This is a genomic window from Cysteiniphilum sp., from assembly GCF_057495195.1.
Map to the genome: position 1 here is coordinate 1 of NZ_JBXTEF010000006.1, position 57,671 is coordinate 57,671.

General features: G+C 38.9%; 49 protein-coding genes and 1 riboswitch (1 of these 50 running past the window's edge). Of the genes, 34 read left to right on the forward strand and 15 right to left on the reverse strand.

Annotated features, from left to right (window positions below; genetic code table 11):
• Positions 1-221 precede the first annotated feature (221 nt).
• A complete protein-coding gene (locus ACY10D_RS00575) occupies positions 222-4,208 on the reverse strand; it encodes a hypothetical protein (RefSeq protein WP_486998872.1) in 3,987 nt (1,328 codons plus the stop codon).
• Positions 4,209-4,434: 226 nt separating this feature from the next.
• Between ACY10D_RS00575 and ACY10D_RS00580 the strand changes: the two genes are divergently transcribed.
• From ACY10D_RS00580 to odhB, 18 genes are all read left to right on the forward strand, one after another.
• Positions 4,435-5,373: a hypothetical protein gene (locus ACY10D_RS00580; RefSeq protein ID WP_486998873.1), complete on the forward strand. Its 939-nt coding sequence runs from the start codon at positions 4,435-4,437 to the stop codon at positions 5,371-5,373.
• 10 nt (positions 5,374-5,383) lie between these two features.
• On the forward strand, positions 5,384-9,004 hold the full coding sequence (locus tag ACY10D_RS00585) for a hypothetical protein (protein WP_486998874.1): 3,621 nt from the start codon (positions 5,384-5,386) through the stop codon (positions 9,002-9,004).
• 10 nt (positions 9,005-9,014) lie between these two features.
• Positions 9,015-12,845 (forward strand): hypothetical protein, encoded by a 3,831-nt coding sequence (locus tag ACY10D_RS00590; protein ID WP_486998875.1) that lies wholly within the window; start codon positions 9,015-9,017, stop codon positions 12,843-12,845.
• Positions 12,846-12,928: 83 nt separating this feature from the next.
• Positions 12,929-14,209 carry a 3-phosphoshikimate 1-carboxyvinyltransferase gene (gene aroA, locus ACY10D_RS00595; protein WP_486998876.1) on the forward strand — a complete coding sequence of 427 codons (1,281 nt, stop codon included), beginning with the start codon at positions 12,929-12,931 and terminating at the stop codon, positions 14,207-14,209.
• 53 nt (positions 14,210-14,262) lie between these two features.
• A complete protein-coding gene (locus ACY10D_RS00600; RefSeq protein ID WP_486998877.1) occupies positions 14,263-14,865 on the forward strand; it encodes a class I SAM-dependent methyltransferase in 603 nt (200 codons plus the stop codon).
• A gap of 23 nt (positions 14,866-14,888) precedes the next feature.
• A complete protein-coding gene (gene rnhA, locus ACY10D_RS00605; protein ID WP_486998878.1) occupies positions 14,889-15,356 on the forward strand; it encodes a ribonuclease HI in 468 nt (155 codons plus the stop codon).
• Positions 15,346-16,386, forward strand: a complete 1,041-nt coding sequence (gene ansA, locus ACY10D_RS00610; RefSeq protein ID WP_486998917.1) for an asparaginase — start codon at positions 15,346-15,348, stop codon at positions 16,384-16,386. Before rnhA ends, ansA begins: the two co-directional genes overlap by 11 nt.
• Positions 16,383-17,087, forward strand: a complete 705-nt coding sequence (gene can, locus ACY10D_RS00615; RefSeq protein WP_486998879.1) for a carbonate dehydratase — start codon at positions 16,383-16,385, stop codon at positions 17,085-17,087. The genes ansA and can overlap by 4 nt, the downstream gene beginning before the upstream one ends.
• Positions 17,087-17,797, forward strand: a complete 711-nt coding sequence (locus tag ACY10D_RS00620) for an SIMPL domain-containing protein (RefSeq protein WP_486998880.1) — start codon at positions 17,087-17,089, stop codon at positions 17,795-17,797. Before can ends, ACY10D_RS00620 begins: the two co-directional genes overlap by 1 nt.
• 130 nt (positions 17,798-17,927) lie before the next feature.
• Positions 17,928-18,368, forward strand: a complete 441-nt coding sequence (locus ACY10D_RS00625; protein ID WP_486998881.1) for a DUF29 domain-containing protein — start codon at positions 17,928-17,930, stop codon at positions 18,366-18,368.
• A gap of 134 nt (positions 18,369-18,502) precedes the next feature.
• Positions 18,503-18,952, forward strand: a complete 450-nt coding sequence (locus ACY10D_RS00630; protein WP_486998882.1) for a DNA polymerase III subunit chi — start codon at positions 18,503-18,505, stop codon at positions 18,950-18,952.
• Positions 18,953-18,978: 26 nt separating this feature from the next.
• On the forward strand, positions 18,979-19,947 hold the full coding sequence (locus tag ACY10D_RS00635; RefSeq protein ID WP_486998883.1) for a DUF6929 family protein: 969 nt from the start codon (positions 18,979-18,981) through the stop codon (positions 19,945-19,947).
• Positions 19,948-20,119: 172 nt separating this feature from the next.
• Positions 20,120-20,509, forward strand: coding sequence for a succinate dehydrogenase, cytochrome b556 subunit (sdhC, locus tag ACY10D_RS00640; protein ID WP_486998884.1), 390 nt, complete (start codon positions 20,120-20,122; stop codon positions 20,507-20,509).
• Positions 20,497-20,838, forward strand: a complete 342-nt coding sequence (gene sdhD / locus ACY10D_RS00645) for a succinate dehydrogenase, hydrophobic membrane anchor protein (RefSeq protein ID WP_486998885.1) — start codon at positions 20,497-20,499, stop codon at positions 20,836-20,838. Before sdhC ends, sdhD begins: the two co-directional genes overlap by 13 nt.
• A gap of 12 nt (positions 20,839-20,850) precedes the next feature.
• Positions 20,851-22,638, forward strand: a complete 1,788-nt coding sequence (gene sdhA, locus ACY10D_RS00650) for a succinate dehydrogenase flavoprotein subunit (protein ID WP_486998886.1) — start codon at positions 20,851-20,853, stop codon at positions 22,636-22,638.
• Between the two features lie 10 nt (positions 22,639-22,648).
• A complete protein-coding gene (locus ACY10D_RS00655; RefSeq protein WP_486998887.1) occupies positions 22,649-23,353 on the forward strand; it encodes a succinate dehydrogenase iron-sulfur subunit in 705 nt (234 codons plus the stop codon).
• 83 nt (positions 23,354-23,436) lie between these two features.
• Positions 23,437-26,292, forward strand: coding sequence for a 2-oxoglutarate dehydrogenase E1 component (locus ACY10D_RS00660; protein ID WP_486998888.1), 2,856 nt, complete (start codon positions 23,437-23,439; stop codon positions 26,290-26,292).
• An 82-nt stretch (positions 26,293-26,374) separates the two neighbouring features.
• Positions 26,375-27,871 (forward strand): 2-oxoglutarate dehydrogenase complex dihydrolipoyllysine-residue succinyltransferase, encoded by a 1,497-nt coding sequence (gene odhB, locus ACY10D_RS00665; RefSeq protein ID WP_486998889.1) that lies wholly within the window; start codon positions 26,375-26,377, stop codon positions 27,869-27,871.
• Here odhB and rsgA read toward each other — a convergent pair.
• Positions 27,868-28,848 (reverse strand): ribosome small subunit-dependent GTPase A, encoded by a 981-nt coding sequence (gene rsgA, locus ACY10D_RS00670; RefSeq protein ID WP_486998890.1) that lies wholly within the window; start codon positions 28,846-28,848, stop codon positions 27,868-27,870. The two genes, odhB and rsgA, sit on opposite strands and share 4 nt — an antisense overlap.
• Positions 28,849-29,008: 160 nt before the next feature.
• Positions 29,009-29,161, forward strand: a riboswitch (FMN riboswitch).
• A 234-nt stretch (positions 29,162-29,395) separates the two neighbouring features.
• Between rsgA and ribD the strand changes: the two genes are divergently transcribed.
• From ribD to ACY10D_RS00695, 5 genes are all read left to right on the forward strand, one after another.
• On the forward strand, positions 29,396-30,481 hold the full coding sequence (ribD, locus tag ACY10D_RS00675; protein WP_486998891.1) for a bifunctional diaminohydroxyphosphoribosylaminopyrimidine deaminase/5-amino-6-(5-phosphoribosylamino)uracil reductase RibD: 1,086 nt from the start codon (positions 29,396-29,398) through the stop codon (positions 30,479-30,481).
• 9 nt (positions 30,482-30,490) lie between these two features.
• Positions 30,491-31,099 (forward strand): riboflavin synthase, encoded by a 609-nt coding sequence (locus ACY10D_RS00680; RefSeq protein ID WP_486998892.1) that lies wholly within the window; start codon positions 30,491-30,493, stop codon positions 31,097-31,099.
• A complete protein-coding gene (ribB, locus tag ACY10D_RS00685) occupies positions 31,083-32,291 on the forward strand; it encodes a 3,4-dihydroxy-2-butanone-4-phosphate synthase (protein WP_486998893.1) in 1,209 nt (402 codons plus the stop codon). The genes ACY10D_RS00680 and ribB overlap by 17 nt, the downstream gene beginning before the upstream one ends.
• A gap of 2 nt (positions 32,292-32,293) precedes the next feature.
• Positions 32,294-32,722 (forward strand): 6,7-dimethyl-8-ribityllumazine synthase, encoded by a 429-nt coding sequence (gene ribH / locus ACY10D_RS00690; protein WP_486998894.1) that lies wholly within the window; start codon positions 32,294-32,296, stop codon positions 32,720-32,722.
• A gap of 442 nt (positions 32,723-33,164) precedes the next feature.
• A complete protein-coding gene (locus tag ACY10D_RS00695; protein ID WP_486998895.1) occupies positions 33,165-34,676 on the forward strand; it encodes a glycoside hydrolase family 5 protein in 1,512 nt (503 codons plus the stop codon).
• 389 nt (positions 34,677-35,065) lie between these two features.
• Here the strand turns inward: ACY10D_RS00695 and lspA are convergent, their stop codons facing one another.
• The 6 genes from lspA to ACY10D_RS00725 form a co-directional block, all read right to left on the reverse strand.
• The gene (gene lspA, locus ACY10D_RS00700; protein ID WP_486998896.1) at positions 35,066-35,545 is read right to left on the reverse strand and encodes a signal peptidase II; all 480 of its coding nucleotides are present in this window, start codon (positions 35,543-35,545) and stop codon (positions 35,066-35,068) included.
• Positions 35,532-38,339, reverse strand: coding sequence for an isoleucine--tRNA ligase (gene ileS, locus ACY10D_RS00705; RefSeq protein WP_486998897.1), 2,808 nt, complete (start codon positions 38,337-38,339; stop codon positions 35,532-35,534). The genes lspA and ileS overlap by 14 nt, the downstream gene beginning before the upstream one ends.
• Before the next feature lie 198 nt (positions 38,340-38,537).
• Positions 38,538-39,476, reverse strand: a complete 939-nt coding sequence (ribF, locus tag ACY10D_RS00710; protein ID WP_486998898.1) for a bifunctional riboflavin kinase/FAD synthetase — start codon at positions 39,474-39,476, stop codon at positions 38,538-38,540.
• 148 nt (positions 39,477-39,624) lie between these two features.
• A complete protein-coding gene (locus tag ACY10D_RS00715) occupies positions 39,625-40,716 on the reverse strand; it encodes an aldose epimerase family protein (protein ID WP_486998899.1) in 1,092 nt (363 codons plus the stop codon).
• A gap of 17 nt (positions 40,717-40,733) precedes the next feature.
• Positions 40,734-41,909 carry a galactokinase gene (locus tag ACY10D_RS00720; protein ID WP_486998918.1) on the reverse strand — a complete coding sequence of 392 codons (1,176 nt, stop codon included), beginning with the start codon at positions 41,907-41,909 and terminating at the stop codon, positions 40,734-40,736.
• Positions 41,903-42,925, reverse strand: a complete 1,023-nt coding sequence (locus tag ACY10D_RS00725) for a UDP-glucose--hexose-1-phosphate uridylyltransferase (protein WP_486998900.1) — start codon at positions 42,923-42,925, stop codon at positions 41,903-41,905. The genes ACY10D_RS00720 and ACY10D_RS00725 overlap by 7 nt, the downstream gene beginning before the upstream one ends.
• Positions 42,926-43,204: 279 nt before the next feature.
• Between ACY10D_RS00725 and ACY10D_RS00730 the strand changes: the two genes are divergently transcribed.
• The 4 genes from ACY10D_RS00730 to coaD all read left to right on the forward strand — a co-directional run bounded on the left by ACY10D_RS00730 (position 43,205) and on the right by coaD (position 46,161).
• Positions 43,205-44,608, forward strand: a complete 1,404-nt coding sequence (locus ACY10D_RS00730; RefSeq protein ID WP_486998919.1) for a sugar porter family MFS transporter — start codon at positions 43,205-43,207, stop codon at positions 44,606-44,608.
• A gap of 81 nt (positions 44,609-44,689) precedes the next feature.
• Complete coding sequence (locus ACY10D_RS00735) at positions 44,690-45,100, forward strand: HesB/IscA family protein (RefSeq protein ID WP_486998901.1); 411 nt, start codon at positions 44,690-44,692, stop codon at positions 45,098-45,100.
• A complete protein-coding gene (sufT, locus tag ACY10D_RS00740) occupies positions 45,100-45,651 on the forward strand; it encodes a putative Fe-S cluster assembly protein SufT (RefSeq protein ID WP_486998902.1) in 552 nt (183 codons plus the stop codon). Before ACY10D_RS00735 ends, sufT begins: the two co-directional genes overlap by 1 nt.
• 21 nt (positions 45,652-45,672) lie before the next feature.
• Positions 45,673-46,161: a pantetheine-phosphate adenylyltransferase gene (gene coaD / locus ACY10D_RS00745; RefSeq protein WP_486998903.1), complete on the forward strand. Its 489-nt coding sequence runs from the start codon at positions 45,673-45,675 to the stop codon at positions 46,159-46,161.
• A 14-nt stretch (positions 46,162-46,175) separates the two neighbouring features.
• On the opposite strand, the gene ACY10D_RS00750 is transcribed toward coaD, so the two are convergent.
• Positions 46,176-47,048 carry a LysR family transcriptional regulator gene (locus ACY10D_RS00750; protein ID WP_486998904.1) on the reverse strand — a complete coding sequence of 291 codons (873 nt, stop codon included), beginning with the start codon at positions 47,046-47,048 and terminating at the stop codon, positions 46,176-46,178.
• A 94-nt stretch (positions 47,049-47,142) separates the two neighbouring features.
• On the opposite strand from ACY10D_RS00750, the gene ACY10D_RS00755 reads away from it, so the two are divergent.
• Positions 47,143-47,931 (forward strand): sulfite exporter TauE/SafE family protein, encoded by a 789-nt coding sequence (locus ACY10D_RS00755; RefSeq protein ID WP_486998905.1) that lies wholly within the window; start codon positions 47,143-47,145, stop codon positions 47,929-47,931.
• Positions 47,918-48,121: a type II toxin-antitoxin system PemK/MazF family toxin gene (locus ACY10D_RS00760; protein ID WP_486998906.1), complete on the forward strand. Its 204-nt coding sequence runs from the start codon at positions 47,918-47,920 to the stop codon at positions 48,119-48,121. Before ACY10D_RS00755 ends, ACY10D_RS00760 begins: the two co-directional genes overlap by 14 nt.
• A 46-nt stretch (positions 48,122-48,167) precedes the next feature.
• On the opposite strand, the gene ACY10D_RS00765 is transcribed toward ACY10D_RS00760, so the two are convergent.
• The 5 genes from ACY10D_RS00765 to ACY10D_RS00785 all read right to left on the reverse strand — a co-directional run bounded on the left by ACY10D_RS00765 (position 48,168) and on the right by ACY10D_RS00785 (position 52,148).
• A complete protein-coding gene (locus ACY10D_RS00765) occupies positions 48,168-48,860 on the reverse strand; it encodes a Bax inhibitor-1/YccA family protein (RefSeq protein WP_486998907.1) in 693 nt (230 codons plus the stop codon).
• Between the two features lie 93 nt (positions 48,861-48,953).
• Positions 48,954-50,429 (reverse strand): hypothetical protein, encoded by a 1,476-nt coding sequence (locus tag ACY10D_RS00770; RefSeq protein ID WP_486998908.1) that lies wholly within the window; start codon positions 50,427-50,429, stop codon positions 48,954-48,956.
• Positions 50,430-50,485: 56 nt separating this feature from the next.
• Complete coding sequence (gene lipB / locus ACY10D_RS00775; protein WP_486998909.1) at positions 50,486-51,106, reverse strand: lipoyl(octanoyl) transferase LipB; 621 nt, start codon at positions 51,104-51,106, stop codon at positions 50,486-50,488.
• 3 nt (positions 51,107-51,109) lie between these two features.
• On the reverse strand, positions 51,110-51,463 hold the full coding sequence (locus tag ACY10D_RS00780; protein WP_486998910.1) for an HP0495 family protein: 354 nt from the start codon (positions 51,461-51,463) through the stop codon (positions 51,110-51,112).
• Positions 51,464-51,551: 88 nt separating this feature from the next.
• Positions 51,552-52,148 carry an XTP/dITP diphosphatase gene (locus ACY10D_RS00785; RefSeq protein WP_486998911.1) on the reverse strand — a complete coding sequence of 199 codons (597 nt, stop codon included), beginning with the start codon at positions 52,146-52,148 and terminating at the stop codon, positions 51,552-51,554.
• Positions 52,149-52,284: 136 nt separating this feature from the next.
• On the opposite strand from ACY10D_RS00785, the gene ACY10D_RS00790 reads away from it, so the two are divergent.
• The 5 genes from ACY10D_RS00790 (at position 52,285) to ACY10D_RS00810 (ending at position 56,902) form a co-directional block, all read left to right on the forward strand.
• The gene (locus ACY10D_RS00790) at positions 52,285-53,169 is read left to right on the forward strand and encodes a DMT family transporter (protein ID WP_486998912.1); all 885 of its coding nucleotides are present in this window, start codon (positions 52,285-52,287) and stop codon (positions 53,167-53,169) included.
• A gap of 82 nt (positions 53,170-53,251) precedes the next feature.
• Positions 53,252-53,713, forward strand: a complete 462-nt coding sequence (locus ACY10D_RS00795; protein ID WP_486998913.1) for a PACE efflux transporter — start codon at positions 53,252-53,254, stop codon at positions 53,711-53,713.
• A 235-nt stretch (positions 53,714-53,948) separates the two neighbouring features.
• On the forward strand, positions 53,949-54,809 hold the full coding sequence (gene proC, locus ACY10D_RS00800) for a pyrroline-5-carboxylate reductase (protein ID WP_486998914.1): 861 nt from the start codon (positions 53,949-53,951) through the stop codon (positions 54,807-54,809).
• A complete protein-coding gene (locus tag ACY10D_RS00805) occupies positions 54,806-55,369 on the forward strand; it encodes a YggT family protein (RefSeq protein ID WP_486998915.1) in 564 nt (187 codons plus the stop codon). Before proC ends, ACY10D_RS00805 begins: the two co-directional genes overlap by 4 nt.
• 120 nt (positions 55,370-55,489) lie before the next feature.
• Positions 55,490-56,902: a DHA2 family efflux MFS transporter permease subunit gene (locus ACY10D_RS00810; protein ID WP_486998916.1), complete on the forward strand. Its 1,413-nt coding sequence runs from the start codon at positions 55,490-55,492 to the stop codon at positions 56,900-56,902.
• A 1-nt stretch (position 56,903) separates the two neighbouring features.
• Here the strand turns inward: ACY10D_RS00810 and rpoH are convergent, their stop codons facing one another.
• A protein-coding gene (gene rpoH, locus ACY10D_RS00815) for an RNA polymerase sigma factor RpoH (protein ID WP_192483072.1) crosses the window boundary here: on the reverse strand, positions 56,904-57,671 show its 3' portion. The gene runs 108 nt beyond the window's last position; 768 of the gene's 876 nt are visible here — the last part of the coding sequence; the start codon falls outside the window, past its right edge; the stop codon is at positions 56,904-56,906.

Genomic DNA, 57,671 nt, shown 5'->3' on the forward strand with positions numbered 1-57,671 from the left:
TTCCTGCAATGTACGTCAATTTTAGCCATTTTTGATTTAGCATTATAAAAACAAATATGCTAGAAAACTACACTACCCATTGTTTCTTAACGCATTCGCTATTAACAAGAACCAATCACTCAAAAGTTCAAGAAATTCAATAGCAGAAATACTGTAAAATGGTTTATGGGCGGTATAACTACTTAGATAGGTGTTGAAATAGCAAAAGTTCGGAACTCCAGTTATTTAATGTCAGTGATAATTTCTTCGATACTCGTGAAACTTTGGAGAAGTTCATCAGCATCTGATATGGATTGTAATGAGCTTTTGCGTGATGATAGGACACTATCGTTTTTGAGTTCATTGACAGCTTGTGCATAAATATCAGCTTTTTCATAGAAATCAGATTCAGATAGTGCGGTGAGTATGATGGTATTTTTGCGATCTGGAAGTTGTGTGAATTTTTCATTGTTATAGACCATGCTTTCCAAGCGAGAAAGCTCAGGTGGAATTTGTTTCTCACTAAAGTTTTGCTGTTGCAAAAGATTGAGATTGAATTTTGCTTTATTGATCTGCCGCAATAGCATTTCTTCGGCTTCTGTTATCAGTGGTTTGTTGATGATTTCTCCGGTGTTACCTTTTAATAAGTCATACTGCTTTTCAGCGGCAGTAATTTTTTGCTGTAGCATTTGCGCTTTAAAGTTAATGTAATCGTATTGTACTTTTGCAAAATCAACAGTTTTTGGCGCGTATACGACTCTTTTAGGGGCATTATCAAGTGTTAGCTGCATGTACTTGGTATGCTCGGAAAGGGCCCTAAAGAGCTGGTCTAGAAACTCATAATTATTTGGCATTTTAGTCGCAGTCATAATGCGATAGCTGTTGTCTAGTGATTCAATAAATGTTTGAGATAACAACATTTCATCGAGCGTTGCTATGCTGAAGTCTTTAGGTGGAAAGTTTGCAGAGAGTGAGCTATCAAATTTAAATAATTGCTGCTGTATTTTTCTAAGTGCATTATCATATTCATTATTGATGATAGTTGCCCATGCTTTTGCCTCTTTAACATTCATTTTGGTAGATTGTTGGAGCAATTGTTGCTTGCGTAGAGCAAGCACTTCAAATTCAGCACTTGCTGTATTTTGCGCCTGAATGTATTTGTTGATAAGAAACTTTTCATGGGCGCCGGCAATAGACTTGCTTTCTAATGTATTTAGCTCTTTGAGGATCTCATCATAATTCATATTGTTAATCACAAACATACTTGAGTCAGTAATACTCTCTTGTGGATTAATGGTATAGGCTTTGTTTTGCAAGCTTAAATCGTTAATGATTTGATCATTAACAGATGCTAGACTTTGGCTTGAGGCATTGTCTGATGCAAATTGATTGACATTTGCCTGATAGGTTGTCAATTCGCCTAAAAGTTGAGCGCTACTGGCCTGCCAATTATTAACAAGTCGTGCTAGGGTTTCTTGGTCATTTGCCAAGTTGTTAGGCATTTGTGCATCATTTAAAAATTGTTGTAATTTGGCACGATAACCATCAATTTTTAGCGGGGCACTTTGGGCAATATTTGCTTGCGATAATTCAGCGATTGTATTTGTTAGGCGATTATTTACTTCTTGATAAATTTTCAGATTATCTAGGCTCTTATATTCATCTATTAAACGTAACTTTGCCTGCATTAATTGTTTTTGTTGTTTTTGAAGCTGGGTTATATTTTTACGAACGCTAGGGTTATTTATATCACCCAATTTGCTAGATTTTTCTAGCTGTGAGAGCTGATCATTTAAAGCCGCAGCTACCTGTTTTGTGGAGGCATTTTGAAGTTTTGCATCACTTAGTACGGTATTGCTTTCCTGTAAGAACAGCAGATAGTTGTTGATATATGCAGTTGAGGCATCTTGAAAATTGCTTTCGTTGGTGCTGCTAAGGAGTTTAAGCGCATCATTTTGGTATAGGTTGTTCGTTGTTGTGTTGACTTCGTCTAACAAGTTTGACTGCCATTTAGTTTCGTCTTCAAAGCTTTTTAGTAAGCGATATTTTTTGACTACACGTAGGCTTAAGCCAACAATGCCGCCAAGTTGCCCGACTTGCTCGGCGACCTTTTCATCCTTTAATGTGGTGATGTCGGCAGCAGATACAGGGTTGCTGTTAATGGTGTTATTGGTAATGTTTGTTGCGAGTTGTTGTAATTGGTTATCCACCTGACTGTTATAAAAAAATGTACCCATTTTGTTGGCCAATGATGATGATAGTGACAATGTGCTTAGGTTTGGATAATAGATTTGGGTAAGCAGTATATTTTGATAAGTTTGGCTGGCATCACTAAATGGTAATACGAATTGATTGTTGTTTTGAGGGGTAATGCTAGGATCAATAGATGTCGTTTGTAGAGTCGTGTTAACGATCGCATTAACAGGATCCAATAATGAGTTGTTAACGGCTTCTTTAGCGGCGTAAATATATAGTTGATTGTTATAGTAGCGTGCAAATAATGGAATGCCGCGAGAGAAGTACTGACTGTAAATATCTTTAGCGGTTAAGCCATTAATCTTAAGTGTTTTAGTGTTTTGTGTATTGTTAATTACCGCAGTCACTTTGGCTTGTGCAATATCAGCTTGGGTAATGGCAATAACGATTTTTTGACTTACCATATAATCAACAAGGTTTTGTGAGGTGAGATTAAAGTTTGGGGTTGTGGTGGTAGCTTGTTTAGTATAATCATATTGACCACCACAATTTGTCGTATCGATATAAAGATCGAGAGTGCTACTGCCAAGATAGTTCTTGACACCATTATTGCTAAGTACAAGTTGATCGTTACCAATACACAATGAGTCTTTGGCATCATTTGGCGTGTCTAAGAATGCAGTACTTCCTTTGTTATCAAACGGGTATGGGTATAGACCAATTTGACGAACGCCTTGAGTTAGATAGTTGATGTAGGTGGAGGCGACATCTAGACCTTGACCTGCAAGTATAAAAAGAACCATGATTGGCGCGTTATCAAAGTCAATCGCAGCAGTTAGGATGAGCGCTATTTTTAACCAACGCTCATTGGCGGATGCATTCGTACTCAAGTTAGGATCGGCAACGGGGATATCAGCAATAAAAAGTGGCTTTTGTTGTGGTTTATTCACAAAGCTTAGATCGCTAGAAAATGTACTGCGTTTACTTAAATCATAGCTTTTAAAATTACTTTGAGCATCACGAATACTTTTTTTGACTTCATTTGATAAATTCTCTAAATCCTGCATAGCATCATAACCACATTGGGTCATTTGGCGCAGTGTATCACCGGCTTGACCACCTAGGACGCTTAAGGAGCCACATAAAGTGACAATGCCAGCTGCAGCGAATTTTCCTTTGATTTTTGCCCAAGTGGATGAAACCGGTGCGCCAGTAAAGAGCGATAAAATAGCACCATTGGCATCTTGTTTTGGATTCAGTGGATTAAACCAGCTGATGGTAATCAGATTGTTTTGAAAGGCACTATTATAGCCAGTTAAGGTATCCATTTGTGGGACAGATAAAGAGAAGCCTTGCAGTTGCATGTGGTTTGGTGTGATGGGGAAATAAGGCTGTGGATGTAATGAAGCAGTGGCTGAATTACTGTTTGCAATGACATCAATAAGTTGTTGTGATTGATTGTGAAGTGTCAATGAAAAGGCATCTTGGGCGTAGGGTGCCGCAGCATTTTTGCTAAAAGCCGTCTCCTCAATTTTGGGTAGAATCATTGGAGCGTCTTGCATTTGATCAAGCGAGAAGTTCATGTTTCTATAGCGTCCGGCAACATAATATCCAACGCACTCAGCGGTTACCTGAGTAAGGTCTTCTGGATTCTGTATCACCAAATAAGTTGGGTAAATATAATTAACACCAGCTACACTTTCAACCGCGCCTGTAACATCACCAAAAAAAAGTTTTGGTGTGTCTTTTACTGCTTCCCAAGCAACATTTAGACTGGACTTAAGGGTGACTTTATCTGCTTGGTTTGGATTGTAGGTTTGTTGAAATCCTTTAATAATGTCAGGGTATGCTTTGAATTTTTTATAGTTTTTCTGCCATTCGCTTTCACAGTAGTCATATAGTGTATTGCTATAATCATCTTTTTCATCATAACTATAGGCATCTAGGGTTATTGCAAATGCAGCATGTGAAAGCACAAGGCTTAGTATTAGTACTTTAAATAATTGAGTTGTTTGCTTTATAATATGATGCATTTTGTTATTCCTTCAGATATCTAGCCATCATTACTTGGCGCATTCAAGTTACAAATTCAAAAATTACAAACCTTGATTTTTTGCATATAAAAAGAGTATAGCCCATAGCAATTTCTTTGCTAAAGATTGTTAAAAATGATTGATATGTGGACAATTTAAGATTGGTGAACTTTACTTGATGCATTGAATGTTTTTGTTTTGGTTAAAGCATTAAGGATGAACTGCTATGTATAAACATATAACCACCTACTTATTAATGTTTCCATTAATGACATTAGCGAGTATGACTCAAGAGCAAATTGAAGATAGTAATGCCGGTAAAGAAGTGCATACGTCAGGAAGCTCATTAATAGCGACAGATGCTGCAAATACGTCAAGTGTAACAGCAGCGACAAACACTCAACCAAAAGTTGATACGAGTGCTAATGTAACCGCACCATCTGGCGTTGATGTTGATAATGCCAATTTTATTAAAGAGCGTATTAGGCAAGTAATTGCGAGTGCTAATAAACCCTATGTTGCTGATAGTTATGTGACGGATTATTCAAAAATATATGGTGTGAAAGGTAAGAGCATAACCTATGGTACTAAGAAAGAAACAGGAAACTCACCTTCAGCTTATGTACCATGGGCGACACGAAACGCATCAACGGGATCTTGGACAACCAAGCTTACGCAAAATCCGCAGTTGATTCACGATAGCATTACTGTTGTCACTGCTTTGACGCTGCTAGATAGTGTATTAGCCAAGTTAAACAAAAAGTATCAAATCAGTGCTAAGAAGATTTTACCATCGACTATGGAGAGTGCGGCAAGACAATTATCAGGGTCGCTTAAATTAAGCTATTGGCAGCAAAATAGTGAACGCTTGCTACAGGCTTATGCAGATAGTTATAAATCGAATTTTCTGTCAGCCATTTTAAAGAATTGTCGAGTCGATTTATCAGTGGGACTTAACTCAAATGATGATGTGCAGGCGTATCAGAATTGTTTAACTAAACAAGTAAACCTTGTAGAAGCTGAGCTAAAAAAAAGCACACCTCAACAGATACAGCAATTTTTACAACAACAAAAAGTGCCTAGAGAATATTACCAAACCCAAACAAAGACACAAGGCTATCAACAGCCCAATACTCAGCGCTTTAGAGGTAGTATGGGAATGTAAGGAGACACAAATGAAACTGTTAAGAGTAAGTTACTGTTTAGGCGCGTTGTTGTTTGTAATGCAGCAAGGACACGCTCTTGATATTGATGCCTATAGTTATGATAAAAATAATGACTACACCAATGCATTATATGCTTTTTGTGAACAGCAATGGCAGGATAAGTCTCCCCAATTTGAATCCCTTAAAAGCATCAAGCAGAGTTTTTTCAAGCAGTATTATACAACCGATCTAAGTGTGCTAGGAATTCTAGGAGATGTAGGGCAATCTTTGCAAGATCATATGACTTTGGGGCTATCAGCGGCGGCAGGCCTTGACTATATCTATCCAACGTATTTGGTGTTGAATAGCAAAAAAGATATGCAGAAGATTACGCCTGAGTGTATTTATTACTATATTGCCGGCAGACGCACTACATCAACGTATACATTAAGTTCATTAAAAGAAGATCCTACTATGTTTGATTATGAAAGGGTATTTCCTATTAATAAGGCAAAGTTTTATGAAAATGCGGCAGCTAAGTATTCACAAGATCAATTTTATGTGCGCCTGCATAATCAAAGTGAGCGTTTTATCAAAGTAGACATCAATAGTAATAATGGCTCTGCTGGGGTGAATAGACCGCAATTTTTTCCAGAGCAATCAACGGCTGTTCAAGCATCAAGTTTAGCCATTGGCACACCAACTTCAGATACAATGATTGGTTATAACAATAACTTTTCATCTAACTTGATTGCATTGAATTGGTATAACGTGCTAGATCCTAAAAGCTATAATCAAGGTGCATTATTGTCACTGTTTAATGTGAACCCAAGTAAAGATAGCTTGACGGATGTGAAGTATATATCTTCAATGATTGTTGCTATTCCTTTGTGTATAGCAACAAACTATGATGTAACTTCAGGCAAAACAGTGAAACCTAAGGACTGTGGTAAAAATCTTGGTAATGCACTCATGGGCAAGAGTAATATTGCCCAGCAGAATATCAAAGATCGTTTTGCCAAGATACGCTCATTGGATCTTAAAAACAAAGAAAAATACACGCAAGATTTAACGGGGATAAAAGTAGATGAGGCGGGTAATTATGTCTCTTTGATCAAAACACCTGTGGTTGACCCTAAGCTGTTTGAAAATGCAACGGCAAATACCATTTGGATTAATACTATTGCTATTGGTGCAGGCTTTACTGAGATGCCTGTGTTGGTTCTTGAAGTATTAAATGAGATTGCGAATGTCGCGCTAGATGTTGGCTCGAATTATATCAATATGCTTAATCGCGGAAACAGACAAGTTTCACTTTACCAAATGCCTTATGATAATGCAGGGAAAACTGATTTTTTAGATAACCCAGAAGCGGGGAAAGATAAACTTTGCGTCGCTAAGGATTATCTGGTTTTGGGCACACAAGCCAGTTATCAAAACAATGCATTAGCTAAGCAAATAGCAAAGCAAGTTAACGATTTATCAGCATCTGATGGTAAGTATATGGGAAGCAATGTGATTGATCTGTATATTGATGATCGGCGTTGTGGTGGGCAGTATGATTATAGTAAAGCACTAGATGAATTTGCCTTGCCACAATATAAGACGATCTCAGCTGCGCTTTTAGATTATCTTATTGCTAACAAAATGGTGTCGCCGTTATTTCCTAACGGTGATATAAGTAACAGCATTAGTGTTAAAGTCAATGGCTCAAACAAGATCGTTAGGGTGACCTTACCAGAAAATATACTTAAAAATATCATTACTAATTATACCTTAAGAGGTATCCCATTATTTGCCAGATATTATAGTGGGGAGCTTATCATTTATGCGGCAACTGAGGCAGTGCAAGCAGCATTTCAAGATCCATTAAACAGTACATTGCCTTCGATTTTATCGACTACGGCGAGTAATATTAGTTATGACCCCAATAACATCAATGGCTTTGTCCAGCCAGTCGATAATAGTAGCAACAGTTTGCAAATGGCAAGCCATAACCTGATGTATTATCGCAATATTAATGCGCAATTACCGAATAAAGCATTAGATACTTTGATTGGTGGGTATTTTGATAAAGGTCAGACAAGTGTAAATATGGCATTAGCGACGAATGCAACTGATTCAGATAACGATTCAAATTCCACAAAAGATCTGGCATTAAAAATTATACTTGGCACAGGAGTAACTGCGCTTACTGGTACGGTAACTTATTTGGCGATTAAAGTGGTTAAATATCGAATGTTACAAAAGAGTTTTGGGGCTTATGATAGAAGTTATTCAAAAAGAATCACCGCTATTGAAGATGAAATTAATGGCTTGTATCCAAATGAAGCAGAACTACAAAAACTGGGTGATATTGTTAATAAGATGATTAACACAAAATCATTAGATGAAGCAGCGAATGCTGCTAGTGATGGCGAGAAAATAATAGAGAAGTACGCGGGCAAATCAAGTCCAGTAGATGTCAGCAAGACGTTGGATAAATACGAAAAAATATTAAATAAATATCAAGCTGACCTAGGGCAGCTCGGGCAAAAATATGGTGAATTGCCAGCTTATCAAGTATTAAGCGATAAACTTGGCAGTGCTCAGAAGAAAGTTGCGGATTTTTGGAATCAAAGAAAGGTGGCTTACACTGATCTTCAGCAAATAAGTGATCAATTTAACTCAGCAATTATTGCCCAGAATCAACAAGATTTAGTTAAACTACAGGCAAGTCTAAAAGCAAATAAGGGACCTTTTAGCAAAGTTTATCAACAGTCTATAGAGAGCGCCTTGAATAACTTTAAAACCAACATGAAAACTAAAATTCGTGATATGGCAGGGTTTTCACTCACACAGCAGAAGCAATTAGTTAGTGATTTCTCTTCTTACTTGAGAAATCGAGATTATGGTTCGTTTGGTCAAGAGTTGCTAGCCAAACAACGAAAATTTAAAATAGCAAAAAATAAAATTGATCAATATTATAAAGAAATCCAAAAAAGTTCGATTTATAAAGATAATTTCACAGAGTTTGATGCTGCTTATGAAAATGCCGTAACGGATTTTAATAAAGCAGTTAACGAGTTCAATTCTAAGGTAGTGTTAAACTCAATACAAAAGACCCACTTAGATGAAGTGGCTCGTACCAGCTTGCTACAGGAGAGGAGAGTTGTGGAGTATGTTGGTGGTTATAGCAAAGAGTTTAATCTTGCTATGGCCAATACATTAACCTCTAACATTAGCTTGAAGAATACATTCTCTAAGGTAGACAACCCAATTAAAATACTGGCTGAAGAAGCTGGTTATAATGCGCTCGATATCTCATCAATACAATCAAAATATGATATGGTGTTGTCTCAAAGTATGAATGATATTGCATTTGATCTTGTTGAGCAATCAGCACCAACAGAGTTTAAAAAACTTCGTAAAGCCTCGCAATCATCAGAAGAAATAGGAAAAATAGGGGAAATTATAGAAAAACCATCAAGAGGGTCGGAAGCGCCATTGAAGAAACTATTTGACAATAATACATCGATTCAAGATCTTGAAAAAATGCTAATACAAATTTCATCGCAAAAGCAGCAAGCACTAATAACTAAGGCAGCTGATGCAGAGAAAGTATCAGATTCGATAGAGTCGCTAAGTGATTTGCGTAAGTTGGATCTTTAAGGAGATAAGAGTGAATCGCTTATTAATAGCTATTTTTCTTAGTGTTATTTACTCTCCATTGTGTGTTGCGCTTAGTGTCAATAGTGGTGATTATGACAAAGGCAACCGTTATACGAATGCGTTATATGAATACTGTGAAAATGAATGGCAAGCGATCTATGCTAATTTGGATAGTTTGCCGGCAATAAAAGCCAGTTTCCAGCAAACTTATATACCACAAGCGACGGAATCAGTATCACTGTCAAGTATTTGGGGAATGGTCAAGGATTCATTGTCTAATGTGATATCTCAGCAATTTGGTGGAGGACTTGATGGGATTACGCAAACTATCGTTGGGGTATATTACACCTATCCTACTGTTTTGGTTACTCAAAGCAGAAGTGACCTAAAGAAAATCACGCCTGAGTGCCTATTATATTATATGGCTGGTCGGACACTGAAAAAAAACGTATCATTAGAGCAGGCAAAATCAACGCCACTTATTGTGCCAAAAATTGAAGAGACAACTTTTGTAGCACAAGCTGCAGCGAGCTATTCGCAAGATCAGGCTTATGTCAATTTACACAATATGAGTAACAAAGACATTAAGCTTAATATCAGTAGTAATTCAGCCACGACATCTATTAATACAGTGCAGTTTTTTCCAGAGCAAAGTATGCATAGTTTAGCAAGTGCAATATCGTTATCTATCCCTGCAGTGAATACCTTAACTGGCTATAACAATAATTTTCAGAATAATGTGGTGAGTTTGTCATGGTATGATAACAAAGCGCCGGCAAAGACAGTAAATGGCGCGCTATTATCGCTTTATACTGAGAACTCAAGCAATGATGCGTGGACGAATATCAAATATTATTCAGAGCTTTTTGCAACGAGTGTGATTTGTTTTGCGATTCCTTATACCACAAGCACCCCGCAAAATGGTGTGGAAATTCCAGTACCGTGTAGTAATGATGTGTATCAACAGTGGGTTAATAGTAATGCTGAAGTGCCGGCTGAAATTTTGAAAAAACAAAGTGAACTACAAGCATTACCATTAACAGATAAGAAAAGTTATAGCCAAAACTTAACGATGATTCGCTCTAGCGCAAAACCTATCAAATATACGGCATTAACTTCAGTGCCTTTATATGACAATAAGTTATTCCAAAATCAAAAAGCCAATATGGTTTGGATTAGTGGTTTGGCATTATTAGCCGGTGCGGTGGATTTTGAGAATAGTTATGTGCTTGTTCTTGGAATGTTATTAAGTTCAGGTCTTGATGTGTTTTCAAGTTATATTAATGTTTTCTCCCAAGGCAAGCGCAGCCTTTACTTATATCCTTATCCTTATGAAAAAGGTGGGAGTAACGCTTTTTTAAATGCCCCTGATAAAGGTAAAGATGAATTGTGTGTTGCCAAAGATAGATTGGCTTTAAGTAATCAAAACGATGCAAAATATATGGGTGAGAGTCAAATAGACTTGTATATCAGCGATAAGATGTGTGGTGGGGAATACGACTATGCAAAAAAGGTTAGTTCAAAAGGAGGGCTACAACCTCATTATGAAATTATTTCAGCGCAACTGTTGGATTATCTGATTGACAAAAAAGTCGTTAGTCCAATATTTAACACAACGGGGATAGCTGCAGAAATAACCGCGCAAAATGATGATAGTGGTGCAGCCCAAAAAATAAAAATTGCAGCAAGTGATCTAAAGAAAATCTATACAAACTATACCCTTCAAGGGATTCCTTTGTTTGCGCGCATTTATCAAGGGCGTTTGCTACTATATGCCAGTGACAGAGCAGTTCAAGCGGCGCTGAATGATCCTATTAACATCATGCTAAATAACTATTTAGTAGGACAAGCAAAAAAAGTGGGACTAAGCATAACTAAAGAGCAAACATTTGTTCAACCTGTTGCCTCATCCTCACAAAAGGTACAAGGAGTTGTGCTTGATAAGTCATTGAAGCATGTATCAAATGCATTGCAGAGTAACGCTGCAGTCACTACTGAGTTGATGCAAAGCTTTACGCTAAATGATGCAAGTAATACTTTGGTAAATACCGGCAAAAGCGACAGTAAACAAAATGTTGATATGAATAGGCTGCCAGGTAATATTGAGAACTTTGCCAAGATAGTTGGCTTGGTCGTTGCCACAGGTGGTGCCGTTGCTGTTGTAGGCGGTATTATAGTGGATCAAATTGAAGAAACACGATTGTTTAATCGAGAAGTTATACCAGCTGAGCTTGAAAGAATTAAATTAATGAAACGCAAGATGGAAGAGTTGTGGGCAAGCTTTGATGTGACTAACAAATTAACAAGTAGTGATGTAAACACTTTAATAGAGAATTATCAGCAAACCATGGGCGTATTAAATGAGGCGAGTAATCTTCCTGAGGCAACAGAAAAAAACTTAAAAAGCGCAATCAATGATTATGAGCAAAGCATAGCGCGTTCACAAGAAACGCTAGGCTTAGTGTTAAAAGCAGCAGAAAAATTTGATCAACAATTAAAAAGTTTGCAAGAGGAATTATTACAACAGAGTTGGTATTTTGTACTAGAAAACAGAAACATGGTATTAACAAGAGGCTTTAAGATGATTTCTGATCAACATGATGCGTTAGATGCCCGAGTAGCACAAATGGCAAGCGTCAGTGAGGAGATTATAGGGCTTGCCAACGGAGGTAAACGTGCGACGATTGCATTGTCACAATTACAAAGTGCAACTGATGCCACTGTTCAAGAAAAAATGGTGCAATTGAGTAATATGTATCAAAATTTTGCGATGGAGAGTGGGTGGGGATTGGCAGGCGTGTATACAGAAACTAATCAAGCAAATGTGCTTAACACCGCGCTTAATTATCCCGAGGGAATAAATACAAAGCTATCGGAATTAGCAAAACAGCCCAAAGGGAGTTTGGGGGCGAAAAATAGCATTACTGAAGTGACTGATTTTGCGGTTAACGATTTTGAGCAACGTATTATTCAGTTTGACGAGTTGTTAAATAATGCCATTGAGCTTGAAAGGGTATATTTATTTACAATACCCTATATAGAGCTCAAAAAAACGGTTGCTATATATGAGCAGACGATTAATAAGCAATCTGAATTGTTAAAAGGAGTGCTTAAATCAAGAGCAAATGGAGAAGAGCTCTACCCGCAAATTAATTCAGCTAAGCTTGAGGCGCAAAATAAGCTGGATAAGATTAACCTGAAAGCTGATGACAAGTTTATACAAGTTCTACAAAACCAGAATTTGTCAGAGGCTATGGTTGATGAGCTATTCTATCAAGAAGATTTCATTACAGAGATCAATAAACTTTCAAAGCAGAGCAAGGTAAGAATAGAAGTGCAAACGCTACTGGATAATTATATCCAAACATTACCTAAAGACGTGATGGTAGAGAATCTTGATGCTTTGGTTGCAGAAGCTGAGCAAAACGTTGATTTGGTGCAAAAATCACAAAAGTATATTGAATTTAGGCTTAAACAAAGACAGCAACATTTGACTGTTGTCGATGAGATTTTTAAAACAAATCCTGAGTTTGCGGATGCTAGCATGTATGAGGAGTCAATGTTTGAAAGTGAGCTTTTGATGCAGAAAGTAGCATTATTGTATGAGGATAATCAGCAATTACACACGGCTAAATATGATTTAAATATCAAACTAGAAACAATAAAAACCAAGCTAACTGAACAAGGTGTTATTAAGTCTCAATATGTATTACCAAGGTCGCGTGTGATTACATCAGAAAATCTGATTACCCAAGCTAGGCGACAGATTGGTGAAGAAAGTGAGATTGTTGAGAAATCTGCGTTATTGAATGAGTTTGAGAATATCATCAAAGAAAAATAGCTTGAATGCCAAATTTATAATGACAACTCAATGTGAGGATATAAACTTGTTTAATCGTTATATTCTTTTGATAATTACATCGTATGACTCAACAATCGCTACCATTAGCAACAAAGAAAATATCAGCAGAGGTATCATTACCAGGCTCAAAAAGCTTATCCAATCGCGTATTACTAATTGCGGCAATGGCAAAGGGTGAGTCGGTGATTGATAACTTGCCTTTAAGTAAGGATGTATTAGCCGGTGTTGGCGCATTACAAACCTTGGGTGTTTCACATCAGTTTGATAAGGCATCAAGGCGCATTGTTATTCAGGGTGCTAATGGTTCTTTCCCTAATCAAAAGGCACGCATTTTTTGTAATGAAGCGGGAACGTTGACTCGCTTTATTATTCCATTGTGTGCCGCACAAAAAACAGGTGAGTATTATATCTATGCTGCTGACAGAATGATGGCGCGTCCCATTGCTGAGCAGTTATCTGTATTAAGCTCTTTGGGTATGCGCGCAAGCTATGAGCAAAATCAAGCGTCATTGCCTATGACTATTTTGGCAGAGGGTTTAAAGCAGACAAGCAATGTAAGCATTGATGGTGCTAAGAGTAGTCAGTTTTTGTCAGGTTTGTTAATCGCATCTCCTTTGATCAACGGTGGCTTAAGCATTCATTCAGATACCGATCACCCGCAACCCTATGTGCAAATGACGGTGGATATGATGCGTGATTTTGGTGTGTCAGTTGATGTGGAAAATAATCTTTATAAGATACAAGGTAATCAAAGCTATCAAGCGCGACATTATGCAATTGAGCCAGATATTTCCACCGCATCGTACTTTTGGGCATTGGCGGCAATCACGCAAGGTGATGTTAAAGTTAAGCACGTAACACGCGATGCTAAGCAAGGTGATATTCGTTTTTTGGAAGTGCTTGAAAAAATGGGCTGTCAAGTGATCGACGAAGAAGATGGTATTCGCGTGATCGGTGGCGATGTATTGCATGGTGTGACAGTAGATATGCGCAATTTCTCTGATACATTCATGACTGTTGCCGCAATTGCGTGCTTTGCTAGGGGGCAGACACATATCACAGGACTTGCACACACGCGTTTACAGGAATCAGATCGTGTCAGTGCTATGGCTGAGGGCTTAACACGTTTAGGTGTTAACGTGACAACAACTAAGGATAGTATCCATATTTATCCTGAAAAATCATCGCTTAGAGCTGCTATTGTCGAAGGGCATAATGATCATCGCATTGCAATGTCATTAGCACTGATTGGTCTAAAGCAGGAAGGTGTTATTATCAATGGTGCTGAGTGTGTTAGTAAAACATGCCCTGATTACTTTGAGCGGATGGCGAAAATTATTTAGTTCATGCGCAAATCACGGTAAACTGAGGCCATTTTTGATAGAAAGGATGATTGATGCAAGATAGGCAATTACTGGATTTAGAGGTGATGTTATCGCGCTTTAGCGTCAGACGTGCTTTTTATCTAGGAAAAGTTAAAAAAGCTTATTTTGAGCGAGTTTCCGCAGTGCATCATTATGCAGCAAGCGGCTTTATTTATGATGCGCAGCTATTTGGCGCAAGCTTTAATGCTGGCAATTGGCCGTTTGCGAACAAAAGCTTTGATCTAATTATACTTGATAATGTGTTATTAAATCCTAATGATGTACATAAGATTTTAATGGAAGCCATTCGAGTGCTCAGTGATGATGGTTGCTTGATTGTGGTGCAATACAAAAAAAATCAGAACATAACCATTCCATTTCGTTTTGTTAATAAAGAAATAAAGTCTCAAGGTTTACATAAAATTGAAAGTCATTATTATGATGTGTTTAATGTCAAAGACTTCAATAAATGGTTGCCGTGTTTGTTGCCTGAGAGCTTTTCTTGTGAGTATATTGCAAGCTTCAGCAAACAGGTTATTTCGTTAAGCCCATTGTTCTCTGGGGCAACGGAAATGGTTAAGTTGCCAGGGAAATATGCCATTGGCATGAATAAAGCGTTTAAAGTGAAGAAATAAAATAAGTAGATATAACAAAATAGATGAATACTCAAAAAAACAACGACGTAAATAAATTAAAAAAGATTGTCATTTATACCGATGGCGCGTGCAAGGGTAATCCTGGGCGCGGTGGTTGGGGGGCAATTTTGCAATACAAAGCTAAAACCAAAGAGATCTATGGTGGTGAAGATAATACTACGAATAACCGCATGGAGTTATTGGCAGCAATTAAGGCATTACAGCTATTAAAAGAGAGGTGTGATGTCGAGCTTTACACTGATTCCAAATATGTGCAGCAAGGTGTTAATGAATGGCTTGATGGTTGGATACAGCGCGGTTGGAAAACGGCAAATAAGCAACCAGTAAAAAATCAAGACTTATGGCAGATGCTTGATCAGTTGCGTCATAAACATCAGGTGAAATGGTGTTGGGTTAAAGGACATAATGGTCACCCATTAAATGAGCGTGCTGATGAATTGGCTAATAAAGGGGTCGTGCATAGTGAATAGTAAATCTATTAAAAATAAGAAGATCTATGTAATCTATACCGGTGGCACGATTGGAATGGTCAAAACCGATAAGGGTTATGCACCAAAGCAAGGCTATTTGTTGGATAAAATTAAAACGATCAAAGATTTTTATCATAATGATGTGCCCGATTTTAAGATCAATGAATATCCTGAGTTGATTGATTCAGCAAATATTAAACCGGAGGATTGGATCACCATCGCACTGGATATTGTCAATCATTATGAGCAATATGATGGCTTTGTGGTGTTGCATGGTACAGATACGTTAGCATATACTGCATCCAGTTTGTCGTTTATGTTAAAGAACTTAAACAAGCCGGTGATTTGCACAGGCTCACAGATCCCAATTTCTGAGCTAAGATCAGATGCCTCAGATAATATTTTGCATAGTTTGATCTTGGCAGCAGATGAGCGTATTGCTGAGGTTTGTGTGTATTTTAATAAGCAGCTATTACGGGGGAATCGCTCGATAAAGGTTAATGCCTCGGGTATGGATGCGTTTAATTCACCTAATTATCCAGTGCTAGGGCACGTGGGTATTGATATTGAATTAAATGAAGCCTACCTGTACCCGTGTGATCACAGTGAGCCAGCTGAGATTGAGTTTAAAACCCTAGGCGTGCCTAAGATTGCAGTGTTATCAATTTTCCCAGGCATGGATGCGAATATCTTAAAAAAAGTATTACAGCCACCATTGCAAGGATTGATTCTTAAGACCTATGGTGCAGGTAATATCATGAACTCGCCTGAGATTCTCTATGAGCTTATCGAGGCATGTCAGCGAGGGGTGATCATCATCAACTGCACACAATGTGTAAAGGGCAGTGTCAAAATGGGGGCGTATGAAGCTGGCATTGGGCTTGTAAATGCTGGTGTCATCTCAGGGCATGATATGACTGATGAGGCAGCATTGACCAAACTCTTTTATCTTTTGAGTATTCCGGGGTTAACACAAGAAGAAGTGAAATTAGCACTACATAAAAACTTGCGAGGAGAAATAACGTTATGAAATATTTAACGAAGCTGATGGAGCAAAATCGTCAATGGGTTGACGATACCAATCAAAACAAACCAGGTTTCTTTGAGAGTCTATCAAAGCAGCAAAACCCGGAGTATTTGTGGGTTGGTTGCTCTGATAGTCGTGTGCCAGCAAATCAAATTTTGGGATTGCTGCCAGGAGAGGTCTTTGTCCATCGTAACATTGCTAATGTTGTTGTGCATTCTGATTTGAACTTTTTATCTGTATTGCAATATGCGGTTGATGTATTGAAAGTAAAGCATATCCTTGTTTGTGGACACTATTGTTGTGGAGGTGTTAAAGCAGCTACTATGAATGAGTCGCATGGGTTGATTGATAACTGGTTAAGACATGTTCAAGATGTGCATCATAAGCACAAGGAGTTATTAAAACCTTTTGACCATGGTGAGTGTGAGGCTTTAGCGCAAGGGGTAGATTGCAAAGAGCAAAAGCATGCGGTGATGTGTGAGCTTAATGTGGTTGAGCAGGTAATTAATGTCGCCAAAACTACGGTGATCCAAGATGCTTGGCAGCGAGGGCAGGAGGTGATGATCCATGCTTGCGTTTACTCTGTATCTAATGGTTTCCTGCAGCAGATTGCTTTTGGCGTGGCAAGTAATGATGAAATTGAAGATTTTTATGATAAAGCATTAACCAGTATACAGCGTGATTTATATAAGGCGAAAACATAATGGCTGAGCAAAAGAGTGTTGATAAGACAAAGTTTTTTGGTTATTTAAGTATAGGCGTTGGTATGGCACTCGCAGGTGGCTTTGTATCATATGGAATTTTGAATTTTCATGCATTTAATCGTTATGTTGCGGTTAAGGGTTTGGCAGAGCAAACGGTTAAAGCGGATAAAGCCATTTGGAGTATCAGTTATAGTGTTAATGCCAATAGCTTAAAAGAAGTCTATCAGAAGGTTGATCAAGATCAATTGGCAGTGAAAAACTTTATAAGTCAAGCAGGTGTGGATGCCAAGGCATTACAATATGGCAGTATTTCGCTAAATCAAAACTCGCATAGTAAAGATCAGGTTAATACCTCAAATTACAGTGCTTATGGTAGTATGACAATTACGACAGATAAGGTTGATTTAGTGCAAGGTTTAGCACAAAAAACCAGTGATTTGGTCGCCAAAGGTGTTGTCGTTAGTAGTAGTAATGTTGCCTATAAATATACAGGGCTTAATAGTATCAAACCAAAAATGCTCGAAGATGCCACACAAAATGCCAAAACCGCGGCATTACAATTTGCTAAAAATGCGCAAACCGCTTTAGGCAGTATTCGTCAAGCATCGCAAGGTGCTTTTACGATTAGTAATCAAGATGCTTCTTATGGAGATGGTGATCCCTATAAACTGGTTCGTGTTGTGGTGAGTTCTGAGTATTTTTTGAAATAAAATAATAGAGCACTCCCTTGATTGCCATTTTGTAAACTGACATGTGGATAATGATTGGCTATTAACCATTGTTTCTGCTAGCATTTTTATGCTGCGTATTAATATTTAACCTAAGTTTGGAGTCATCAATATGGCAAAGCCACTTTATGAAAGAGATTTTTATGCTTGGACGATTCAGACTGTTCAAGCGTTAAGAGCTAAAGCATTTAATAAAGTTGATATTGAACACTTAACAGAGGAGTTAGAAAGTATGGGTGCAAGTCAAAAGCACGCATTAAAAAGTAGGCTGCGTGTTCTTTTAATGCATCTGCTTAAGTGGCAATATCAACCTTCTTATAGAAGTAGAAGTTGGGGAAATACGATTATTGCGCAAAGAGATGATTTGAAAGATCTCATCCAAGATAATCCTAGCTTGAAAAGTAAAATTGATGAAATGCTTCCTAAGTCTTATAAGTTAGCATTATTAGATTTTGAAAATGAGACAGGCATTGATCCTAAAAAAGCCGAAGTGCCAGAGGTCTGTCGTTATAGTTTTGATCAGGTATTAGATGATGGGTTTTATCCTGAATAATTTTTTCTGTACCAAGTACCGTAAAATGGTTTGTGGGCGGTATATTATATAAGCGTTGGCTGAGCGTAAGTCGAAGCCATTATAAGCAATGTATTTCTAAACTCACCCTTCGACTGATACTCAGGGTGCGATAAATGCTAAGGGTTGATTTTTTGAATATTGATTTTTTTATATTGCCCACTCAAGATGATGAGCAATTTTATCAATTTGTAAGTGCACAGGTTAAATCCTATTACGCAGCAGGGAAAACGGTTGTGATCTATGCAGAGAATCTATCGTGTAAGGAGCTAGATGCTAGCTTGTGGTTTGATGGTGAAGATGATTTCTTGCCACACGCTTATATGGCTGAGGTGTCACCAGATTATGCAAAGCTACCGGTGGTGCTTGTGAGTGAGGCGACTTCTCTTAAAGATGTTAACAAAAACATATTGATTGATCTAACGTTGAGTAATATGCCAGCTGATAATGAGGCTAAACATTTAGTGAAAATTGTTGATCAAGAGCCTTCAAGACTACAAGCTTCAAGGCGTTACTATAAGGCGCTGCAGCAACAAGGTCTCACCATTAATGTACATAAGATATAAAAACTATCGAATATCAAGGAGGTAATATGAGATATCGTTTGTTGGCAATTGGCTTATTGAGTTGTTTGTTTAGCTATTCATGGGCGGATATTAATGTCGATATCAAACACCATGGGATGCTCAATCAGATAATAAGTGCTGCATCAGGAATAGAAAAATGGGGTGATAAATACTATGTCATTAGTGATGATAGTATGAATATGGCAGTTGTTAATAGCGAGTTTAAAGTTTTACAACTAATACCACTTGAAAAAGAGCAGTCTAAGCTTAATGCACCTATTGAAAAATCACAAAAGAAAGACCTTGAATCAATGGCAATTGGCAACTTTAGTGATGAGCCGCTTTTGATTGCTCTAGGTTCGGGTTCAAAAAAGAATCGCTATCTTGGTTATATTTATAATTTAAAAAATCAGCAGGTTAAAACGGTTGATTTGCAGTCTTTATATCAGGCATTAAAGATGCGCGTGAATTTGACTAAAGATGCCAAGATTAATATTGAGGGTTTTGCGATAACACAAGATAAGGTATATATCGCAAATCGCGGTAATGCCCATAAGGACATTATTTTTGTGTTGCCAAAAGATGTGTTTTGGCAGTTATTAAATGCGACAAAGCCAAGTAACAAAGAGGCTGATATTAAGGTTGTCAAACCTAACATGCCACAAATAGGGCGTTATGCTTCTACTTTTTCAGGTTTGGATTATGATGCAAATGATAACTTGCTTTTATTCACCACATCCATCGAGTTAACCGATGATGCTTATCATGATGGATTGGTCTTAGGTAGCTTTGTTGGAAAAATCGCGTTGGATAAGCTAAAGAATAATGTGGATTTAACAAACTATAGTCAACTCTTATTTGATGAGCATGGCGTTATTCAAACAAAAATAGAATCAATTATCTTTAGTGAGAAATCTGACAAAGGAGTTAATGCATTTTTAGTCAGTGATAATGATGGCAAACCTTCTGAATTTTACCAAGTTGAAATATATTAAATAACTTGATCTTTAAAAATACTTCAATGCTTACATTTAAACCTTGTTTTTGTCAGGCTTAGATTAATTCTGATTGCTTGCTTCTTCACGGTAGCACTTCAATTTATTTGTGCTAGAATACGCAAGATTTTGTGTTTAACACGTTAATTTTCTTGATAAGCAGGAGAAAGCAATGAAACATCAAGGACCACGAAATATAGGGCTTGGCTCAATAAAGTCCTATTCGTTCCCTATTACGGCAATAAGCTCGATTATTCACCGGATCACTGGTGTGTTAATGGTTGTGTTATTGCCGTTTTTATTATGGGGTTTTAGTTTGTCAATGCGCTGTGGTGGCGACTTTTATTATGTACAGGATTTGTTAATCCATTCACCATGGAGTGTTCTCGCTTGGATCTTTATATCAGCGGTGTCATATCATGTGATCGCAGGCATTCGCCACTTGATTATGGATTTAGGATTTGGTGAGGAAATGTGTACTGCTAAAGCTTCTTCAATCGCTGTTTTAGTGCTAGGTGTATTAGTAACAATTTTCTGGGGGCTTTGGTTATGGGTAATGTAACTTCATGCACACGTTCAGGTTTGAAAGACTGGTTTTTGCAACGTGTTACCGCAATCATTATTATGTTATATGCAATCTTTGTCGTGATTGTTGTCTTAACACTATCCGGTGATGGCTCATATCATACATGGCTTGCGATTTTCCAAAATACGTGGGTAAAAATATTTACGATTTTAGCATTTTTGTCATTAATGGCGCATGCGTGGATTGGTATGTGGACGATTTTTACTGATTATGTGAAGTGCGCATGCATTCGCGGGTTCTTGCAAGTAGCTGCAATTGTTGGTTATCTTGCGTGTTTTATTTGGCTTATTTGTATTTTATTTTAAGGGGTATTGATAATGAAAATTGCAGTACAACAATTTGATGCAATCGTTGTTGGTGCCGGTGGCGCTGGAATGCAGGCAGCATTTCAATTAGCTCAATCAGGGTTTAAAACCGCAGCGATTTCAAAAGTGTTTCCAACGCGCTCGCATACGGTATCAGCACAAGGCGGTATCGCTGCGGCATTAGGAAATGTTGAATATGATGATGGTCTACCATCAGATGATTGGAAATGGCATACCTATGATACGGTTAAAGGTTCTGATTATATCGGTGATCAGGAAGCAATTGAATTTATGTGTGAGAATGCACCACAAGCAATTATTGAGCTTGAGCATATGGGTATGCCATTCTCACGTCTAGAAAACGGTAAGATTTATCAACGTGCTTTTGGTGGTATGTCACGCAATTATGATGTGGGTAATATTGCCAAAAGAACATGTGCAGCATCCGATAGAACAGGGCATGCGTTACTACATACGCTTTATCAGGGTAATTTAAAGCATGAAACCAAGTTTTTTAACGAGTGGTATGCGCTTGATTTAGTAAAATCTTCAGAACATGCAATTGCCGGTGTATTGGCAATGAATATGGAAACCGGTGAAATCGTGTTCTTCCAGTCAAAAGTAACGATCTTAGCCACAGGTGGCGCGGGACGCATTTACGAATCAAGCACCAATGCACATATCAATACGGGCGATGGTGTTGGTATGGCATTAAGAGCAGGTATTCCATTACAAGATATGGAATTCTGGCAATTCCACCCAACAGGTATTGCAGGCGCTGGTGTATTAGTAACCGAGGGTTGCCGTGGTGAGGGTGGAATTCTGCGTAATAAAGATGGCGAGCGCTTTATGGAGCGTTATGCGCCAAATGCCAAAGATTTGGCATCGCGTGACGTGGTATCACGTGCATCACAACAAGAGATCAATGAAGGCAGAGGACTTAAATTTGCAGGCGTTGATTGTGTCCACTTAGATTTAACGCATTTAGATGAAAGTGTTATTAAAGAGCGTCTACCAGGTATTCGTGAGTTGGCAATGACCTTTGCAGGTGTTGATCCATTAAAAGCACCGATTCCTGTGGTACCAACTTGTCATTATATGATGGGTGGTGTTCCTACTAATAAACACGGTCAAGCATTAACACAAAACGCCAATGGTGAAGATGTTGTTATCGATGGCTTATATGCCGTTGGTGAGTGTGCCAGCGTTTCTGTGCATGGTGCGAATCGTTTAGGTTCTAACTCATTACTGGATTTGGTGGTATTTGGTCGTGCGGCAGGTATGCATGCTGAGGATGCATTGCGTGCTGGTATGCAGCAACGCGATGTAACCGATGAAGCATTAGATCAAGCGATGGCGCGTTATAACCGTTGGGAAAATAACAAAGGTGGTGAGGGTGTTGCTGAGTTACGTGCTGAGCTGCAAAAGGCAATGCAGGTTGATTTCTCAGTATTTAGAACAGAACAGCAAATGCAAGATGGTTTAGAGCGTTTGAAATCATTGCGTGAGCGCGTGCAAAAAGCATCTCTTGCCGATCACTCACATGTATTTAATACCGCAAGAATCGAAGCGCTTGAGCTTGACAATCTTATGGAAACGGCGATGGCAACGGCTGTTCTTGCATTGACACGTAAAGAGTCACGTGGTGCTCATTCACGTGAAGATTACCCTGAGCGTGATGATGAGAATTGGTTGAAGCATACGCTTTATTTCCTAGAGGGAGATCGTCCGTCAACGCGTGATGTGAATATGAAGCCATTAAAATTAGAACCATTCCAACCAAAAGTAAGAAGCTACTAAGGAGATAACGGTGGAAGTTAAATTTAAAGTTTATCGCTATAATCCTGAAGTCGATAATAAGCCTTACTATAAAGATTATACCGTGACAGTTGAAAATGAGGGCACAAAAGTGCTAACAGCGATTGAGCTGATTAAACAACAAGATCCAACACTGGCTGTGCGTCGCTCATGTCGTGAGGGCGTTTGTGGTTCAGATGGTATGAATATCAATGGTAAAAACCGCTTGGCATGTATTACCTCTATTGGTGAGGTATCACAACCTATTAAGCTGCAACCTTTGCCAGGCTTGCCAGTGATTCGTGATCTGGTGGTTGATATGGATCAGTTTTACAAAAACTACGAGAAAGTGAAGCCGTATTTGATCCCCGCTGAGGGTGATATGCCAGTTAAAGAGCGTCTACAATCGCCAGAAGATCGTGCGAAGCTTGATGGTCTGTATGAGTGTATCTTATGTGCATGTTGTACGACCTCATGTCCATCATTCTGGTGGAATCCAGATAAATTTATTGGTCCATCTGGTTTGTTACAAGCTTATCGTTTTGTGGTTGATTCACGCGATGGTGCAACACAAGAGCGTTTGGATGCATTGCAAGATCCGTTTAGCGTCTTTAGATGTCGCACAATTATGAACTGTGTGAGTGTTTGTCCAAAAGGGCTTAACCCAACCAAAGCGATCGGCAAACTCAGATCGATGATGTTAAAAAATAACGTGTAGTTAAGAAGAATCAAGCGCCGGAGATCCGGTGCTTTTTTGTTTGAACTAGTAAAAAACTAAAAAAAAGTAAAAGAGTAGAAACTATGAGTGAAACCCAAGAATCAATGTCTTCATGGTGGCAGTCTTCGCAACTATCCGGTAGTAGTAGCGCATACTTGGATGCTATTTATGAGGATTATTTACAAGACCCTAATTCAGTAGATAGTAGTTGGCGCCAGTATTTTGACGCGATTCGTGACAATAAACATGAAGTCTCGCACGCACAAGTTCGTGAAGACTTTATCGCTTTAAGCAAAAACCCATTTCGCTTTGCACTGAAAACGCCTCAAGGGATGGTTGTTGACTCAGGGAATTATCCTGATGGTGGTGATAAAGTCTCAGCAGTGATGGATCTTGTTTATATGTATCGCAGCATTGGTCACAAGGTTTCGCATTTAGATCCTCTGAATATTAAAAAACCTGAAGAAACCCCCGAGCTTGAGCTTGATTTTCATGGACTTAATAACGCTAACTTAAATGAAAAATTTAATGTTGGTGTTTTTTCTGACTATCAAGCGTTACCACTCAAAGAAATCATTGCTAAATTGCAGCATGTATATACCGGTAGCATCGGCTATGAATTTATGCATTTAAACAATATGGCTGAAAAGCTATGGTTTAGACAGCGTATTGAAAAACAGATTCCTAATTTATCGGTTGAGCGCAAAACATGGTTGCTAGATCGTCTAACAGCTGCTGAAGGTTTAGAAAAATATCTTGGCATGAAATACGTTGGTCAAAAACGTTTCTCATTAGAAGGTGGCGAATCAATGATTCCTGCTCTTAATGAGATGATCAATAAAGCAGGCGAAGTTGCTGTTGAAGAGATTGGTCTTGGTATGGCGCATCGTGGACGTTTAAATGTCCTTGTTAATATTATGGGTAAATCACCTGAGAATTTATTTAAAGAATTTGAAGGCGCACAGGATAAAAAGTTTTTATCAGGAGATGTAAAGTATCATTTAGGTTTTGCCTCTTGGCATAAGACACCAAAAGATGAGGTGCGTCTAGCATTAGCATTTAATCCCTCACACTTAGAGACTGTTGATCCAGTCGTAGAAGGGGCAGTAAGAGCGAAACAAGAATGTTTTGCGGATGATAATCCACAGGGTAAGGTTGTACCGATTTTAATTCATGGCGATTCTGCATTTTGTGGTCAAGGTGTGGTGATGGAGACATTTGCTTTATCACAAACCAGATACTATGGCACTGGAGGCACAATTCATATCGTGATCAATAACCAAGTCGGGTTTACAACGGATAAAAAAGAAGATAACAGAAGTAGCTTGTATTGTACTGATATTGCTAAAGTTGTTGAAGCACCTGTTTTACATGTTAACGGTGATGATCCTGAGGCAGTGCTACGTGTTGCGGGTCTTGCGATGGATTACCGCATGATGTTTGGCAAGGATATTGTTATTGATTTGGTGTGCTATCGCCGTCATGGACATAATGAAGCAGATGAGCCATCAGGGACACAGCCGTTGATGTATAGCATTATCAAAAAATTACCAACAACACGTACTATTTATGCTAAAAAACTTGAAAGTGAAGGTATTGTTTCAAAAGCGCAAGCTGATCAAATGGCCAAAGCGTATCGTGATCGCTTACAAAAAGGCGAAGTAGTTGCAGATATAATTACTGGTGACCATCATGAGCGCCATACTAAATGTGTTGCTGATTGGCGTCCGTATGTTAACCAAAAATGGGATCAAGCAGTTGATACGCGCATTGATAAAGCGCAATTGGTGAAATTGGCTCAAAGCTTAAATGATTTGCCCGCTGATTTGACATTACAACCCCAAGTTAAAAAGGCAATTGATGATCGTATTAAAATGGCTTCTGGAGAAATTCCAGGCAACTGGGGCTTTGCTGAAAATTTAGCGTATGCTACGTTGTTAGCTGAAGGTTATAATGTTCGTTTATCAGGTGAAGACTGTGGTCGTGGTACATTCTCACATCGTCATGCAGTGTTACATAACTATGATTACAGCAAAACAGAATTGCCAGATTATACGCCATTACAACACATTAATGACAAGGCGCAATGTCACATTATTGATTCTGTATTATCAGAGTATGCGGTACTTGGTTTTGATTATGGTTATAGCTGCTCAGCACCTGAGACGTTAACCATATGGGAAGCGCAGTTTGGTGATTTTGCTAATACCGCGCAAGTCGTCATTGATCAGTTTATTGCAGCTGCAGAAGAGAAATGGGGTATTTTATCAGGTCTTGTCATGCTTTTACCGCATGGTCAAGAAGGGCAAGGGGCTGAGCATTCATCAGCAAGACTAGAGCGTTTCTTACAATTATGCGCGCATGATAATATGCAAGTCTGTGTGCCAACGACACCTGCGCAAATGTTTCATATGTTGCGCCGTCAGATGTTGCGCCCATATCGCAAGCCATTGATTGTGATGTCGCCTAAGAGTTTGTTACGTCACCCGATGGTGCATTCAACACTGGATGAATTAGCTGATGGACAATTTTATAACGTGATTGCCGAAGTTGAAGATATTAAGCCGCAATCAGTATCACGTGTGATTCTATGTTCAGGTAAGGTCTACTATGATTTGTTGGCAGAGCGTATTGATAAAGAAGTAAAAGATATTGCGATTGTGCGTGTTGAGCAGCTTTATCCATTCCCGCAAGTGGATCTTGATAAGGTATTAGCGCCTTATGAAGCGATTAATGACATTGTTTGGGTGCAAGAAGAGCCTGAAAATCAAGGTGCTTGGTGGATGATTCAGCATGAATTGCGTAAAGTATTGCGTAAAGACCAAAGTTTATCTTATGTTGGCAGAAAAGCAGCGGCAGCACCTGCGGTAGGTTATCCGTCATTATTCCATGCACAACAGAGTGAGCTAGTTGCTAAAGCATTGAAGTTGGATAAATAAGATCCATTTCTAAAGATGGTAAAAGATAGTAAATTAAATAATGTTGATAAAATAAGTAAAATAAAAAAGTTAAGGGTGAACCATGACAGAGGTAAAAGTTCCTGTTTTTCCGGAATCAATTGCAGAAGGTACAATTGCAACATGGCATAAAAAGCCAGGTGATCGTGTTGAAGAAGGCGATGTGTTGGCAGAGATTGAAACAGATAAAGTGGTAATGGAAGTCCCAGCAATGGCAGCTGGTACGATGGGTGAGATTACTAAGCACGAAGGTGATACGGTTCTTTCTCAAGAAACGATTGGTTCAATTACTGCCGGTGTTGCAAGTGATGCTCCAACTGCTGAGCAGCCTGCTGAAGCAGTGCAAGTAGTAGCTCCTGAGTCTTCATCAACTGGCGAAGCTGTTACGGTTAATGCTCCAACGTTCCCTGAGTCAATTGCTGAAGGTACAGTAGCAACATGGCATAAAAATATTGGTGATCAGGTTGAAGAAGGTGAAACTTTAGTTGAGATCGAAACTGATAAAGTGATGATGGAAGTGCCAGCAGCACAAAGTGGTATATTGACTGAAAAACTTAAAAATGAAGGTGACACGGTACTAAGTGCTGAAGCAGTTGCTAAGATTAGTGCCGGTAGCGTGAGTGCTACAGCAGTAGTTGCTCCAGTAGCAGCAGATGTAAAAGAAGCGCAATCACAAGATCATTTGTCACCTGCGGTGCGTCGCGCGGTTAAAGCCAATGACGTTGATGTGAATAATGTACAAGGCACAGGTAAAAATGGCCGCATTACCAAGCAAGATGTAGTCAGTGCGCCTGTATCTACACAAGCTGCAAAACAAGCGCCAACAACTCAAGCGACTGATGCAATGAGCTTTGAGGGTGATCGTCCTGAGAAGCGTGTGCGTATGACTCGCTTGCGTCAAACGATTGCAAAACGTTTGGTTGAAGTACAGCATAGCAATGCGATTTTGACGACGTTTAACGAAGTTGATATGAAGCCTGTGATGGATCTAAGAAAGCAATATAAAGATCTTTTCCAAAAGACACATGATGCGAAGCTTGGCTTTATGTCATTCTTCTTAAAAGCAGCTACAGAGGCATTAAAGCGATTCCCTGAAGTTAATGCATCAATTGATGGCACAGATGTTGTCTATCACGGTTTCTTTGATATTGGTGTGGCTGTTGGCTCAGATCGCGGTTTAGTTGTTCCTGTGATTCGTAATGCAGATCAAAAGTCTTTTGCCCAAATCGAGAATGACATCATCGAGAAGGCGATTAAAGCACGTGATGGCAAATTATCATTAGAAGAGATGCAAGGCGGCACATTCACGATTACCAATGGTGGTACCTATGGCTCGATGCTATCAACGCCAATTATTAACGCACCTCAAAGCGCGATCTTAGGTATGCACAATATTGTTGAGCGCCCAGTCGTTGTGAATGGTGAGATCGTGGTTCGTCCGATTATGTATTTGGCATTGTCGTATGATCACAGAATTATTGACGGTAGTGTCTCAGTTAAATTCTTAAAGACCATTAAAGAGTTGATTGAAGATCCCGCTAGAATGTTGTTGGAAATCTAATTTTGATACTCTAAATGTTCATGAATTAATCGATGATAGTTGATAAAGCGTTGCTTGCTGATTTTATCAGCGGCAATGGCTTCATTAATCGCACACCCTTTCGTGTTTTCAATGTGTTCACAGTTTCTAAATTTGCACTCATTCTCTAGTTGTGCGAACTCTTTAAATCCTGCAAAAATATCTGCTTTATCCAAATGCCAAATACCAAATTCACGAATGCCTGGTGAGTCAATGATATTGGTATCTTGATCTAGATGAAATAATCGCGCACTGGTTGTGGTGTGTTTGCCGCGACTGTTTTGCTCAGAAATCTCACCTGTAAGGGTTATATTCTTGCCAAATAAGGCATTAAGCATCTCAGATTTGCCAACACCTGATTGACCAACAATAATTGAAGTTTTATGTTGTAAAAGCGTTTTAAGGGCTTGAAGGTTTTTATGACATAAAGCAGAACAAGTAATAAGCTCATAATCTAATCCGCGATAAAGATGAATAATTGCCTCAAGCTGTGCCTTATTGTCAGACTCATCAAATAAATCCATTTTGTTGAGCACAATAATGGGTTTGATATTCATATGATGTGCAGCGACGAGATATCGATCGATATAATGCTCAATTGGCGGGGGGGTAACAGCAAGCATAATAATCAGCTGATCAATATTTGCTGCCATCGTTTTGTGGTTGTGTGCGAGTTTACTAGGGCGTATTAGTGCGTTACTTCGAGGTAAGATTTGACAGATAACACCATACTCACTGTTGTCTTGTGGTAGATAAAGTACGTTGTCCCCTGCAACAATGGCGCCTAAGTTTTGACGGTATTGGCAAAAAATAATCTCACCTGTTTGGCTTTCAAGCTCAATGAGTTTGCCGCGATGTGATATCACAAGCGCTGACAAAGCATGTGATAAGTCGTCACTAGATGCTTTATGTTCTTTGATATTGCGAAGCTGTTGTTTACTTAAATTACGTTTTGCCAATGGTGTTCTTAATCTTCAAAGAGTGTTGCAGTGGATTATAGCTATTGATATAAAATAATACAGTACAGATTATGGATTAAACGTCCTAAATTCAATTCGTATTTGTGTTCAGTGCTTATCACTTCTGGATTTTTCATTTAAAACAACGTAGAATTCAACCCTAGTTCTTCAGGGCGGGGTGAAACTCCCCACCGGTGGTAATTCTATAAATATTTAGAAAAGCCCACGAGCGCTTTGGCTTTAAGGTCAAAGGTCAGCAGATCTGGTGAGATTCCAGAGCCGACGGTTATAGTCCGGATGAAAGAAGAAGTAATATGATTAACATATGTGTAAAGTACAAATGCATTATATTTTAAAATGTTGAATGTTGAATGTTGAATGTTGAATATTGAATGTTGAATGTTGAATATTGAATGTTGAATGTTGAATGTTGAATGTTGAATGTTGAACCTATTATCAATGTGTTGCTTTTACCCATTTTGCATATGTTTATTTCTTTTGCTTGTCCCTGAAGTTAAGTAAATTAATAAAAAGGTGATTATTGCAAGTGTTTCAAGCAGATTATTTTTATATGTCTCAAGCGCTGGTGTTGGCAAAGCGTGGTGCTTTGACTGTGTCACCTAACCCGATGGTTGGTTGTGTGATTGTTAAAAATGGTCAAATTATTGGTGAAGGTTGGCATCGTTTTGCTGGAGATAAACATGCCGAGATTCATGCCTTAGATCAAGCAGGGGATAGTGCGCAAGGTGCGACTGTTTATGTTACTCTTGAGCCATGTTGTCATGTAGGCAGAACAGGGGCTTGTACCGAGCGCTTGATTACGGCACAAGTTGCTAAAGTCGTTGTTGCAAGTGTTGATCCTAACCCGCAAGTAGCAGGTAAAGGTATTAAGCGTTTACAACAAGCAGGTATTGTCGTTGAAACAGGGCTTATGTGTTATGAAGCGACTGCCATGAATAAAATATTTTTTCATTATCACACCCATAAACGTCCATATGTTATTGCCAAATGGGGCATGTCACTCGATGGTCAGATGGTTACTCATCCCCAAGATAACAAACAAATTACCAATCAAGCATCACAGCAACAAGTGCATAATCTACGTAATAGCGTTGATGCGATTATGATTGGGCGCCAGACGCTGATTGAAGATAACCCAAGTCTTACGGTGAGGTATTCAAAGGCTGAGTTTATTAAACATCCATTGCGTATCGTGTTATCAAAAACTTGCCAGTTACCATGTGATGCAACGCTTTTTAATGATGGTATTGAGAGTCTTGTGATTAGTAGTGATTTAGCAGATCAAGATACGCTTGATGCATTAGAGCGTAAAGGTATTGAGTGCATTAAGGTATCACTGAATCAAGGTGAGACTGATCTTGAAGAGGTCTTAAAAGTGCTAGCGCAAAGAGGTATTACCAGTGTCTTAGTTGAGGGTGGCAGAACATTGCTTAATGCTTTCTTTGAGGCACAGTTTGTTGATGAAGTGCAAAGTTATGTAGCACCTATGATCATTGCTGATTTTAATCACAAGAAGCGCATTAATATCAAAGACAATGGTTTTTTGAATAATGATTATTATTGTATGGGACGCATAGAAAAAGCAGGAAAAATAGAAAATAAGAGGTCGTAAGAGGTAATTATGTTTAGTGGTATTGTACAGGAAGTGGCAACAGTTGAGGCTGTGTCAGGATCTGATCTGGTGACATTGGTGATTCGCTCAGAGCAATTAGCAAGTTGCAAAATAGGTGATAGCATCGCCATTAATGGTGTGTGCTTAACGGTCGTTATTTTGGATAAAGTAAAGGGGTTAGTGAGCTTTGAGGCGGTACCTGAAACACTGCGCAAAACTACCTTAGGACAGCTCATTGTCGGATCGCACGTTAATCTTGAGTTGTCGTTACGCTTAAATGATTTTATTGGCGGGCACATGGTGCAAGGTCATGTTGATGGTGTTGGTGAAGTGAAATCAATTACCCATGAGGCAGAGGCTTGGCTTGTCGCTATTTCTGCGCCTTCGGAGATATTAAGATATTTAGTCAATAAAGGATTTATCACCATTGATGGTATGAGCATTACTGTGATTGAAGTCAGAGATGACTGTTTTACGGTCACTTTTATTCCGCATACGGTTGATGCCACTATTGTTAAGAATTATCAAGTGGGCACCAAGGTCAACCTTGAAGCGGATCCTATTGGTAAACACATTCATCATTATATGGAGAAAATACAACATGTTTCAAAGAATTAAAACACGCGTTGAAGCGGCAGTTAATGCCTTAAAACAAGGTAAAAGTATTATCGTAACCGACGATGAAGATCGCGAGAATGAGGGTGATTTAATCTTCCCTGGGCAGCTTGCGAATATTGAGAATGTCAACTTAATGCTACAACATGCCAGTGGTATTGTCTGTTTGGCAATGTCAAAAGCGCATGCCAAACGCTTGCAATTAAATCCGATGGTGCCGGCAGATTTAAACACCAGTCAATTTACGACGCCTTTTACTATCACGATAGAAGCAAAAGAAGGGGTGACAACAGGTGTATCTGCTAAAGATCGTGCGCATACGATTCAAGTGGCGTCAAACCCTGAGGTTGATCCTAGTGATATTAGTCGACCTGGGCATATTTTCCCATTAGTTGCAAATGATTATGGAGTATTAGGGCGTCAAGGGCACACAGAGGCAAGTGTTGACTTGGTGAAAATGGCAGGATTTCATCCTGCCGCAGTCTTGTGTGAGCTGATGAATAAAGATGGTAGCATGATGAAAGGCGAAGAGATTGAGCGCTTTGCTTTAGTGCATGATTTGCCGATATTAAGTATTGAGGAGCTTCGTTTATATCGCTTAGCAACGGAAAAGCTCATTACAAAAGCGGCAAGTAGCCTTATTCCTTTTCGTGATTATGGTGAGCTTGAGATGAGTGTTTTTATCGATCCGGTAACCCAAAGTGAAATCAAAGTTATAAGCAAAGACATTAAAGATAATCCACTGGTGCGTATTCACTCATCGTGTATTACGGGAGACTTGTTTGGTTCATTAAAGTGTGATTGCCAATCACAACTGCATCATGCGTTACACGAGATTGCCGAGCATGGAGGAATCTTGATTTATCTTGAGCAAGAGGGGCGCGATATTGGCTTGGTGAATAAGCTTAAAGCCTATGAGCTGCAGCGGACAGAGCGTATGGATACAGTTGAAGCCAATGAAGCACTTAATTTGCCAATAGATAATCGTCGCTATGATCATGCGCTGCAAGTCTTGAAATATTATGATATAAAGTCATGTCAATTATTATCAAATAACCCAGAAAAGGTGCAGGCTTTACAAAAGGCGGGTATTGCTGTGCAGGTGCTCGTATCAGAGTCAGATGTGCATGAGCATAATAAAGGATATTTACAAACTAAAAAACAACGGCTAAACCATAGCATAAAAGGAGTATGATAATGCCAAAGATTGCGATTGTTGTGAGTGAATTTAATGCGTTAATTACCGATAAGTTATTAGAAGGCGCACTTGAAGAGGCGCAAAGTCAGTCAATAAAAACGCCAGAAGTCTACAAAGTGCCAGGAGCCGTCGAGCTGCCCTATGCGGCAAAGCAGCTAGCTAAAACTAAGAAATATGATGCTATTGTCTTGTTGGGTTGTGTGATTCGCGGACAAACTGATCACTATGATTACGTGTGTATGCAAGTATCACAAGGCACACAAGATGTGATGATGAGCTATGACTTGCCGGTGATTTTCGGCGTGTTGACAACGCATAATAAGGATCAGGCATTAGCACGTGTCGGTGGTGAAAAAGGTCACAAAGGAAAGTATGCGTTAAAAGCCGCATTAGATATGGTTAAGCTTAAAAAAGAGATCAGTGCTTAATTTATTAGATTTTGATTTCTTGGGTAATTTCATATGCTGGGTAAGCAATTTTGCAATCGGTGTTAGTTTCTATTTTTTCTTTATTCTCCGTTTGATACGCAGGATACCCGCAGGCATATAAAGATAAGCACTTTCTGTTAGCATAATCATCGCTATCATTTTTGCAGTGACAAGAAGTATTGCTCTCATAGAGGCGACCTTTTTTAATGTGTTTGAAATGAATGCGAATTATATATATTTAATACTCTATTGTCTGTTTTCAAATGAGTAACAATTGGTATTTATTTTAATGTCAGTAAATTGTCATTTAAGAAGCAATATCAACAATTCTTTGGTGATTTTGCTAAAAAATCAGTCATTTTTAGTCATATGAACTATATTTAATTTGAGTTACTAATGCATATAATTGCAAGGGATTTAAATAATAACAGGAGATAGACTCATGAAATTTTTAGCCAAAGGAATAGCCATTGCAACTGTTTTAGCTGCAAGTCATAGTTTTGCTACAGTGATGACAAATAATATCAGCGGCTTGTATGATGCAGCCTTATTACCACAAGCACAACAGCCACTTTTATGTGTTAAAGATTCAGACGGTAAAGTTACTGAATGGAAGCATGGAGAACAGTTAGACCCGAACGCAATTAGTGGTAATAAATACTACTTTGGTGCTTCATTACGCTTAGGGGGATGCGCAGATAGTGATATTTATTTAGGTTGGTTAGATGTAAGTGGTAGTGACGTTAAATATAAGCCTGCCGATAACTCACATATCCAACTAACAGATTATAGTATTACCAATAATGTATTTAATGGTAAGGTTGCTTTTACTAAAATATTACCTGCAGGTAGCGGCTTCCCAACAAATACGCGAGTAACAGGTGATTGGTATACAGGTATTAATTTATCAGGGCTTGAATTCTCAACAATGCCAAATGCCAGTGTTATTCCTGATTTATCTGATGGTGGAGCCGATAACAAGCCAACCATTGAATTTTTAAATCAAGGAGCAAACACTATTCGTGTCCCAGTGCGCTGGGCATATTTGCAACCATATGGTTATCAAGATATTAATAGTTCTAATAATCAAACGGCATTTCAGGATTATTTTAATAATTTAGTGGCGCCAACCTTAGCAACAATCACATCACATAAATATTACGCTATTTTAGATCTGCATAGCTATATGCATTACAGTGCAGTAGGTAGTGAGGTTGCTGGTTGTACAGGGCAGGGGCAATGTCCACAAGGGGCTTTAGTTACAGACCCAAAATATTATGTCAATATTTGGGATAAGTTATACAGTGCTATTAAGCAAGATCCTGCTATTAATGAACAATATTTGATGTTCGATTTAGTGAATGAACCATCAGCAGCCTCTGGTGAGAAATTAACAGCTCAGCAAGTATTTGATATGGAGGTTGCTGTTATTAAAAGCCTAATAAATACTGGATTTAAAGGTAAGTTATTAATTGAAGGAGTTCATTTTTCAGGTTTGCATAGTTGGGATGCTGCGGGTAATGCAACAGTTTTTACGCGTCAAAATTTTCTTAATGCGGGCGTCAGTAGCGAAGTATTGGATAATCAAGTGATTATCAATGTGCACCAATATTTGGACAGTGATTTTAGTGGTACGCAGGATCAATGCTTGCAAGATATTACAACAACAGGTCCGAATGGTTTTAACTTAGATGTTTTTGTCAGTTACTTAAAAGCTAATAAATTTAAAGCAATAGTTACTGAGTTTGGCGTAGGGAAGGACCAAGCTAGCTGTGCTAAACCATTAGCTGACTTCTTAGCGTATATGAAAACACACGCTTATACTAAGACAAATGGTTATGGTTTTGTTGGTTGGACAGCTTGGAGTACAGGGCATGGCTGGGGTGATTACAATCTCAATATTACACCAAATGATTGGAAAGATAGTGTTCTTAAAGAATATTTTGTCAAATAGGGTGTTGATCCCAAAAATTGCAAATGGTATTTGCAAATCTACATGCAAATTGCAAACTGAGTTTGCAGTTTTTAATATCGTACCCTGAGCGAAGTCGAAGGGTGTATGTGCTTGTGGTATGTAAAAAGGCTTCGACTGACGCTCAGCCAACAGTTATCTTCTGATTTTGTTGCTTTAGCATAGACCGTACCCTGAGCGAAGTCGAAGGGCCTGTGTGCTCGTAGTATGTAAAATGGCTTCGACTGACGCTCAGCCAACAGTTATCTTTTGATTTTGTTGCTTTAGCATAGACCGTACCCTGAGCGAAGTTGAAGGGTGTATGTGCTTGTAGTATATAAAAAAGGCTTCGACTGACGCTCAGTCAACGTTTATTTAGCAGGGTTCAGTCATTATTTTTTAGATTTAAAGCTTATCAAGATTAAAATCACGGCACCAATGCAAATGGCAGAGTCTGCGATATTAAATGCTGGCCAGTGATAGTTGTTGATATGAAAGTCAAGGAAATCAACGACATAACCGTGGATCATACGATCATAAACATTACCCAAGGCGCCACCTAAGATAAGTGCTAAAGCGCAAGCAGTGAGGTTTTTATCTTTAGGTAAACGTGATAACCATATTAAGATCACAATAGCGACAATAAGGGCGATGCCAGAGAGGACAATCACTTGCCATGTGGTATTAGCATTACTTAGAAAGCTAAATGCCGCACCATAATTATGCAATAAGGTTAAGTTGAAAAAGGGCAGGACTTCAACAGGTTGTCCATAAGTTAGATTTTGTGAGGCAAGGTATTTTGTACCAAGGTCAATAATAATGACAATAATACTTAAAATAACCCAACGCAGTTGATTGTTACGCAAACTCACGTATCTCTCCTTGTTCAGTAGTAATGTTCTCAATACATCTGCCGCAAATATCAGCATACTCGCTATGACTGCCGACATCTTCGCGTCGATGCCAGCAACGCTCACATTTTTGTGCCACTGATTTCTCAACAACAATACTTAAGCCTTTGATACTTGAGTCATGCGCAAACTCAGGCTTTTCAGCTAATGGCTTAATATGTGCATCAGAGACGATCAACGCAAAGCGTAGCTCATCTTTAAGTTTAGCTAATTGCGCTAGTAAGGTATCATTAGCATAAAGCGTGACATTGGCCTCAAGGGAAGCGCCTAATACACCCTCAGCACGTTTGGCTTCAAGTAGTTTGTTGCATTCGGTGCGCACCTCTTGAATCGTTTGCCAAAATGGCAGATCAAGTTCAGCTGATTGTGGCATTTGTGATAAGCCTTGATACCACTCACAAGTAATAAAAGATAATTTCTCGCCAGGAATAGCATCATAAATTTCATCAGCCGTAAAGCATAAAATTGGTGATATCCAACGTACTAAAGCATGAATGATATGATACATTGCCGTTTGTGCGGACTTGCGTGCCAAACCGTGAGCTTTCGCTGTGTATTGACGATCTTTAATGACATCAAGGTAGAAGCTGCCCATATCAATTGAGCAGAAATGATGAATCTGCTGTGCCACAACATGGAAGTTATACTCATCATACGCTTTAATAATTTTCTGTTGCACTTCATCTGCTTTGGCAATTGCCCATTGATCCAATGCCACCAACTGATCAAAGTCGATTAAATCAGTTTGTGGATTAAAGCCCTCAAGATTTGATAATAAAAAGCGTGCGGTATTACGTAAGCGACGATAAGTATCAGCATTACGTTTGAGAATTTCATCAGATACGGTCATCTCAGTGCGATAATCAGTTGCTGCAACCCATAATCTTAGGATATCAGCCCCTAATGTGTTGACAACATCCTGTGGTGAGACAACGTTGCCAAGGGATTTAGACATTTTCTTGCCATGGGCGTCAACGGTAAACCCGTGGGTTAACACTTGCTTATAAGGTGCTTGATTGCGACGCGCTAAGCTTGTCAGCAATGAGGTTTGAAACCAACCACGATGCTGATCAGAACCCTCAAGGTATAAATCAGCAGGAAATTGTAAATCTTCATTATGCTCAAGCACACAAGCGTTTGAACAGCCTGAGTCAAACCAGACATCGAGTGTGTCGGTGACGCGTTGATAGTCCTCGGTTTCAGCAATGAACTGACTGTCATCAGCATCAAACCAAGCTTCCACTCCACCTTTGGCAATGGCATTAGCAACTTTTTCAATAATGTCTTGCGTTTGCGGGTGTAAGCTTTCCGTTTCCTTATGAATAAACAAAGGAATAGGCACACCCCAAGTGCGTTGACGTGAGATACACCAATCAGGGCGATCTTGCATCATCGCTTCAATACGGCTTTGTCCCCAACTTGGCACCCATTTCACTTCTTTGATGGTTTCTTCAGCGCGCGCACGTAGCTTATTTTTTTCCATACTGATAAACCATTGTGGTGTAGCACGGAAAATCAGTGGTGTTTTGTGACGCCAGCAGTGTGGATAGCTGTGCTCTAATTTGTTTAAATTAAGAAGAGCGTTGTTTTGTATTAATACTTCAATCACATGATCATTGGCTTTAAAGACGAATTCATTAGCAAAAAGCTCAGTGTTACTGTGATAGCAGCCATTGTTGTTGACAGGGTTGTCAACAGGTAGATCATGCAGTTTCCCTAATGCGAAATCCTCAACCCCGTGAGCCGGTGCAGTATGGACAAGACCAGTTCCAGAATCAACGGTAACATGATCACCGTGAAGTACGGGCACGATCCGGTTATAAAAAGGGTGGTGTGCTTTTAAGTCGGTCAATTGATCACCTGAGACACTGGCAAGGATATGATATTCTTCAATGCCAGCACGCTTCATAATTGACTCAACCAACTCTGTAGCAACAATAATATGTTGATCATGATTGAAGTTAACTACGGCATAGCTTATTTCATTATGCATGGCAATCGCCTGATTGGCGGGTAGCGTCCATGGTGTTGTTGTCCAAATAACCGCAGATGTGTTTTCAGGTAAAGTCTCTAAACCAAAGCGCTCTGCCCAAGTGTTTGGCTCAATGATGGCAAATTTAACATCGATCGCAGGTGAGATTTTATCTTTGTATTCAACTTCGGCTTCAGCAAGTGCTGAGCCACACTCAGGGCACCAGTGGACTGGTTTGAAGCCTTTGGTTAAATGACCATTTGCAATAATCTTACCTAAAGTTCTCACCATGTTGGCTTCGTAGTCAAAGTTCATGGTTAAGTAAGGCTTATCCCAGTCGCCTAAAATACCCAGACGCTTAAAGTCTGTAATTTGGCGCTGTACTTGTTTGGCAGCATATTTACGACATTCTTTACGAAAAGCATTGGCACTAATCTTGGCACCCGCTTTACCATGTTTTTTCTCTACTTGCAGCTCAATCGGTAGGCCATGGCAATCCCAACCTGGGACATAAGGTGCGTCGAAACCTGAGAGTGTTTTTGAGCGTATCACCATATCTTTTAAAATCTTATTGACCGCGTGTCCGACGTGAATATCACCATTGGCATACGGAGGACCATCGTGCAAAATAAACTTATCTCTTCCGGTGAAATGCTCGCGAATTTGTTGATAAGCTTCATCGCTATACCATTGTTTCAAGCGCATTGGTTCTTTTTGCGCAAGGTTTGCCTTCATTGAAAATGATGTTTTCGGCAAGTTTAATGTGCTTTTATAATCTGCCATATGTTACCCTTTAACCCGTTATTTTAAATTGCATTTCAACACCCCGCCTCGCAAGCTTGGCATCCCTCTTGCAAAGAGAGGAATCAAGCAGAAGCCAATTTAAATTCCTCTCTTTGCAAGAGGGATGGCAGCCGTAGGCTGACGGGGTGTTCTTTAAAGTTACCTATTTAATTGTACGTAACTCTGATTTTCTATTTTTTATATCTTTATTGTATGTTTTTCAAGCCACGTAAGTGCAGCCAGCTTATCATCATTAATTTGTGCTTTGAGTGCATCAAAGCTTGCAAATTTTTTCTCGCTACGCACAAAGTGCAAAAACTCAATCGTAACATATTGCCCATATAAGTCATGTGTGAAATCAAAAATATGTGTCTCTAATAAACGTAATCTGCCACCGACTGTTGGGCGAATGCCGATATTGGCAATGCCGTGATATGTTTTACCGTGAACATGCACGTTAACAACATAAACCCCTGAAACGACAACGGCTGTTGGCATTGGGATGTTAATCGTTGGAAAACCAATCTTACGCCCATTTTGATCACCATGATGCACGCGACCACTGAGCGAGTAGCTATGCCCTAAAAAATGCGCTGCATCATTGAATTGACCACAACTCAGTAGTTGACGGATATGGCTGCTGCTAATGCGTGTATCATCTATGGTATAAGAAGGGAGGCTTTCTACGCTAAAGCCATATTTTTTCCCTAAGTCTTGGAGTAGCTTAAAATCACCTTGACGCTGATAACCAAAACGAAAGTCATCACCAATAATGACATGCTGAGCATTAAGACCATCGACAAGAACCGTTTTAACAAAGGCTTCAGCTGATAACATCGCAAGCTTTTGATTAAACTGCAGGCACAACACCTGATCGATATTGAGTGCTTTAAATGCTTGGATCTTGTCACGAAAAGGCGTGATGCGCAAAGGTGCCTTTTCTTTTAAAAAAAACTCTTTCGGTTGCGGCTCAAATGTCACCACTGTCGCTTTAGCTCTATTGGTTTTAGCCAGTTGCTGCACATGTTTAATAATATACTGATGCCCCAAGTGCATGCCATCAAAGTTACCAATGGTGACAATACTTGGCGTTTGATTTTTATTGTTATGTAAATCTGCAAATCGTAACAGCTGCATGTTAAGTTTGTTTATGCCTAATTAATCGCTTTGATACATCACAAAGCGAGGTGTTAAAAACTGTCAAGCATTGTATACCAGTCCTATAGCTATCGTAAATAAATTTGCGGAGTTTGTTGACTTAAGAGGTAATATAAAAGAGAAAGTTTTACTTTGATTTGCTCATATCGTCTTTGATGGAAAATACATAACGGCTACTATGTTTTCGTAAGTGATGTGATGGTGTGACAATACTTGGGAAATGAGCATGATTTGGCGCATCGGGGTAGTCATGTGTTTCTAAGCAGACAGCGCAATGTGACTGATATGCTTCATCATACTTTCCTTTACAGTTGTTTAAAAAGTTTGCGGTATATAATTGCAAGCCTGGATAGGTGGTTAATAGCTGCATATGTATGCCCGTTCTTTCACTTGTTAGTTCAGCGCATGGCTGATATTTAGGTGCTTGAGCATCGTGTTGAGGCAAAATGTAAAACACATCATAACCGTTGTTTTGGCGTAATTTTTCATCACTCTGTAATAAACTGCTTGTTAATGATTTAGGCTTGGAAAAATCAAATGTGCCATGGGCTTTTGCAGTTTTTCCTGTTGGGATTAATTGATCATTCGTCTCAAGATAAGCATCACAATGAAGTGCTAGTTGATGTTGATCTAGCTGATTGCGTGTCGTGCCATTGAGATTAAAGTAGCTGTGATTGGTGAGATTACTAATCACAGCATTATCAGCAGCTTCTGTCAGGTAATCAATTTGCAGAGTGCCATCGGCTAAGATTAGATATTCAATGGTAATTGTTATAGGTCCAGGTAAACCACAATAGCCATCTTCAAGCTTGATATGATAAGCAATACCTTGAGCATAATCATTGCTAATGATTGATTGCTGCCAAACTATGGTCTTCAAATTGCCGATATGCAAAGCATTTTCTGATTCATTGGCATCAAGTCTGTAAATATGATCATTTAAGGTAAACTGAGCCTTGGCAATGCGATTGGTGACAACAGCATGCACCGCACCTAAAGATGGATCATTTTCTTTGAGATAATCTTGATAATCATCAAACCCCAAAACGATATCTTGCCACGTTTGATTTTTATCTTGTATCCATAGCGATTGAATGACCGCGCCGATATTTAAAAGCTGTAATTTGATGCGGGGATGGTTGATGTTGGTTTGATAAATGCCAAGTGTTTGATCTAAACATTGGCTATAAATCTGTGTTGCTGAATGGTCTTTTGTCATCGTTTTGCCATCGCTATTTAATTTGCGTCATCGACTAAATGGACCCCTTGATAAGCACGTGAGATATAAAAAGTAGGCGCTTTGTTAAAGCGTTTATAATAAGCGGATTTCAAGTACTGTTGATAATCATCAATCACATGATCTTGCACTAAATGTATCGTGCAGCCACCAAAACCACCTCCGGTCATCCGTGCACCATATACGCCAGAATATGAAATGGATAACTCAACCAAATAATCAAGCTCGTCACAGCTGACCTTATAGTCATACTGTAGTGAATTGTGTGAGGCATACATCAGTTTACCAAGTGTTAGCCAATCGGCATTTTTCATGGCATTAGCCGCTTGCAAAACACGATGATTTTCATTCACAACATGCTTAGCGCATTGCAAGCTCTCGATATCAAGTAAATCTTTTGATGCCATTAATTGCTCAACGGTTAAATCCCTTAATGAGGCGATATTAAAGATTTTGGCGACTTTCTCACATGATTCACGGCGCTTGTTATAAGCAGATTCCGCAAGGTTGTGTTTGACATTGCTATCACAGATCATGAGTGATACGTCGGTTAGGTTAAAAGGGATATGTTCTGCATTAAGTGATTGGCAATCGATGAGCAATGCGTGATGCTCACGTGCTGATGCGCAGATCATTTGATCCATAATGCCGCAAAGTGTGCCGATATACTGGTGTTCGACTTGCTGTGCAAGTTTGGCAATATCAGTTTTACTTATTTCAAGTTGATAAAGTGTGGCATAAGCATAACCTAAGGCAACCGTTAAAGATGCTGAAGATGATAGCCCCGCACCAATTGGCAGATTACTAGAGATATAAATATCAGCGCCTTTGACTTTTGTTATGTCATTAGTGCTTTGCTGAATAAGTGATAACATGCCACCGATGTAGCGACACCATTGTGAATGTTCTGAGTTTGAAAAATGATGTAAATCAAAGCGGTCTAATTGATCCAAGTTTTTGCTATAAACGCTGATTTTAGTATCATCGCGTGGTGCGATAGCAACTGTTGTGCCCATGTTGATTGCCAAAGGCATAACAAAGCCATTGTTGTAGTCGGTGTGCTCACCGATTAAATTAACCCGCCCAGGTGCATAAAAGCACTGATAATCTTGGCGATTAAAGATTGATTGATAGTGATTACGTAGATCATCGCTATGTTTTGCTAATATCATAATGCACGTAACCTCTTTGCAGCGTCTTCAGGTGTAATATCACGTTGTGATTCAGCAAGCATTTCAAAACCAACCATAAACTTTTTAACCGAAGCGGAACGTAGTAACGGCGGATAAAAATGAGCATGTAACTGCCAACATGGATCGTTCTTAGCATAAGGCGCGCCATGCCAGCCCATTGAATATGGAAATGAAACCCCAAACAATCGATCATACTTTTGCAGTAACGCTTTGAGAATACTAGCAAGCTTAGTTTTTTGGTGTTCATTGAGATAGTTAAGATGCGCGCAATATGATTTAGGTATTAATAAGGTTTCAAATGGCCAAACTGCCCAAAAGGGTACGACAACAAGCCATTCATCGTTTTCAAGTACAATACGCTCTTGAGCCTTTTGTTCACGCTTAACATAATCAATAAGTAAATTGCGTTGATGGTTTTGATGGTAAGTTTGTTGTTGACGGTGTTCTTTTTCAGCTTCAGTCGGTAAAAAATCACATGCCCAAATTTGCCCATGTGGGTGAGGGTTAGAGCATCCCATAATATCGCCTTTGTTTTCAAAAACCTGCACCCATTGGTAAGTTTTTGAAAGCTCATTAACTTCATTTTGCCAAGTAGATATTACTGTTGTAATGTCTTTTTCAGTCATTTCAGCCATGCTTAAGCTATGATCTGGCGAGAAGCAAATAACTTTGGCAATACCGTTGGCTGCTTGAGCGGTCATTAATGGATCAAATATTTCGTCAAGCTGTTCATTATCCTGTGCTGACATCAGAGCTGGAAAGTCATTATTAAAAACATATGTCTCACTATATTGAGGGTTTTTGGTGCCGTTTGCACGAACATTGCCAGGACATAAATAGCATTCAGGGTCATGTGTTGGTCTATGGTTAGCAGGAGGTAATTCACTAAGCCCTTGCCATGGTCTTGATAAACGATGCGGTGAGACGACAATCCATTCGCCTGTCAACGGATTGCGACGACGATGTGAGCGCTCAAATAATGGATTTGCTGATGTCATAAGGAAATCATGGTCTAAATGTTGGAAATTTACGATAAATGGTAGCGAAACTAAAAGACAGATTCAAATGGTTTTATGCTTTCATGGAATAGCTTTACTCTGGCTTATGATTTTTGATTGAGTTTCGAGCATGTTGGCATGTTTCAGTAATGGGGAAATTGGAAGTTCGGAAAATAATAAGCGGGTAGAATATTTACAAATAAAAATTAAATCGATAATATGCAAGCGAAATTATAATAAAAGCAGCAACATATAAAATAAAAACAGGGGGAGTGGGGAATAATGAAAGAAAAAAAACTAAACGCAATAACCATACGCGTTGCCATTATTGGCGCGTTGGCGGGGTTGTTGTTCGGTATGGATATTGCCTATGTTAATGGCTCATTAGATTTGATCGTCAAAAATTTTAGTTTAAGCTTAACGCAGTCGCAACATGTCGCAAGTACGTTACTTGTTGGTGCGGCAATTGGTGCGATTTTTAGCGGTTTTCTATCACGACGCTTTGGGCGAAAGGTAGTATTAATTCTGGCGGCATTAATTTTTACCATATTTACATTTGTTGGTGTTTTCGCACCTAACTTTGATGCGTTATTAGTATCACGATTTGTTGTTGGCTTAGCCGTTGGTATTGCTTCTTTTATTTCACCACTGTATCTATCGGAAATTGCGCCTAAAGAGTTTCGTGGTGGTATCATTGCGATGTATCAATTCATGATTACGATTGGTATTTTCTTGATGTATCTGTGTAACTCGGCGCTAAGTTCCACAGGATCTTGGCGTATTATGCTTGCTAGTATTGCTATTCCCTCAATCATTATGTTACTAGGTTGCTTAACTTTACCACGAAGCCCACGTTGGTTGATTCTAACTGGGCAGGAAGAAAAGGCGTTAGTCGTACTAAAAAGGATTCGTGATAATGATGAAGAAGCTTATCAGGAAGTAGATGAAATCAAAAATGCAACTAATGTCAAAGGTAGTGGCTTTAAAATGTTACGCCATGGCTTCTTTTTAAAAGTATTATTGTTAGGGATTTTACTGCAAGCATTCCAACAGTTTACAGGGATGAATGCTTTTATGTATTATTCAACAGATATTTTCAAGATGGCAGGTTTTGGTAACCCCGCAGTAGCTACAATTGTTATTGGTTTAGTGAATGTATTAACAACGATCTTAGCAATAAAGTATGTTGATAAATTTGGACGCAAGCCAATTCTTTATTTTGGCTTGAGCTTATTGGTTTTATCTTGTCTTATCGTTGGTGTCGTATTCAAGACTCATTACTCAGTTGAGTTGATTAATAACCTGCCTGTTTCACATATGCAATTAAGCTCAGCATTGCAGTGGATTACATTGATTTTTTGTTTGGTATTTATCTTTGGTTTTGCCATTTCAATGGGGCCCATGATTTGGATTATATGCTCTGAAATCCAACCGTTAGAAGGGCGAGATCTTGGTATGACTGCATCAACGACATCAAACTGGTTATGTAATGCTATTTTAGGTAACTTTGCATTGACATGGTTAACCTTTGCACCGGGTAATACATTCTTTGGTTTTGGATTGGTTTGTTTGGTTTGTATGTTCTTCACTAAGTTCTTTGTGCCTGAAACAAAAGGGGTTTCATTAGAGCAAATAGAGCAAAACTTGAAATCAGGTAAGCGTCTTGCGCATATTGGACGTTAGTTGCTGTGATCGGTTAATCGCTTGATAAATTACAGATGCTTAAAACCTTAGAAAAAAGCATAAGTAAATGATACCATAGCGGTGCTATTTACAAGTGAAGATAAAGATAGATTAACGATGATAGAAAAATTTGACCCAAAAGCTGAGCAGCCCGTGACTTTCACTCAAGCGGCTTTAACGCATTTTAGGAACCATTTGGCGAAAACTCAATCGCTTGCTATCAAGATTGGTATTACAACAACAGGCTGTTCAGGCTTGGCTTATGTTGTTGAACCGATTAAGGAAATTCCTGAAGGCTTTATTAAGATCGATGAAGAAGGTGTTTTGTTTTTCGTAGATCCTAAGGCGTTACAATATGTCAATGGTCTTGAAATAGATCATGTCAAAAGAGAGTTAGGTTTATCACAACTGGTTTATAATAATCCTAATGAGTCAGCGCGTTGTGGTTGTGGTGAGAGTTTCACTGTGCAACAAGAAGGATTAAAAGAGTAATGAAAATGTCTGATGTTGCTATTTTACGCCGCGAAGTTGAAGTAACCACAGTTCCCTATGGTGAGAAAATGACTTTGTTACCAGGGCAAGAAGTGCTGGTAACGCAAGCAATGGGGGCAAGCTTCACGCTAAATGTGATGGGTAATCTGGTTTATCTTGATGGTAAAGATGCCGATGCGATTAATCGTGAGGTAGTACTTCTGCCAAGTGATAAAGCCAATATTCAAGCTGGTGATGAGGTTAATCTCGATCTTTTATGGGATCAGCTACGCACGGTTTATGATCCTGAAATCCCTGTGAACATCGTTGATTTGGGTCTGATCTATGATATTTCAACCACGCGTTTGGACAGTAGTAATTATCATATTGGTGTACAAATGACATTATCCGCTCCTGGGTGTGGCATGGGTCCTGTATTAGTACAGGATGTTGAAGATAAGCTTAAACAATTTGCCAATGTCGAAAAGGCCGATGTGGTGTTGGTATTTGATCCGCCATGGAATTCTGAAATGATGACCGAAGAAGCAAAGCTTGAGCTTGGACTTTTTTAGGTTTGGCAAAGGACGTAAACCATGATAAAGGTAGTTTACCCCGGGACATTTGATCCTATTAGTTTAGGGCATATTGATCTAATTAAACGCGCGAAATCTTTATTTGATGAAGTGATTGTTGCTATTTCAACTGGTAATGGCAAATCAACGCTTTTCACTGAAGAGGAACGCTTTAACATCACCTCTGAAGTTTTGTCTGATATGCCTAATGTGCGTGTTGTGCGCTTACAAGGATTGATCGCTGATTTTATTGATGAAGTGGGTGCAAGTGCTGTCATTCGCGGATTGCGCGCAGTTTCTGACTTTGACTATGAGTTTCAAATGGCAAATATTAATAGGCATTTAAATAAAAAGTTTGAAACGATATTTCTAACGCCGGATGAAAAATATACGTGTTTATCATCAACAATGATTCGTCAAGTATCTAAAATTGATCCCCATCGTGTGGCTGACTATGTACATCCGGTGGTGTTAGATGCATTGTTAGCAAAAAGAAGTCACCATAACTAAGTTGAGAGTTTGACTTAAGAAACCTTTTGACATATTTCAAGAAAAGCCTTGGCTGCACGCGATAGCTCGACCTTTTTGTGATAGATACAAGCACTGCTAATATAGATCGGTGTATCGATAAGTGGTAATTCTTTAAGTTTATCTGACATCATATCCTCAGTAATAATTGACCAGCCAAAGCCTGATTCAATAAGTCTTTTAATGATTTCAAGCATATTGATGTTACTAAGCTCTGGTGAGCGGATGTTATGTTTATCCAGTAGTGTATGCAAAACCGTGTGATGCCTATTCTCAGGTGCTGGAGATAGCACAGGGACTTCATTTAAGCGCTGCACAATATCACCATTGTGCTGCCACAATGGATGATTTATAGCAATAACAGCGATAACACGACTTTTTTGCAGAATATGCCAATCAATATTTTCAGGCATATTTTCTTTCATGGTGATTAAGCCAATTTCTGCTTCAAGCGTGCTCACTTTTTCAATGATTGGTAATGAGTAAGTCGAGTCGAGTTTGATATTTACTTTGGGGTATTTAGATATAAATTCCTTAAGTATTTTTGGTAAAAAATTGAGTCCCAGATGATAATTGCAACTAATGCTTAAATCACCGATAACATCGTCTTGAAAAAGCTGCATTTTGTGCTCAAGACTACTCCATGCTTGAATTAGATGGTTAGCATAAGGGGTAAGGGCTTTGCCTGCGCTAGTAAGCTGAACCAGAGATCCTGTGCGATGAAATAGTTGATTATTCAATTGTGACTCTAATTGCGATATGCGCTTGGTGATCGTTGGTTGTGTTAGAAATAATTTATCAGCCGCGGCAGTAAATGATTGGGTTTCAGCAACGGCTAAAAAAGCGCGGATATTCTTTATTGATTCCATATTTGAATGATCTCCATTTATTTAATTCATTTTATCTATAGTGTAGCGCTTGTTAGAATAATAACATAATAAATTTTTGCGAAAGGTTGATTTGATGATTGTATTAATGATTTATTTGGCAGCGGGCATTGTCACGGGTATTTTATCTGCATGGGTAGGCGCAGGTGGTGGCGCTATTATCATCCCTTTGATGTTAGTGGTTTGTAAATATCAAGGGATGTCAAATGTGATCGCTATTCATTTAGCGGTTTCAACATCATTGGCATTTATTATGATCAATGCACTTTATAATGCTTACAAACATTATAAACATGGGCATTTAGTGCTGACAATTCTAAAAAATGCGCTGCCAATGATCTTTATTGGTGCGATTTTAGGTACCATTATTAGTGAGTTTATGCCTGCAAGAGCGATTGAGATTTTGTTTGCCGTCGTGCTTTTAGTAAGCCTCATTAAAACATTTCGTTTGAAGAAAACACACGCGAGTGAAGATATTGTGATGCCGTCTAAAGGTTCATGCATTTTTCTTGGTAGCACCACGGGGTTATTATCAAGTATTGTTGGCATTGGTGGTTCGAGCATTGTTAATCCGTATATGAAACACTACCATTATCCAATGAAAAATTGTGCAGCAATGGCGGCAGCAACCGCTTTCCCAACGGGCCTAATCGCTACTATTACCATGCTAATATCCAGTTATCATGCTGCGGGGATTCCTGCGTATAGCTTGGGGTACTTATATTTACCTGCCTTTTGTGGGTTATTGGTTGGCTCAGTTATCGGCACACCAATTGGTATTCGCATTGTTAAAAAATGCCCTGAAGTCATATCCTTGTGGTTATTTCGGTTAATTTTAATCTATGTGATTATTGATATGTTGTAGTATTCAAGTTTATCCATTTGAGGTTTTTATTGCAGCGAGTGAATCAGGTTTGCCAAAAGACTCTAAAGCGCAATGTCATCAGATTAGAACGATTTCAGTTCAGCGAATAATGAGTCATAAAATCGGTGTACTAAAAAGTGCCACCATTGAGAAGATTAATGTGAGTATCCGCTTACATTTAAGTGTCTAAATTTTGTATTATTCGAGTGGTACATCTAGTTACGTCAGGTGTTTATTTAGTTGCGGTTTCCTGAGAACATACCTAGGAATTGTAAAATGGTTAAGAAGATATTTAGGATTGAAACATAAATAGTGACTGTTGCAACAATGTAATTTGTTTCACCGCCACGTACGATTTGATTGGTCTGCCATAGTATAAAACCACCTGAGATAAAGGCAATAATAACAGACAGTGCTAAGTACAATGCTGGCATTTGTAAGAATAAGTTAACTACAATAGCAACTAATGCAATCAGTGCACCTATGCCAAGGAAAGAACCCAATCTTGAGAAATCACGTTTTGGATTTAAGGCAATTGCTGAAAGGCCTAGGAATATTGCACCAGTTGCTCCTAAAGACATCATAATAAGCTCAGAGCCATTACTAAATGTTGTAATGTAGTAATTCAATATTGGTCCTAATGTCCACCCCAGAAAGCCTGTTAATGCAAAAGTTAACACTAATCCCATGGGACTATTGCGTGTTGCTTGCACACCAAAGAGTAAAGCAAAGTAGACGATTAAAGTAATAAATGGGTTAATGGGAGGTGCTGCCACCATCATCGACCAGCCCGCTGTTAAGGCACTAAACAAAAGCGTTAGTGACAACAGTAAATAAGTATTACGTAATACTTTGTTCGTTTGAATGACAGAGCTGCCACGAGCATCAATCACGCGTGTGTTTTGTTGGTAGTTAAAACGATCGTTCATATTCTCTCCATATGATATTTAATTAAAAAGCTTAAAATCGCTGCTAAGTATATGGGGAGAGTCGCTGAAAAAACAATAGCCAATGGCTTAAATTTAGACATTTTTTTTATGATAGTGCATGAATTTTGATAATAGGTAGGCAACTAAAGCACATATTAAACCAGCAACAAACAGTGTGCCATAAAGATAAGATAATGATTGGTAAGTTGTCGTTAATGTTTGCGAATTAAGAATATTTTGATTAAGCGAAAAGACAAATACACCGATAGCTGCAGTAATGATAAAGAAAAAGCCCATTACGATAGACTCATATTTGCGTGGTGAGAACTTCCCAACCATTGCATAATACAAAGGTAACAACAATACTTTGGCAACCGAGTTCAACATCAAGGTAATAAGTAGCAGATAGTTCCCCGTCATTGCAAAGTGATTTAATGATTGAGAGAAGAAACTAAAAAATAACAAGCCACATGCTAATGCCATAAAAAAAGTAGCCAAACTAAATAAGCGAATTAAGCGCTTCATATGTTGCGTGTGCTTATTTTTATTCCACAGTACTGCCGAGACAAAGCCAATAATCAGTACCAAAGCAATATTGGCTTCAAAAAAGAAATCAGCTGATAAACTCTTAGCGTTAAAGAAGCCATAATCGCGGTTAAAAAGAGTGAGGTAGTTAAGAAAAATAGTAATAATACTCTTATCAGCCAACCAGAAAAACACGCTAAAGGCTAATAGAATAAGCAGCAAGCGGTTGCGTTTGCGCTGAGTTTCATCTTTTTCAAGATAAGCATAGATAAGCATGATGGTAACCGAGATAAATGCTAAGGCAATAATAAGCGCTTGTAACACGCGCTGATAATGCAGCAAGAAATCTGTCAATGAGGAGAGTACGATCAAAATAAACAAAACACTATAGGTTGATGGTGTGTATTTTGCTTCAACACCATCAATCAAACCAATATTGCGATTAAGATAAATGCCACCGGCTAAGAAAATCAGTACTGCAAATAGAGTAACTACGGACATAATCATAAACCAGTGCTGATAACTTAAGTGTTGCAATGTACCACTAATGGATAATGATAATGCAGCACCAAGAACCGTGGTCATATACATCAAGGTGAAGCCAGCGTGGCGTCTTGGGTCATCCTGGGTATAAAGAAAGCTTAATGTGGTGAATAGGTTGGGAATGACAAGGCCTACACCGATAACATAAGCGGAAAAACCAATTAAAGATAAGTTATTAAGTGATAATAGAATAAGGGCAACAAATGAATAAAGCATGCCGATAATCACCGAGCGGCGATGACCGATCATATAGCCTAGAATGCCACCGATTAATCCTGCGGCACTATATAAGAAAAGATTAGTCACAAGGTTAAAGTTGATGGCTAAAATATCAGGGGTTAACCCTTCTTGTGTGCTATCAGCAATGCTATGAATAAAGCCCGAAAAATGCACTGTGATGGCAGCTGTTCCCATGCTATAAAAGAGCGAGGTTAATAACAAAAACCACAAGCCAAAGGGTTGCTTGGTGTTAAGAAGTAGTTTTTTAGGTTTTAGTTGCATAGCCTATGTGCGTCAAATGAATCTTTGGCTATTATGACAATAATCTCATGATGGGTCTAACTGAAAATTGAGTTATCTAACCTTTGAGTCAATATTTGCGCATAGTCATTCAATACATCGGTAATGCTGATTCTAGGGTTATGTGCGTGAATTTGCGTCATTTTCAAGCCCTGATAACCACAAGGGTTGATATAGTTAAATGGTGTCAGATCCATATTCACATTAATGGCAAGACCATGATAGGTTAGTCCTTTTTTAACACGTAAGCCAAGTGATGCAATTTTAGCCTGATCAACATAAATACCTGGTGCATTTTCGATTGTGTGGCTAGCGATATCATAGGTTTTTAGTAAGTGCATGCATGATTTCTCAATCGTGCAAACAAAATCTTTAACACCTAAATTAAGGCGCTTAAGGTCAAACAAGAAGTAAATAACTGCTTGTCCTGGCCCGTGATAGGTGACTTGACCGCCACGATCACTTTGAATAACAGGAATGTTTTTAGGATTAATAATATGCTCGGGCTTACCATGACGACCTTGGGTGAAAACAGCCAAGTGTTCAACAAGCCAGATTTGGTCGTGAGTGTCCTCGGTACGTGATTGTGTAAATTCAACCATTGACTGATAAACTGACTCGTAGTCCTGTAATCCCAGATTTTTAATGAGGATTGACATCTGCTAAAGCACCATGTGAATCTCAGGATGCCCACTTAATGCTTGATAAATATTATCAAGCTGCTCTTTGCTTGTTGCTTCAAAGATTGCGGTAATAGAGATGTATTTACCAGTTTTGCTTTCACGAGTGGTGAATTCAATTTTCTCAGGATTTTCAATGTATTTCTCTAAGGTATTAAGGACAAACTCAGCAACTTCTTTTTGTGGGTTTGCCATGATTTTGATTGGAAATTGGCAAGGAAATTCAAATAAGGTTTCAGGCTGCTTTGCTTCATTCTCTTTGGCTTTAGTTGTCTCTGCAGGAAGTGCTTGTTCTTTTTTGTTTTCTGGTGTTTCTTTCTTGTCGTTATTACTCATATTAAATATAACCTATAGTTAGCAAACAATACTGTGCTTCAGTGTAATGTAAAGTATCAAGAAAATCATCTTGAAGTATTATCTTTTTCTACAAAAGGCGGTGGAGTTTCTCTTTGAGTTTTGCCAATGCGCGAGCGCGATGACTCACACTATTTTTAACCTCATTAGATACTTCAGCCATCGTTTGCTGATATTCAGGCAGTAAAAAAATAGGGTTGTAACCAAAACCATTACTGCCTCGACGCGCATGTGTGATACTACCGTCAACACGTCCTTCAGCGATCACTGGCATGGGGTCATGCTCATGCATTACAAGGGCTAAAACACATTGAAAGTGGGCTTGACGTTTATCATCTGTGATATTTTTCATGTCAGAAAGCAGCTTATCGATATTTGCTTCATCATTACCATGCTCACCTGAGAAGCGTGCTGAATAAATCCCAGGCGCCCCCTTTAAGGCATCAACGCATAAACCAGAGTCATCGGCAAGGGCGGGAAGACCCGTAAATTGCGCACAATGTCGAGCTTTTAAAATGGCGTTTTCAACAAAGCTTAAGCCAGTTTCATCAGCATCGGGGACATTAAACTCTGTTTGTGGAATGACTTTAAAGCCCAAGGGCGACAATATCTCGCTGACTTCTTTGATTTTCCCTTTATTACTTGATGCAAAGACAATATCTTTCATGTGTTTAGTGAACCCTGTTTAATAAATTGTGCGTAGTTTAATAGCAAATAAAAAACTAAGCAAATGAAGTAAATTGCTAGTCACTATTGAGCTGATTAAGTTAGTATATCGCATCAAAATTAAGAAAAGAGAAAGTATGACCAACGAGAAAAAGGCATTGATTGCACTGATCATAACCGTTGTCTTATGGGCATCTGCGTTTGTCGGTATTCGCTATGTGATGGAAGCGTTTTCAGCTGGTGGCTTGGCATTGTCACGCTATTTTGTGGCATCGATTGCTGCTTTAATCCCATTTTGTCTGATTAAGAATAAACAGTTGCCACGACTTAAAGACTTAATGATTTTTGCCATTCTTGGGTTTTTCGGCTTTTTCTCTTATAACATTTTGTTAAATGAAGGTGAGAAAACGGTAAGTGCAGGGTTAGCAAACTTTATCGTTGCGCAATTGCCGATTATCGTCACTGTTTTAGCGATGATTTTGTTTAAAGAGCGGGTTAATCGTTATGGTGTTTTGGGTTTTGTGATCAGTTTATTCGGTGTACTGGTAATACTCTTAGGAAGTCATAATAACGCGGGATTTGGTGGGGTGCTATTAGTCTATGGCGCGACCTGTTCAGGCGCGATTTACTCATGCTTTCAAAAGAAGTTCTTAGCACGCTACCACCCAATTGAAGTCGTGTGTTACTGCATGTGGCTAGGCACTTTGATGTTGATGGTTTTTGCGCCCGAGGCAATAAAGTCAGTAATACATTCGGATATGTCACATCTCTTAAGCATTGTTTATATGGGTGTTTTCCCCGGAGCGATTGCTTATTTACTATGGGGATACGCCTTTAAACATATCAAGGCAGCGGCAGCATCAAGCGCTTTGTATCTTATGCCCATTTTCACGTTGATATTAGCAGCTATCTTCTTATCCGAAATCCCAAGTATTCTTTCTGTTATTGGTGGAATTATTGCCGTTATTGGCTCGATTGTGATTAGCAAGTTTGGTGTAGCTGTTACGCCAAAAGATCAGTGAAGTGGTTACAAAACCTTGAGTTTAACGAGTCAATTTGAAACAATGCACGACATGAAAATCTTAAAATACGATAACAGATAGCATGAGTCAGCATAAAATGAGTATTAAAGGACGTATTGTCCATATGCTATCGTTTGAGTTTATCGCCTTGTTGATTGTGATTCCACTATCGTATTTTGTGCTTAAGAAAAATGCAGTCGCACTGGGTGCTTTGGCTGTTATTCTTGCGATTGCGGCAATGCTTTGGAACTTTATTTATAACTGGCTATTTGACGTGATTGAAAATAAATGTGGCGGTGTACGCTTTAAGCGGAAGTTTTGGTTGAGAGTAGTGCACGCTTGTTTATTTGAATTATCTTTATGTTTGGTGAGTGTGCCCTTTGTGATTATGTTGTTACATTTACCTTTTATTGCAGCATTTACGGTGAACTTAGGTTTTGTGTTTTTTTATTTGTGCTATGCACTTGTTTTTAATTACATTTATGATCATATTTATGTGAGGGTTGTGAATGCAAGGCTGCATAAACAAAAAAGAAATGTATAAAGAGTAATTAGTTGGAGTTGGCATTTTAGAAAAAACTATGATTTTAAAACATCCCGTCAGCCTACGGCTGCCACCCCTCTTAAAAAGAGGGGAATTAGGCAAGGATGATTTTTATTCCACTCTTTGCAAGAGGGGTGCTTAAGCGTGCGAGGCAGGGTGTTGAAGTAGAAAAAGTGTAGATGCCAATAATTAAGAAGGTTTAAAAAATAAGAGAAATAGGAAAAGGAATTGAATAATGGTTAATGCTCAAATTTGCTTTTTAGGTGGCGGTAATATGGCAAGAAGTATTATCGCGGGGTTAGTTAGCGATGGTGTTTCTGGTCAATCAATTACGGTGGTTGATCATAACCAAGACAAACTGGATATGCTTAATCAGCTGTTTCGTGTCAATACAACGCAACGTGTTGAGGATGCAGTGAAAAATGCCGATATTATTATGCTATGCGTTAAACCACAATCATTAAAGGAGTTGATGTTTACAGTTAAAACGGCATTGCATAAGCAGAATAAACCCTTATTTATATCGATTGCAGCGGGTATTACCTTGGCACAAATTGCGCATTGGCTTGTTGGTGATTATGCGATTGTGCGTGCTATGCCAAATACCCCAAGTCTTATTGGTTGTGGTGCCAGTGCGCTCTTTGCCAATGAATATGTCTCACGTCAGCAAAAAGAGATGGCTGAGCAAATTATGCGTAAGATTGGCGTTATTACTTGGGTTGACCATGAGAGCTTAATTGATGTCACAACCGCGATTTCAGGTTCAGGGCCTGCGTATTTTTTCTTGATGATGGAACATATGATTGATGTGGCAGTATCACTAGGATTAAGTGAAAAACAAGCGGCATTGCTCGTGACGCAAACCGCCTTTGGTGCAAGCAAAATGGCGTTAGAAAGTACACAAACCTTGTCACACTTGCGTCAAAATGTCACCTCAAAAGGAGGAGTGACTGCTGCGGCATTAAAAGCTTTCTCAGAAACAGGGTTTAAAGAGAGTATTGCAAAAGCGATCAAAGAGAATCTCTCACGCTCACAAGAGCTGGCAAGCCAGTTTGGTAATGCACTAACACATGATGAACAAAAGGATAAAGTATGATTAATGCCGTTAATAATGTAGGACTTTTCTTAATAGAAATTATCTTTAGCCTATTTGCCTATGCGGTACTGCTTAGGTTCTTTTTACAATGGGTAAAGGCTGATTTTTATAATCCGTTTTGTCAGTTGATTATTCGTGTGACCAATCCTTTGTTAAAACCATTGCGTCGCATTATTCCTGGTTTTTTTGGTTTGGATTTTGCAGCGCTTGTTTTGGCGTACGTTGTGCTATTGCTGCAAATTATTTTAATACAAATGCTAAGCGCAAAAAGCTTTTATATCCCATGGGCGATTATTTGGTTTGTGGCAGTGATAAAGCTTATTCTGACGGTAATCTGGATGTATATTATCTTGATCTTTATTCGCTCGATTGCCAGCTGGTTTGCGCAAGGTTCATATAACCCAGCATTAATGGCATTGCATCAGTTGACTGAACCACTGCTTAGAAAAGCACGCAGAATTATTCCGCCAACACAAAGTGGGATGGATTTCTCACCAATGTTGGTGTTGCTTATACTTATTTGTTTACAGATATTTATATCATCTATTTTTGGGATGTAGCTAGGCTTTCACTGTATAAACGCAGAAAAATATTAATCTTGCGTTGACTATATTTTATTTGATACAGGCATAGTATTCACATAGACTTAAAGCGAGTTTTATGTTGGAGAGAGTAGTGAAGTGTCAGATTCATCGATGGTGGCGACTCGTCGGATAGTGCCTTTGATTGTCGCAGTGGTGATTTTTATGGAGTTCCTAGATCTCACCATTATTAATACCGCTATTCCTAGCATTGCCAGAGACTTTGGCATAAGCCCGATTTTACTTAAATTTGCGGTAGCAAGTTACTACATTAGTCTTGCCATCTTTATTCCGATTAGTGGTTGGTGTACTGATCGCTTTGGCACAAAGAGAGTGTTTTTGTTTGCGGTGATAGTTTTCACTTTATCATCACTTGCTTGCGGCATATCAAATTCAGTGGTAATGTTGACACTTTGCCGCTTTTTGCAAGGTGTCGGTGGCGCCTTTATGACGCCTGTGGCACGGATTATTATCTTGAGATTATTCTCACGCAAAGAGCTGATCAAGGTGCAAGGGGTTATCTTCACGCCTGCGATGCTCGGTTATGTATTGGGTCCTTTTGTCGGTGGGATAATATGCGATAGTCTGAGTTGGCATTGGATCTTCTTTATTAATCTGCCAATTGGTTGTTTGGCGTTGATTGCAGGATTTATTTATATTCAGCAGCATGTCGCTAAGACGCTAAAGCGCTTTGATATTGTTGGGTTTTTAATTGCTGGTTTTGCTTTGGTGATTGTCACCTTCGGTGTCGAGATGATTGGGCATTATGATATTGTCAGTAAAGGTGTTGTTTATACAAGTATTGTGATCGGCATCGTGTTATTGCTGATACTGGTGGTGCATTGTTTGAAGAAGGTTAATCCAGTACTTGATTTGATTGTTTTTAAAGTCAAAACATTTAAAACAGCAGTGTCAATGAACGCAATATCATTTGCATTAACAGCAGGTGTTTCACTATTGCTGCCTTTGATGTATCAAGAAGGTTTTGGTTTTGACGCAGCAACCTCGGGACTTCTAACTTTACCAATCGCGGTTGGCTATTTAACCTTTAGAGGACTTGCTAATCGTATTATCTCGCGCTTTGGCTTTAAAGCTGTTTTGCAAGTAAATTTGATTTTGGCAATGATCTGGCTTATTGGTATTGCGCAGATTGAGCAGCATAGCTCGGTTATTTATATTGTGATTATTGAGTTCTTGTATGGCTCAAGCACAATTTTGATAGGTTCAGCCATTGGCGCATTAACCTATATGGATCTTAATGCGGATCAAGCAGCTAATGCAACGTCAATTGATCTCACAATTCGTCAATTTGCGGCATCGATGGGTGTGGCATTAACAGCGATTGTTCTAAGCAGTATGTTAAGTGTATTTAATTTATCCCTTTTTAGTCCAAGTGCTGAGGTGTATCACTACAGCTTTTATGCGATGCTAGTACTTTGGTTAGGAGCGTTAATCATAAGTCTTAGCTTAACTAAAGCCGATGGCATGGCGGAGCTAACAGCAGCGAGGTAATTTAAACGCGCGCAACAGCTCGTTTGAGCTTATCCATTGCCAGCTCTTCAATTTGGCGGATTCGCTCGGCAGATACATCATGCTTTGCTGCTAAATCGTGAAGGGTAAGTTTATCTTCAGCAAACCAACGCGATAAGATGATGTCTTTGCTACGTGCATCCAGCTTATCAATCGCTTCTTGTAGTTTACTTTGAACTTTTTCCTCATAGTCATCCTCAACAGCTGTCTGCTCCGGATTTCTTGATTGATCTTCCAGGTATAAAGCCGGATGAAAACTTGACTCATCGCCTGATTCTTCAACCGGTGCATCAAATGCCATATCATAGGCATTCATGCGTTTTTCCATCTCAAGGACAGTTTCAGGTTTAACACCGAGCTCTTTGGCAACACTTTGGATTTCTTCATCACTAAACCAACCAAGACGTTCTTTACTACTTCTCAAATTAAAAAACAGTTTGCGTTGCGCCTTGGTTGTTGCAATTTTAACAATACGCCAGTTTTTTAAAATATAGTCATGCATTTCAGCCTTAACCCAATGCACGGCAAAGGAAACAAGACGCACACCGACATCAGGATCAAAGCGTCGCACGGCTTTCATTAAGCCGATATTACCTTCTTGGATTAAATCAGTAATAGGTAAACCATAACCCGAAAATCCGCGTGCGACTTTAACAACAAAGCGCAAGTGTGAAAGAATCAGCTTTTGTGCCGCATCAATATCATTTTGTTGGCGTAAGCGATGCGCTAGTTCTTTTTCTTCTTCTTCGGA

Excerpts from the sequence above, each read along its gene's own strand:
- ACY10D_RS00575 (WP_486998872.1), bottom strand. The coding sequence starts at position 4,208 with ATGCATCATATTATAAAGCAAACAACTCAATTATTTAAAGTACTAATA.
- ACY10D_RS00580 (WP_486998873.1), top strand. The coding sequence starts at position 4,435 with ATGTATAAACATATAACCACCTACTTATTAATGTTTCCATTAATGACA.
- ACY10D_RS00585 (WP_486998874.1), top strand. The coding sequence starts at position 5,384 with ATGAAACTGTTAAGAGTAAGTTACTGTTTAGGCGCGTTGTTGTTTGTA.
- aroA (WP_486998876.1), top strand. The coding sequence starts at position 12,929 with ATGACTCAACAATCGCTACCATTAGCAACAAAGAAAATATCAGCAGAG.
- ACY10D_RS00600 (WP_486998877.1), top strand. The coding sequence starts at position 14,263 with ATGCAAGATAGGCAATTACTGGATTTAGAGGTGATGTTATCGCGCTTT.
- rnhA (WP_486998878.1), top strand. The coding sequence starts at position 14,889 with ATGAATACTCAAAAAAACAACGACGTAAATAAATTAAAAAAGATTGTC.
- can (WP_486998879.1), top strand. The coding sequence starts at position 16,383 with ATGAAATATTTAACGAAGCTGATGGAGCAAAATCGTCAATGGGTTGAC.
- ACY10D_RS00620 (WP_486998880.1), top strand. The coding sequence starts at position 17,087 with ATGGCTGAGCAAAAGAGTGTTGATAAGACAAAGTTTTTTGGTTATTTA.
- ACY10D_RS00625 (WP_486998881.1), top strand. The coding sequence starts at position 17,928 with ATGGCAAAGCCACTTTATGAAAGAGATTTTTATGCTTGGACGATTCAG.
- ACY10D_RS00630 (WP_486998882.1), top strand. The coding sequence starts at position 18,503 with ATGCTAAGGGTTGATTTTTTGAATATTGATTTTTTTATATTGCCCACT.
- ACY10D_RS00635 (WP_486998883.1), top strand. The coding sequence starts at position 18,979 with ATGAGATATCGTTTGTTGGCAATTGGCTTATTGAGTTGTTTGTTTAGC.
- sdhC (WP_486998884.1), top strand. The coding sequence starts at position 20,120 with ATGAAACATCAAGGACCACGAAATATAGGGCTTGGCTCAATAAAGTCC.
- sdhD (WP_486998885.1), top strand. The coding sequence starts at position 20,497 with ATGGGTAATGTAACTTCATGCACACGTTCAGGTTTGAAAGACTGGTTT.
- sdhA (WP_486998886.1), top strand. The coding sequence starts at position 20,851 with ATGAAAATTGCAGTACAACAATTTGATGCAATCGTTGTTGGTGCCGGT.
- ACY10D_RS00660 (WP_486998888.1), top strand. The coding sequence starts at position 23,437 with ATGAGTGAAACCCAAGAATCAATGTCTTCATGGTGGCAGTCTTCGCAA.
- odhB (WP_486998889.1), top strand. The coding sequence starts at position 26,375 with ATGACAGAGGTAAAAGTTCCTGTTTTTCCGGAATCAATTGCAGAAGGT.
- ACY10D_RS00680 (WP_486998892.1), top strand. The coding sequence starts at position 30,491 with ATGTTTAGTGGTATTGTACAGGAAGTGGCAACAGTTGAGGCTGTGTCA.
- ribB (WP_486998893.1), top strand. The coding sequence starts at position 31,083 with ATGTTTCAAAGAATTAAAACACGCGTTGAAGCGGCAGTTAATGCCTTA.
- ribH (WP_486998894.1), top strand. The coding sequence starts at position 32,294 with ATGCCAAAGATTGCGATTGTTGTGAGTGAATTTAATGCGTTAATTACC.
- ACY10D_RS00695 (WP_486998895.1), top strand. The coding sequence starts at position 33,165 with ATGAAATTTTTAGCCAAAGGAATAGCCATTGCAACTGTTTTAGCTGCA.
- ileS (WP_486998897.1), bottom strand. The coding sequence starts at position 38,339 with ATGGCAGATTATAAAAGCACATTAAACTTGCCGAAAACATCATTTTCA.
- ribF (WP_486998898.1), bottom strand. The coding sequence starts at position 39,476 with ATGCAGCTGTTACGATTTGCAGATTTACATAACAATAAAAATCAAACG.
- ACY10D_RS00715 (WP_486998899.1), bottom strand. The coding sequence starts at position 40,716 with ATGACAAAAGACCATTCAGCAACACAGATTTATAGCCAATGTTTAGAT.
- ACY10D_RS00725 (WP_486998900.1), bottom strand. The coding sequence starts at position 42,925 with ATGACATCAGCAAATCCATTATTTGAGCGCTCACATCGTCGTCGCAAT.
- sufT (WP_486998902.1), top strand. The coding sequence starts at position 45,100 with ATGAAAATGTCTGATGTTGCTATTTTACGCCGCGAAGTTGAAGTAACC.
- coaD (WP_486998903.1), top strand. The coding sequence starts at position 45,673 with ATGATAAAGGTAGTTTACCCCGGGACATTTGATCCTATTAGTTTAGGG.
- ACY10D_RS00750 (WP_486998904.1), bottom strand. The coding sequence starts at position 47,048 with ATGGAATCAATAAAGAATATCCGCGCTTTTTTAGCCGTTGCTGAAACC.
- ACY10D_RS00755 (WP_486998905.1), top strand. The coding sequence starts at position 47,143 with ATGATTGTATTAATGATTTATTTGGCAGCGGGCATTGTCACGGGTATT.
- ACY10D_RS00765 (WP_486998907.1), bottom strand. The coding sequence starts at position 48,860 with ATGAACGATCGTTTTAACTACCAACAAAACACACGCGTGATTGATGCT.
- ACY10D_RS00770 (WP_486998908.1), bottom strand. The coding sequence starts at position 50,429 with ATGCAACTAAAACCTAAAAAACTACTTCTTAACACCAAGCAACCCTTT.
- lipB (WP_486998909.1), bottom strand. The coding sequence starts at position 51,106 with ATGTCAATCCTCATTAAAAATCTGGGATTACAGGACTACGAGTCAGTT.
- ACY10D_RS00780 (WP_486998910.1), bottom strand. The coding sequence starts at position 51,463 with ATGAGTAATAACGACAAGAAAGAAACACCAGAAAACAAAAAAGAACAA.
- ACY10D_RS00785 (WP_486998911.1), bottom strand. The coding sequence starts at position 52,148 with ATGAAAGATATTGTCTTTGCATCAAGTAATAAAGGGAAAATCAAAGAA.
- ACY10D_RS00790 (WP_486998912.1), top strand. The coding sequence starts at position 52,285 with ATGACCAACGAGAAAAAGGCATTGATTGCACTGATCATAACCGTTGTC.
- ACY10D_RS00795 (WP_486998913.1), top strand. The coding sequence starts at position 53,252 with ATGAGTCAGCATAAAATGAGTATTAAAGGACGTATTGTCCATATGCTA.
- proC (WP_486998914.1), top strand. The coding sequence starts at position 53,949 with ATGGTTAATGCTCAAATTTGCTTTTTAGGTGGCGGTAATATGGCAAGA.
- ACY10D_RS00805 (WP_486998915.1), top strand. The coding sequence starts at position 54,806 with ATGATTAATGCCGTTAATAATGTAGGACTTTTCTTAATAGAAATTATC.